The organism is Pseudomonas zeae (genome assembly GCF_014268485.2).
Classification (GTDB): Bacteria; Pseudomonadota; Gammaproteobacteria; order Pseudomonadales; family Pseudomonadaceae; genus Aquipseudomonas; species Aquipseudomonas neuropathica.
Genome location: NZ_CP077090.1, coordinates 3,879,476 through 3,937,146 on the forward strand (window position 1 = coordinate 3,879,476; position 57,671 = coordinate 3,937,146).

At 59.3% G+C, this 57,671-nt stretch carries 42 protein-coding genes and 4 pseudogenes (1 of these 46 cut by a window edge); 14 read left to right on the plus strand and 32 right to left on the minus strand.

The features are described from left to right. On the plus strand, positions 1-92 hold the final stretch of the coding sequence (locus tag HU754_RS17010) for a LysE family translocator (protein ID WP_186624170.1). The gene continues 505 nt to the left of window position 1, outside the view; the window shows 92 of its 597 coding nt (coding positions 506-597); its start codon lies off the left edge, out of view; its stop codon occupies positions 90-92. Between the two features lie 48 nt (positions 93-140). Here the strand turns inward: HU754_RS17010 and HU754_RS17015 are convergent, their stop codons facing one another. Then, a complete protein-coding gene (locus HU754_RS17015) occupies positions 141-1,058 on the minus strand; it encodes a LysR family transcriptional regulator (RefSeq protein WP_186624169.1) in 918 nt (305 codons plus the stop codon). 103 nt (positions 1,059-1,161) lie between these two features. Here HU754_RS17015 and HU754_RS17020 point away from each other — a divergent pair, with 103 nt between their 5' ends. The 3 genes from HU754_RS17020 to HU754_RS17030 all read left to right on the plus strand — a co-directional run bounded on the left by HU754_RS17020 (position 1,162) and on the right by HU754_RS17030 (position 5,707). Then, complete coding sequence (locus HU754_RS17020; protein WP_186624168.1) at positions 1,162-2,904, plus strand: amidohydrolase; 1,743 nt, start codon at positions 1,162-1,164, stop codon at positions 2,902-2,904. A gap of 184 nt (positions 2,905-3,088) precedes the next feature. Further along, the gene (locus HU754_RS17025; protein WP_186624167.1) at positions 3,089-3,826 is read left to right on the plus strand and encodes a TorF family putative porin; all 738 of its coding nucleotides are present in this window, start codon (positions 3,089-3,091) and stop codon (positions 3,824-3,826) included. 228 nt (positions 3,827-4,054) lie between these two features. After that, positions 4,055-5,707, plus strand: a complete 1,653-nt coding sequence (locus HU754_RS17030) for a phosphoethanolamine transferase (RefSeq protein ID WP_437182489.1) — start codon at positions 4,055-4,057, stop codon at positions 5,705-5,707. A 130-nt stretch (positions 5,708-5,837) separates the two neighbouring features. On the opposite strand, the gene HU754_RS17035 is transcribed toward HU754_RS17030, so the two are convergent. The 11 genes from HU754_RS17035 to HU754_RS17085 form a co-directional block, all read right to left on the minus strand. Further along, positions 5,838-6,116: a DUF971 domain-containing protein gene (locus HU754_RS17035; RefSeq protein WP_186624165.1), complete on the minus strand. Its 279-nt coding sequence runs from the start codon at positions 6,114-6,116 to the stop codon at positions 5,838-5,840. Beyond that, positions 6,113-7,075, minus strand: coding sequence for a HEAT repeat domain-containing protein (locus HU754_RS17040; RefSeq protein WP_186624164.1), 963 nt, complete (start codon positions 7,073-7,075; stop codon positions 6,113-6,115). Before HU754_RS17040 ends, HU754_RS17035 begins: the two co-directional genes overlap by 4 nt. Further along, a complete protein-coding gene (locus HU754_RS17045) occupies positions 7,072-7,920 on the minus strand; it encodes an ABC transporter ATP-binding protein (protein WP_186624163.1) in 849 nt (282 codons plus the stop codon). The genes HU754_RS17040 and HU754_RS17045 overlap by 4 nt, the downstream gene beginning before the upstream one ends. Next, complete coding sequence (locus HU754_RS17050; RefSeq protein WP_102901951.1) at positions 7,920-8,699, minus strand: ABC transporter permease; 780 nt, start codon at positions 8,697-8,699, stop codon at positions 7,920-7,922. Before HU754_RS17050 ends, HU754_RS17045 begins: the two co-directional genes overlap by 1 nt. A gap of 223 nt (positions 8,700-8,922) precedes the next feature. Next, positions 8,923-10,347 (minus strand): ABC transporter substrate-binding protein, encoded by a 1,425-nt coding sequence (locus tag HU754_RS17055; RefSeq protein ID WP_186624162.1) that lies wholly within the window; start codon positions 10,345-10,347, stop codon positions 8,923-8,925. Between the two features lie 207 nt (positions 10,348-10,554). Further along, complete coding sequence (locus tag HU754_RS17060; RefSeq protein WP_003225615.1) at positions 10,555-10,800, minus strand: 4Fe-4S dicluster domain-containing protein; 246 nt, start codon at positions 10,798-10,800, stop codon at positions 10,555-10,557. A gap of 26 nt (positions 10,801-10,826) precedes the next feature. Beyond that, entirely contained in the window at positions 10,827-12,557 is a 1,731-nt protein-coding gene (locus HU754_RS17065) for a fumarate reductase/succinate dehydrogenase flavoprotein subunit (RefSeq protein WP_186624161.1), read from the minus strand. Further along, positions 12,554-13,306, minus strand: coding sequence for a GntR family transcriptional regulator (locus tag HU754_RS17070; protein WP_186624160.1), 753 nt, complete (start codon positions 13,304-13,306; stop codon positions 12,554-12,556). Before HU754_RS17070 ends, HU754_RS17065 begins: the two co-directional genes overlap by 4 nt. Positions 13,307-13,525: 219 nt before the next feature. Next, the gene (locus HU754_RS17075; RefSeq protein ID WP_186624159.1) at positions 13,526-14,494 is read right to left on the minus strand and encodes a Gfo/Idh/MocA family protein; all 969 of its coding nucleotides are present in this window, start codon (positions 14,492-14,494) and stop codon (positions 13,526-13,528) included. 10 nt (positions 14,495-14,504) lie between these two features. Continuing rightward, the gene (locus HU754_RS17080; RefSeq protein WP_186624158.1) at positions 14,505-15,392 is read right to left on the minus strand and encodes a Dyp-type peroxidase; all 888 of its coding nucleotides are present in this window, start codon (positions 15,390-15,392) and stop codon (positions 14,505-14,507) included. Between the two features lie 185 nt (positions 15,393-15,577). Continuing rightward, positions 15,578-16,675: an AraC family transcriptional regulator gene (locus HU754_RS17085; protein ID WP_186624157.1), complete on the minus strand. Its 1,098-nt coding sequence runs from the start codon at positions 16,673-16,675 to the stop codon at positions 15,578-15,580. Between the two features lie 210 nt (positions 16,676-16,885). On the opposite strand from HU754_RS17085, the gene HU754_RS17090 reads away from it, so the two are divergent. Further along, a complete protein-coding gene (locus tag HU754_RS17090; protein ID WP_186624156.1) occupies positions 16,886-17,833 on the plus strand; it encodes a SphA family protein in 948 nt (315 codons plus the stop codon). A gap of 125 nt (positions 17,834-17,958) precedes the next feature. Here HU754_RS17090 and HU754_RS17095 read toward each other — a convergent pair whose 3' ends face one another. The 10 genes and pseudogenes from HU754_RS17095 to gspG form a co-directional block, all read right to left on the minus strand. Next, complete coding sequence (locus HU754_RS17095; RefSeq protein ID WP_186624155.1) at positions 17,959-30,453, minus strand: filamentous hemagglutinin family protein; 12,495 nt, start codon at positions 30,451-30,453, stop codon at positions 17,959-17,961. A 217-nt stretch (positions 30,454-30,670) separates the two neighbouring features. Then, positions 30,671-31,571: pseudogene (locus HU754_RS17100) on the minus strand (substrate-binding domain-containing protein). Positions 31,572-31,667: 96 nt separating this feature from the next. Continuing rightward, on the minus strand, positions 31,668-32,777 hold the full coding sequence (locus HU754_RS17105) for a substrate-binding domain-containing protein (RefSeq protein WP_186624154.1): 1,110 nt from the start codon (positions 32,775-32,777) through the stop codon (positions 31,668-31,670). A 462-nt stretch (positions 32,778-33,239) separates the two neighbouring features. Then, a complete protein-coding gene (gene gspF, locus HU754_RS17110) occupies positions 33,240-34,451 on the minus strand; it encodes a type II secretion system inner membrane protein GspF (RefSeq protein ID WP_016985711.1) in 1,212 nt (403 codons plus the stop codon). After that, entirely contained in the window at positions 34,451-35,857 is a 1,407-nt protein-coding gene (gene gspE, locus HU754_RS17115) for a type II secretion system ATPase GspE (RefSeq protein WP_186624153.1), read from the minus strand. The genes gspF and gspE overlap by 1 nt, the downstream gene beginning before the upstream one ends. Continuing rightward, on the minus strand, positions 35,854-38,226 hold the full coding sequence (gspD, locus tag HU754_RS17120; protein WP_186624152.1) for a type II secretion system secretin GspD: 2,373 nt from the start codon (positions 38,224-38,226) through the stop codon (positions 35,854-35,856). Before gspD ends, gspE begins: the two co-directional genes overlap by 4 nt. After that, the gene (gene gspM, locus HU754_RS17125) at positions 38,223-38,771 is read right to left on the minus strand and encodes a type II secretion system protein GspM (protein WP_186624151.1); all 549 of its coding nucleotides are present in this window, start codon (positions 38,769-38,771) and stop codon (positions 38,223-38,225) included. Before gspM ends, gspD begins: the two co-directional genes overlap by 4 nt. Then, entirely contained in the window at positions 38,764-39,942 is a 1,179-nt protein-coding gene (gene gspL, locus HU754_RS17130; RefSeq protein WP_186624150.1) for a type II secretion system protein GspL, read from the minus strand. The genes gspM and gspL overlap by 8 nt, the downstream gene beginning before the upstream one ends. Next, positions 39,939-40,898, minus strand: a complete 960-nt coding sequence (gene gspK, locus HU754_RS17135) for a type II secretion system minor pseudopilin GspK (protein ID WP_186624149.1) — start codon at positions 40,896-40,898, stop codon at positions 39,939-39,941. The genes gspL and gspK overlap by 4 nt, the downstream gene beginning before the upstream one ends. An 8-nt stretch (positions 40,899-40,906) precedes the next feature. After that, a complete protein-coding gene (gspG, locus tag HU754_RS17140) occupies positions 40,907-41,365 on the minus strand; it encodes a type II secretion system major pseudopilin GspG (protein ID WP_016985716.1) in 459 nt (152 codons plus the stop codon). A gap of 147 nt (positions 41,366-41,512) precedes the next feature. Here gspG and gspI point away from each other — a divergent pair, with 147 nt between their 5' ends. Then, the gene (gspI, locus tag HU754_RS17145) at positions 41,513-41,899 is read left to right on the plus strand and encodes a type II secretion system minor pseudopilin GspI (protein ID WP_186624148.1); all 387 of its coding nucleotides are present in this window, start codon (positions 41,513-41,515) and stop codon (positions 41,897-41,899) included. A 743-nt stretch (positions 41,900-42,642) separates the two neighbouring features. Here the strand turns inward: gspI and HU754_RS17150 are convergent. Then, positions 42,643-43,101: a winged helix-turn-helix transcriptional regulator gene (locus HU754_RS17150; RefSeq protein ID WP_186625676.1), complete on the minus strand. Its 459-nt coding sequence runs from the start codon at positions 43,099-43,101 to the stop codon at positions 42,643-42,645. Between the two features lie 96 nt (positions 43,102-43,197). Here HU754_RS17150 and HU754_RS17155 point away from each other — a divergent pair, with 96 nt between their 5' ends. Next, positions 43,198-44,139: an aromatic alcohol reductase gene (locus HU754_RS17155; RefSeq protein ID WP_186625672.1), complete on the plus strand. Its 942-nt coding sequence runs from the start codon at positions 43,198-43,200 to the stop codon at positions 44,137-44,139. Positions 44,140-44,318: 179 nt separating this feature from the next. On the opposite strand, the gene HU754_RS17160 is transcribed toward HU754_RS17155, so the two are convergent. Both HU754_RS17160 and HU754_RS17165 read right to left on the minus strand, forming a co-directional pair. Then, complete coding sequence (locus HU754_RS17160; RefSeq protein ID WP_008087957.1) at positions 44,319-44,678, minus strand: DUF6124 family protein; 360 nt, start codon at positions 44,676-44,678, stop codon at positions 44,319-44,321. A 474-nt stretch (positions 44,679-45,152) separates the two neighbouring features. After that, positions 45,153-45,440 (minus strand): hypothetical protein, encoded by a 288-nt coding sequence (locus HU754_RS17165; RefSeq protein WP_186625670.1) that lies wholly within the window; start codon positions 45,438-45,440, stop codon positions 45,153-45,155. 475 nt (positions 45,441-45,915) lie between these two features. Here HU754_RS17165 and HU754_RS17170 point away from each other — a divergent pair, with 475 nt between their 5' ends. Beyond that, a complete protein-coding gene (locus HU754_RS17170; protein ID WP_225919917.1) occupies positions 45,916-46,506 on the plus strand; it encodes a hypothetical protein in 591 nt (196 codons plus the stop codon). A 188-nt stretch (positions 46,507-46,694) separates the two neighbouring features. On the opposite strand, the gene HU754_RS17175 is transcribed toward HU754_RS17170, so the two are convergent. Further along, the gene (locus HU754_RS17175) at positions 46,695-47,861 is read right to left on the minus strand and encodes a hypothetical protein (RefSeq protein WP_186625668.1); all 1,167 of its coding nucleotides are present in this window, start codon (positions 47,859-47,861) and stop codon (positions 46,695-46,697) included. After that, on the minus strand, positions 47,848-48,726 hold the full coding sequence (locus HU754_RS17180) for a hypothetical protein (protein WP_186625666.1): 879 nt from the start codon (positions 48,724-48,726) through the stop codon (positions 47,848-47,850). The genes HU754_RS17175 and HU754_RS17180 overlap by 14 nt, the downstream gene beginning before the upstream one ends. Before the next feature lie 208 nt (positions 48,727-48,934). Here HU754_RS17180 and HU754_RS29795 point away from each other — a divergent pair. The 3 genes and pseudogenes from HU754_RS29795 to HU754_RS17190 all read left to right on the plus strand — a co-directional run. Then, positions 48,935-49,093: pseudogene (locus HU754_RS29795) on the plus strand (transposase); the annotation flags it as partial. A 105-nt stretch (positions 49,094-49,198) separates the two neighbouring features. Beyond that, positions 49,199-49,545: pseudogene (locus HU754_RS29800) on the plus strand (transposase family protein); the annotation flags it as partial. Between the two features lie 280 nt (positions 49,546-49,825). Then, positions 49,826-50,812 carry a DUF3644 domain-containing protein gene (locus tag HU754_RS17190; protein ID WP_225919918.1) on the plus strand — a complete coding sequence of 329 codons (987 nt, stop codon included), beginning with the start codon at positions 49,826-49,828 and terminating at the stop codon, positions 50,810-50,812. Between the two features lie 238 nt (positions 50,813-51,050). Here HU754_RS17190 and HU754_RS17195 read toward each other — a convergent pair whose 3' ends face one another. After that, positions 51,051-51,611: a hypothetical protein gene (locus tag HU754_RS17195; protein ID WP_186625664.1), complete on the minus strand. Its 561-nt coding sequence runs from the start codon at positions 51,609-51,611 to the stop codon at positions 51,051-51,053. A 464-nt stretch (positions 51,612-52,075) separates the two neighbouring features. After that, positions 52,076-52,504, minus strand: a pseudogene (locus tag HU754_RS17200) (type II secretion system protein N). Between the two features lie 120 nt (positions 52,505-52,624). Here HU754_RS17200 and gspH point away from each other — a divergent pair. Both gspH and HU754_RS17210 read left to right on the plus strand, forming a co-directional pair. Beyond that, positions 52,625-53,071: a type II secretion system minor pseudopilin GspH gene (gene gspH / locus HU754_RS17205; RefSeq protein WP_007913940.1), complete on the plus strand. Its 447-nt coding sequence runs from the start codon at positions 52,625-52,627 to the stop codon at positions 53,069-53,071. Further along, on the plus strand, positions 53,068-53,676 hold the full coding sequence (locus HU754_RS17210; protein WP_186624278.1) for a type II secretion system protein GspJ: 609 nt from the start codon (positions 53,068-53,070) through the stop codon (positions 53,674-53,676). Before gspH ends, HU754_RS17210 begins: the two co-directional genes overlap by 4 nt. Positions 53,677-54,669: 993 nt before the next feature. Here the strand turns inward: HU754_RS17210 and HU754_RS17215 are convergent. The 3 genes from HU754_RS17215 to HU754_RS17225 are packed head-to-tail and all read right to left on the minus strand — an operon-like array spanning position 54,670 to position 56,853. Then, the gene (locus HU754_RS17215; RefSeq protein WP_186624277.1) at positions 54,670-55,608 is read right to left on the minus strand and encodes a FecR family protein; all 939 of its coding nucleotides are present in this window, start codon (positions 55,606-55,608) and stop codon (positions 54,670-54,672) included. A 31-nt stretch (positions 55,609-55,639) separates the two neighbouring features. Then, a complete protein-coding gene (locus HU754_RS17220) occupies positions 55,640-56,191 on the minus strand; it encodes an RNA polymerase sigma factor (protein WP_008087984.1) in 552 nt (183 codons plus the stop codon). Next, a complete protein-coding gene (locus tag HU754_RS17225) occupies positions 56,188-56,853 on the minus strand; it encodes a secretin and TonB N-terminal domain-containing protein (RefSeq protein WP_186624283.1) in 666 nt (221 codons plus the stop codon). Before HU754_RS17225 ends, HU754_RS17220 begins: the two co-directional genes overlap by 4 nt. A 207-nt stretch (positions 56,854-57,060) precedes the next feature. Here HU754_RS17225 and HU754_RS17230 point away from each other — a divergent pair, with 207 nt between their 5' ends. After that, positions 57,061-57,375 (plus strand): hypothetical protein, encoded by a 315-nt coding sequence (locus HU754_RS17230; protein ID WP_186624276.1) that lies wholly within the window; start codon positions 57,061-57,063, stop codon positions 57,373-57,375. The last annotated feature ends 296 nt before the right edge of the window (positions 57,376-57,671 follow it).

The window sequence follows — 57,671 nt, forward strand, 5'->3', positions numbered from 1 at the left end:
GGTTGATGGGCTCGCCACGGGCGTTCAAGCGCATGAATGCGGCACTGGCGTTGTTGCTGCTGCTCTCGGCATGGCTGACCGTCCTGGCATAACGCCCCTTCAGGAGCTGCCGAAGGCTGCTTCTACGGAGGAATGGGCTGTCAGCTCAGGCCACGTTCGGTGAGGAATGCCGAGATGTAATCGATGAACGCCACCACCTTCGCCGTGGCCCGCCGATGGCTCGGGTACACCGCGAGAATGTGCGGGCCGAAGGTATCCGGGTCGATGTCGTAATCGGCCATGACCCGCACCAGTCGCCCGTCGGCAATATACGGTGCGGCGCTCCACAGCGGCGTGTGCAGCAAACCGCGCCCGGCCAAAGCACTGGCCAGCAGCAAGTCGTAATTGTCGCTGCGCAACCGCGGCGCCGCCGGTTGCGCCAGACTCAAGCGCTGCCCGTCACGCTCGGCCCACCAGAATTCGCGGCTGAGCAACGGGTGCTGATAGAGCAGCCACTCATGCTGCTCAAGGGTTTGCGGAGTCACCGGCAAATCCTTGCGCGCCAGGTACTCCGGACTGCCGCACAGGGCCAGTCGATTGCTACCCACCACCCGCGCAATCAGCCCCGGCAAGTCATCGTGGCCTTCACGCAGCGCCAGGTCATAACCACTTTCCAGCAGGTTGACGAAGGCATCGCACAGGTCCACTTGCAGACTGATCTGCGGATATTGCTGCAGAAAGCCGTCACACACCTGATCGAGAAACGCCCGCCCATACGCCAGCGGCGCGGTGATTTTCAGGTTGCCGCGCAAGCCGTGCTGCAACTGCTCGATTTCCTCGCCGGCCTCTTCCAGCCGCTGCAACACCAGCCGTGCGGTTTCCAGGTACACCCGGCCGATTTCGGTCAGCAGAATCCGCCGTGTACTGCGCTCAAACAGGCGTGCACCCAGCTCCGATTCCAGGTGATTGACCGCTTTGGTCAGCGCCGACGGGGTCTTGCCCAACTGCTCGGCGGCGCGGCTGAAACTGCCGAGCTGCGCAGTGACCACGAACATTTTCAATGCACCCAGCTTGTCCATGCTTTTTCCATTCAGGCAAAAACGTTTTTCGTGAGGGAGGCGTTCTGTCGACCGCTGTCAGCCACTAATCTCGCCATCAGACGCAATAACAAGGAAATCTTCAATGAAAAGATTCATCCCGAGTCTGTTGGTAGCCGCTGTAAGTTTTGCCTCGATGGAAGCCATGGCCGCTGCTGATCTGATCCTGCTCAACGGCAAGATTTTCACTGCCGACCGCGCACAACCCAAGGCGCAAGCCCTCGCCGTAGAGAACGGCAAAGTGCTGAAGGTCGGCACCGACGCGCAGATCAAAGCCCTGATCGAATCCGGCACCCAAGTCATCGATCTCAAAGGCAAAGCGCTGATGCCCGGCCTGATCGACAGCCATTCCCACGCGATTTTCGGCGGACTGGAAATGGTCTCGGCGAACATGGAAGACGAAGTCGTCAGCCTCGACGAACTGCAAAAACGCCTGCGCGACTGGCGTGCAGACGGCAAGGCCAAACACGGCGACGTGCTGAGCATCGCCGGCATGAGTTCGGCCTATTGGGCGCAGTCCGAAGCCTTGGGCAACACCTTCAACAACGGCGAATGGGCCAATGTGCCGGTGGTGTTTATCGGCAGCGACCACCACACGGCGTGGGCCAACAACGTCATGCTCAAGCGCGCCGGGATTGATGCGGCCCTGCTGAAAACCCTGCCCGACGCGGAAAAAGACACCATTGGCAAACTGGCCAACGGTGAACCGAACGGCTTTGTGGTCGACGCCGGTTGGGACCGGGTCGCCTCGAAAATGCCAGTGCCAAGCCCAGCCGACATGTTGAACGCCGCCAAATCAGCGGTGCGCTACAACAACAGCCTGGGCATCACCGCGTGGATGGATCCAGCCGCCAACGCCGCACCGGGTGAAGCGGTGTTCGCCCTCAAACCGACCGAGAAAACCGTCGGCGTGCTGCCGGCCTATAAAGCCCTGTCGGAAAGCGGCGACATGAGCGTGCACGTCGCGGCGCTGTTGGTGGCCAACCCGAAAAGCCTACCCGCCGACCTCGATACGCTGGACAAGGTGCGCCAGCAATTCCAGGGCATTCCCAACCTGACCCTGCCCGGGATCAAGATCTTCGCCGACGGCGTGATCGAGTTCCCGGCGCAGAGCGCGGCAATGATCGACCCGTACAGCAATTCGCACAAACAGGGCGAACTGCTGATCGATCCGCAGCATTTCGGCGAACTGGTCAGCGCCATCGACCAGCGCGGCTGGCTGGTGCACATCCATGCGATCGGCGACCGCGCGGTGCGGGAATCGCTGAACGGCATTGCTCAGGCGCGCAAGGATCGCCAGAGCGGCGTGACCCACTCGATTACTCACCTGCAAATGGTCAACCCGCAAGAGTTCGCCCGCTTCAAACCGCTCAACGTGATCGCATCGATGCAACTGCTGTGGGCCAGCGCCGACGACTACACCACCGACATGATCAAGCCCTACGTCAGCGCCCTCGCCTTCCGCTATCAGTACCCGGCGCATTCGCTGCTGAAACAGGGCGCGACGATCGCCGGCGCGAGTGACTGGCCGGTGTCGACACCGAATCCGTTCAACGCCATGGCCCAGGCGATTACCCGTGTCGGACCGTTGGGTGTGCTCAATGCCGATGAGCGTCTGGACCGTGAAACCATGTTCTACGCCTACACCGTCAACGCCGCGCGGACCATTGGCCTGGAGAAGCAGATCGGCTCGCTGACGCCGGGCAAGCAGGCTGACTTTATCGTGCTCGACCGCGATGTGTTCAGCGTCGACAACAAAGCCCTGCATGACACCCAGGTTTTGCAGACCTGGTTCGGCGGCCGTCAGGTCTATACCGCCACCCAATAACAACACTGTTCCCCCTGTGGGAGCGAGCCTGCTCGCGAAGGCGGCGTATCAGTCGCCATCAATGCTGAATGAACCAGCGCTTTCGCGAGCAGGCTCGCTCCCACAGGGTCTGTGCGGATGGTCGAGATCGAATCCCCCACAGCTCTCTTTCTGCCCAAAAATAATCACAACATCGGGACCTCACATGAAAGCCTTGCCCCTGTTCGCCCTGAGTTTCTTGAGCGTGCTGCCCTTGAGCAGCTTTGCGATCCCTTTGAACGATGACTTTGCGCTGGAGGTAGACCTGGCCCTCGCCAGCGACTACCGCACGCGTGGCATCTCGCAAACGCAAAACGACCCTGCCGTGCAAACCGGTCTCACCCTCGCGCACAGCAGCGGTCTGTACCTCGGCGCGTGGAGTTCCAACGTCGACTTCGGTGGTGGCCTGAAAACCCGTCAGGAAGTCGATTACTACGGCGGCTGGCTGTGGCAGGCGACCGAGGAAGTCAGCCTCGATCTGGGCTACATCAAGTACGCCTACCCCAAGGAAAGCCAGTTCAACCAGAGCGAGGTCTACGGGATTCTCGGGGTTTATGGGGTGAAGCTGGCGGCGTATTACTCCAGTGATGCGCCGGGGATCGATAGCAAGCAGAGTTCGCTGTACAGCTACATCGGTTATGAAACCGAATTGCCGTTCGACTCGGGACTGAAGCTGCGTTACGGCAATATGGATTTCAAGGATCCGCATCTGTACTCGGCGTCCGGGCAGGCCGAGGACAGTTATCGCGAGTGGGAAGTCAAACTCACCCATAACCTCGCCGGCGTGGTACTGGGCCTGAGCTACATCGACACCGATCTCTCACAAACCCAATGTCTGAGCAATTGGGGTTTCAAAGACGTTTGCACCGCCACCGTCGTCGCCAGCGTCAGCAAATCTTTCTGACCCCACCGAGATCCATTGTAGGAGTGAGCCTGCTCGCGATAGTGGTGTGTCAGGCAACACATCGACACCTGACACACCGCTATCGCGAGCAGGCTCACTCCTACAAGGATTTGCTCTGAATTCGGTAGTTGTTACAGGATGTTTACGAATTTTTTACTAATGTTCTTCTACAGTTACACGCGCAACCGCGTGGTTTTCTATTCAAGTAGAGGAATGTTTGACATGGCTTTGGGCAACGGACTGCGTTTACCGTCCATCACTCCTACCCGACTGGTGCTGCTGTTTTCCCTGGCGCTGGTGGCGTTGTACAACCTGGCGACCTGGAAGGCGCTGGGCACCCTGATCACTTTGCAAGGCGCGCACAAACTGGCGTTTTTCGCCTCGTTCGCGCTGTTTTTGTGGGCCGCGATCACCCTGCTGCTGACCCTGGTGTCGTTTCGCTGGACACTGAAACCGGCGCTCACCCTGGTCGCTCTGCTCTCGGCCTGCGCTGCCTATTTCATGAACGAATACGGCATCACCATCGACACGGTGATGATTCAGAACGTCTTCGAAACCAACCCCGCCGAAGCCACCGCGCTGTTCAGCGGCAAGCTGTTGGCTTACCTGCTGCTGCTCGGGGTGTTGCCGGCGGCGCTGATCTGGCGCTGGCCGGTGAGTTATCGACCGTTCTTTCGCGGCCTGCTCAACAAGGTGCTGGTGATCATCGCCTGTGTGCTGGTGATCGCCGCGTCGGTGGGCGCGTTCTATTCGACCTACGCACCAATCTTCCGCGAAGAAGACAAGCTCACCCACTTCATCAACCCGACCAACTATATCTACGCGATCAGCAAGTACACCAAGCAACGCCTGGGCATCAAAAAACATTTCGTGGTGCAGGCCATCGGCGAAGACGCGGTGATGAGCGCCAACGCGGCCAGCCGCGAGAAGAAATCGCTGATGGTCTTCGTGGTCGGTGAAACCGCCCGCGCCGATCACTTCTCGCTAAATGGCTACGAGCGCGAGACCAATCCCGAGCTGAGCAAACTCGACATCCTCAACTTCACCCAGGTGCATTCCTGCGGCACGTCGACGGCGGTCTCAGTGCCGTGCATGTTCTCGATGTTCCCGCGTGAGGATTACAGCGACAAGAAAGGCAAAACCTACCAAGGCCTGCTCGACATTCTCCAGCGTGCCGGCGTGCAAGTGCTGTGGCTGGACAACAACAGTGACTGCAAAGGCACCTGCCTGCGCGTACCGCATCGCGACATTTCGAAGAATCAGCCGGGGCCATTCTGCGACGGCAACAACTGCCTCGACGAGGCGCTGTTGCAAGATCTGCAAAGCTACATCGACAGCCTCAAGGGCCACGCGATCATCGTCCTGCACGCCGATGGCAGTCACGGCCCGGAATACTACGAGCGCTACCCGAAAGAGATGGAGCGCTTCAAACCGATCTGCCACACCAACCAGTTGGGCAGTTGCAGCCGCGATGAACTGGTCAACGTGTACGACAACACCATCCTCTACACCGACCATTTCCTTGCCAAGGTCATCGAACTGCTCAAGCGCAATCAGGACTCACTGGACACGTCGATGGTTTACGTCTCCGATCACGGCGAATCGCTGGGCGAGAACGGGCTGTACCTGCACGCGGCCCCGTATGCGCTGGCGCCGCAAGCGCAGACCCATGTGCCGATGGTGATGTGGTTTGGCAATGGCACGCTCGCCAGTGAGGGGATTGATCGCGGTTGTTTGCAAGGCAAGACCGGGCAGGCCGATCTGAGCCACGACAACCTGTTCCACTCGGTGCTGGGGTTGTTTGATGTGAGGACGTCGGTGTATCAGCCGGGGCTGGATATTTTTCATGGCTGCCGGCCTTCGATGACGGCTGCGCAATAACCGGGGAATTACACAAATTCCCTGTGGGAGCGAGCCTGCTCGCGAAGGCGGCGTATCAGTCGCCATCTATGCTGAATGAACCACCGCATTCGCGAGCAGGCTCGCTCCCACATTTGGATATTTGTGTGGGTCAAGAATTGAGGTTTGCCAGATAGGCCCACGGGTAGATGCCGCGTTGATGGCCGTCGCTGAAGATCAGTTGCACGCCGTAGCCCTGGGGGTTGAGTTCGATCAGGCGCACGCGATCATCCACCAGTGGTGTCATGCCTTGGAGGCGAAACGCGCGGCATTGCGAGCACGGGCACTGACGGCGCAGTTCGGCGTGATTGAGCTGTTGTTCGCGGCCATCCGGCCAGCTCAAGCGCAAGGTGCCTTCGCTTTGCGAATTAGCCATCGACAGCGGGTTCATTGCAACTGACTCAAGGCGATGCGCACGGCTTTGCGCACCTCCGGGTCGCCGTCGTCCTGCGCGGCCTGCAACGCGGCCACGGCGCCGCGATCATGCAGTTCGCCCAAGGCCAGCGCGGCCTCTTTTCGCAGGTTACTGATGCGATGGCCGAGGGTGTCGATCAGGGCGTCCAGCGCCGGGGCGAAACGCAAACGGCCGAGGCTGCGGGTAGCGCGCAGGCGCACTTGCCAATAATCATCGCTCAAGGCTTCGACGAGCGCGGAACCAGCGTCAATATGGCCGACCTTGCCCAAGGTCGTCGCGGCTTCTTCGCGTACTTGCCAGGCGTCATCCCGCAAGGCCTGGCGCAGGGCTGGCAACACTTCGGCGCTGGAGGCCAAGCCCAAAGCGCCAGTCGCAGCACGGCGTACTTCGGTGTCGGGGTCAGCGCTGGCCAATCGTGCCAGGGCGGGCAAAGCGTCGAGCTGCTTGAGCCAGCCGAGCACGCCCACGGCTTCACGACGAACGCTGGCGTCGGCATCGTTCAGCGCCGAAACCGCTGCCGGCGCGGCGGCGGCGAAACGCAACTCACGCAAGGCACGGAATGCGGCGATACGCACGCTGACGTCGGCGTGATCGGTCCAAGGCAAAATCACCTGCCCCGCCGCTTCCGTTTTGAGCAAGCTCAGGCTCTGCGCGGCGGCCGACTGCACGGCGAGCGACGGGTCGGTCAAGGCTTCACACAAGGCCTGCACGACGTCCTCATCCTCCCAAGCCTCCAGCAAACGTGCGGCTTCAGCACGAACTTCTTCGGCGGAATCTTGCCTCAGGCGATCAACCAGCCAGAGCAAGCCATCCGGTTCTTCCAGATCCGCCAGATCAATCAGCGCAATGCGTCGCACACCGGCGTCTTCAGCGGTGAGGCGCGGTTGCAGATCGAGAATGTCCTGGTTATCGGTCACAGCAAAAATAGAGGTCATAGGGCAAATCGCGGCAAAGGGGTTTCAGGAGGCAGACCGAGCGGGTTGAGGCGCGGCAGCGGTCGGCCGTTGTCGTGGCGCAGCAGATCGAGGCAGTGGCGTTTGAGTCGGGAGAATTCAGGGCTGGTGACCAGTTCGCTGGTGCGTGGCCGGGCGAAATCCAGACGCAAGTCTTCGATGATTCGCCCCGGTCGCGCGCTCATCACCAGCAAACGGTCGGCGAGAAACAGCGCCTCGTCGATGTCATGGGTGACGAACACCACCGTGGTGCGGATCCGCGTCCAGATGTCCAGCAGCAGCTCTTGCATGTTCAAACGGGTGAGCGCATCCAGCGCGCCGAATGGCTCGTCCATCAACAGCAGACGTGGGCGGTTGACCAGCACGCGGGCGATCTCCACCCGTTGCTGCATGCCGCCGGAGAGTTGATCGGGCCAGCGTTCGGCAAAGCCGTCGAGGCCGACCAGTTTAAGGATGTCATCGGCGGCGCGATGGCGCTCAGCCTTGCCGATGCCACGCATTTTCAGGCCGAAAGCCACGTTGTCACGCACCGTGCGCCACGGAAACAACGTGTGGTGCTGGAACACCATGCCGCGCTGTGGAGACGGCCCGGACACCGCCGCGCCATCGACTTTCAGACTGCCGGCATGAGCACTGAGGTGCCCGGCCAAGGCGCCAAGCAAGGTCGATTTGCCGCAACCAGACGGACCAAGAATGCACACGAACTGGCCCGGTTCAATCTGGCAATCAAGTTCGCGCACGGCTTCGAACGCTTCACGCCCTGCGCCGAGGACGATGGACAACTGGCGAATGTCGATCCGCCCTTCCGGGGTTTGCATCACGCTCATCAGGCTTTTCCTCGCGGTCGATGCCAGGGCGTGAACAGCCCGCCGAGGCGTTTGATCAGCAGGCTGCTGCCCATGCCCAACACGCCGATCAGCAGCATGCCGACGACGATGTCGGCGTAGTTCTGAATCGTGTAGGACTCCCAGGTGTAATAACCGATGCCGAACTGACCGGAGATCATTTCCGCGGTGACCAGACAGAACCATGAGGTACCCATGCCGATCGCCAGGCCCGTGATGATGCTGGGTGCGGCGCCGGGCAGGATCACTTCCAGCAGGATCGCCCGGCGCCCTGCCCCAAGGCTTTTCGCGGAGGCGATCAGACGCGGGTCGACGCCTTCGACGCCGTGTACGGTGTTGAGCAGGATCGGGAACAGCGCGCCGGTGAAGGTGATGAAGACCATCGACAGTTCGGAGGATGGGAACATCAGGATCGCCAATGGAATCCACGCAACGGCGGGGATTGGGCGCAGGACTTCCAGCGGTGGCAGCAGCAGGTCTTCGGCCCACTTCGAACGGCCGATGGCCAGACCGAGGGCGATGCCGATGACTAGCGCCGCGAGATAGCCGGCGAAGACGCGGCTGAGGCTGGCGGTCAGGTGCTGGAGCAACTTGCCAGAATCGCCCAAACCGAGCGCCGCTTCGATCACCGCGATGGGTGTTGGCACGTTAGCGAAGGTGACCAGGCCGAGGTTCCAGTGGTGGCTGGCGGCGAGTTGCCAGAACAGCAGGCAGAGCAGCAAGGATGCGGCTCTTGATGTCCAGCGGATGGGTGTTTTCATCGAGCGGGTTTCCGGTTCTGGATCTGTGTGATGGCTGATATTTACCCCCCTCACCCCAGCCCTCTCCCCCCAAGGGGGGCGAGGGGGAAAGGGAGCCGATCTTCATGCTTTCCAAAACCCGCGTTCGACTCGGTATTTCAAGTCGGCGTAGCGAGTCCAAACACCACGGTCAGTCCCCTCTCCCTCTGGGAGAGGGTTAGGGTGAGGGGCTCTTGATCTTCAACTAGCGGGCGACGACCGCCTGGGTCGTGGCATCCGTAAAATCGAGAACCTTGCCACCCTGCGCCGACGCATATTGCTGAGCCTGCCCCTTAAGCAAAAACGCACTCAACCGGCCCTTCGCATCACTGGCAAACCACGCCTGCTCAGCCAGCAACTTGATCCCGCTGTCACTGGCCTGCGCATACACCGCCCGAACGTTTTTGCCTTCCTGCTTCAACGCGGCGAGCGCAGTGAACGCCTCTTCCGCTGAAGCGTATTGGCGCACCTTGTCCTCACCCCGCACCCAGATTTCGGCGACATGGCTGAAGTCAGTAATCGCTTTCCCCGTCGCCGCATCCGTGGCCTTCAACGGCGTCTGCGCGTAATTGGCCAGTTGCGCCGTGTAATCGAGGTTCGACGCCTTGAACGCCGCACGGATGTACTGATCGTCAATGAAGCTGTTCAGATCGAGCCCACGATCAGCCTTCTTCAACAGCTTCAACGTATCGATGGCCGTACCAACCGCCTGACGATATTCCGGCTTCCAGCTCAAGTCGCGGGTCTGCACGCCAAGTGGGCCGTGGAACAGGTAATTCACTTCGGCATCGACGCCAGTGACTTTGGCGATCAGTTCGCTGTACTTCTCAGGCTCGGCGGCGAGCAGTTGATTGGCCTCGATGCTCGCCCGCAAATAGGCGACGACGACTTCCGGGTACTTCTTCGCGTACGCCTGATCCACCAGCGCACCATGGAACGTCGGCGCATTGGCCTGAGCGCCGTCGTAGATCTTGCGGGCAAAGCCCCGGCTCGGAAACAGCTCGGCGAACGGCACGAAATCAGCGTGGGCGTCGATCTTGCCGGCCTGCAACGCAGAGCCGGCGACTTCTGGTGGCTGGGCAATGATGTTGACGTCCTTGAGCGGATCCCAGCCCTGCTCCGCCACCGCGCGCAACAACATGCCGTGGGCGGTGGAGGCGAACGGCACGGAAATGGTCTTGCCCTTGAGTTCGCTGAGCGATTGCACGCCGGACGCACTCGGCACGACGATGCCGTTGCCGCTGCCCTTGATGCTCCCCGACAGTACGCTGATGAACAGGCTGTGCTTGCCGGCAGTTTCGAACGCAACACCGTTGAACGCACCGGGGAAATCGGCCATGGCGCCGAAGTCTAGTTTGCCGGCGACCATCTCGTTGGTCAGTGGCGCGCCGCTGGTGAAGTTTTTCCACTGCACGTCGTACTTGGCGTCTTTGTAAGTGCCGTCGTGGGGCAGGTATTTGTCGAGCAGACCGAGTTCACGAATCAACAGACCGCCAGCGGCGCAATTGATGGTGGTGTCCTGGGTGCCGATGGCGATGCGGATGGTTTCGGCTGAGGCCGAAAAAGTGAACGAAGCCAGTACCAGACCGGCGATTGCTGCACGCAACATGAGTGTTTCCCCTCGAATCATTTATTTGAGTTCGTCTCCGCCGCGATCAGGGCGCGGTGGGAAACGAGGGGTGTTTTTCAATTCAGCGTCCGGTGTTTCCGGATGGCTTTGGGGTGTCGTAGATCTACTGTAGGAGTGAGCCTGCTCGCGATAGCGGTGTGTCAGCCAGCACATCTACATCAGACCCACCGCTATCGCGAGCAGGCTCACTCCTACAGGGATCGGGTTTCAACGCAGGAGATAGGGGATGTCGACCTTGACGGCGCCGGTCGGGCAATCCTTCTCGCACGGCATGCAATACCAGCATTCGTCGAACGCCATATAAGCCTTCTGCGTCGCCGGATTGATCGCCAGCAAGTCCATCGGGCAGACGTCGACACACACGGTGCAGCCCTTTTCGGCGATGCATTTGTCCTCGTCCACGGTGACGGGGGCGTTGGAGCGGAAGAAGATTTCCTGAGCTTGATAGGCCATGGTCCGGATTCTCTTTTAGGGGTGCATCAAGCGGCGAAAGCGCCAACCCGCAAGCGGTCGTACGCCTGCATTTCTTCGGCATCGAGCGGAATGATGTAAGGCTCGACGGCTTTCTTGAAACTGGTCATCTGGCCGTCCTCGCCCTTCTTCAGATGGCAGTGGCAGAACCATTCACTGTCGTTGCGCTGCGGGTGATCGACGCGATAGTGGTACAGGCCCCAGCGACTTTCGGCGCGAAACAGCGAGGCGCGTGCAGCCATTTCGGCGCAGTCGCGAATCACGCTGGTTTCCATCGCGCGCATCAGTTCATGGGCGTTGTTGGCCTTCATCTGCTCGAGATCGCGCTCGATGTCGCTGAAGCGTTGCAGGCCGATCTGCATTTTCCTGGTCACTTTCGGCGGTTGCAGGTAATCGTTAACGAAGCGCCGCAGCTTGTACTCGACCTGCGCCGGCGGCAGACCGTGTTCACGATCAAGCGGGGCGTAGACCCGGGCCTTTTCCTTTTCGATCTGCGCGGCATCCAGCGCAGAAAACTCGCGCCCGGCGACAAAATCCGCCGCGTTGTGTCCGGCAAACCAGCCGTAGGTGAAGGCGCCGAGCATGTAATTGTGCGGCACAGCGGCCATGTCACCGGCCGAATACAAGCCTTTCACCGAGGTCTCGGCGCGTTCGTTGACCCACACCCCGGAGGCCGAGTGACCGCTGCAAAAACCGATTTCGGAGATGTGCATTTCGACCATTTGCGTGCGGTAATCGGTGCCGCGATTGGCGTGGAACTGGCCGCGACTCGGGCGCTCGTTGCTGTGCAGAATCTCTTCGATGTTCTGGATGGTTTCCTCGGCCAGGTGATCGAGTTTGAGGAACACCGGGCCGTTGCCGCTTTCCAGTTCCTGGTGGAATTCCCACATCATCTGCCCGCTCCAGTAATCGCACTCGATGAAGCGTTCGCCCTTGTTGTTGGCGGTGTAGCCACCCAGCGGACCGGTCACGTAGGCGCAGGCCGGGCCGTTGTAATCCTTGATCAGCGGGTTGATCTGAAAGCACTCGAGGTTGGCCAGTTCGGCGCCCGCGTGATAGGCCATCGCGTAACCGTCGCCAGCGTTGGTCGGGTTCTCGTAGGTGCCCATCAGGTAGCCCGACGAAGGCAGACCGAGTCGCCCGGCAGCGCCACAAGCGAGAATTACAGCCTTGGCCTTGATCACATGGAAATCGGCCGTGCGGCAATCGAAGCCCATCACACCGTTGACGGTGCCCTCCTCGTCAGTCAGCAACCGCGTGCAGACGAGACGATTGGTGATGCTCACCCGCGCACGTTTCAACTGCCGATAGAGGACTTTTTTGATGTCGTGCCCTTCCGGCATCGGCAGCACGTAAGCACCCATGTGGTGGACTTTTTTCACCGCGTAATCGCCGGTCTCGTCCTTCTCGAACTTCACGCCCCAGCGATCAAGCTGTTCGATGGTTTCGAAGCTGTGGGTGGCGTAGGCGTAAACGGCGGCCTGATTGACGATGCCGTCGTTGGCGATGGTGATTTCCTTGGTGTACTGCTCGGGCGTCGAGTGGCCGGGAATGATCGCGTTGTTCAGGCCGTCCATGCCCATGCTGATCGCGCCGCTGCGTTTGACGTTGGCCTTGTCGACCAGCAACACGCGCAAGTCGCGGTTTTTTTCCTTGGCCTTGATCGCGGCCATTGGGCCTGCGGTGCCACCGCCGATGACGACGATGTCGTATTCCTGTTCAAGCACATTGCGGGTCATGCCTGCTCCCCTTTTTGCCGGTCGATCCGCAGGCGGTACTGGAACGCATCGCCACGGTAGTAAAGGTGTTCGAAGTCCAGCGGCTGGCCTTGCGCGTCGTGGGTCAGACGCTCGATGCGCATGATCGGCGAGCCGGCCTCGACGTTCAGCGCCTGGGTCAGGTCGCTGTCAGCCAGCATTGCGTCGATGGCCAGATCGGCGTGACCGAGGGCGATGCCGCAGTCGTTTTCGAGGATCAGAAAGATGTCGCGGGTGACCAGATCGGCCTTCTCCAGCCGCTCGCCGACGGCTTTGGGCAGGTAGGTGATTTCCAGCGAGATCGGTTCACGATTGATCAGGCGCACGCGTTTGATCTGCGCGACGATCTCGCCCTCGGCGACTTGCAAACGCTCGGCGACACGCTTGTCGGCCGGGATGAATTTGAAGCTGCGCAGGCGGTTGATCACCTCGTAGCCACGGCCGGTCATCGACTCGGCGAGGCCTTGCAGGCTGCTGACGTTCTGAAAGGTTTTCGGTTTGGCGACGAAGGTGCCTTTGCCGTGGATCTTGAAGATCAGCCCTTCTTTCTGCAGATCGCCCAGCGCCTGGCGCACGGTGATACGGCTGACTTTGAACAGCGCACCGAGTTCGCTTTCGGAGGGCATCTGGCTGTCTTGCGGGTATTCGCCGTCGAGAATCCGCGCACGGAGGACGTCGCGCAGTTGGGTGTGCAGCGGGACACTGCTTAGGGAGAGAACGTTATCGGTCATCACGGGATCACTTGTTATAACGAGTTATGACGTGATCTTAGAGATGTTATGACAAGGTTGAGAAATATTGTTTGGGCATAACCTTAGACGCGACGACGCACTGCCCAATGTGGGAGCGAGCCTGCTCGCGAAGGCGGCGTGTCAGATAATACTGTTGAAACAGACACACCGCTTTCGCGAGCAGGCTCGCTCCCACAGGGGGGTGTGTGGTCGGTAAGGTCAGTGGCGTTTGAGGATCTGGTCCATGACCCAGTCGGTCTTGAGCGCTTGTTCGGCGACGGCGGGATGTTGTGATTCGCCACGAATATGCGCATTCATTCCGAGCACGTGATGCCACTGGATGTGCTCGTGATGGGGGATTTCCAGGCTGAGGTGTTCATCGGCATGCAACTGCACGGGATGCTCATCAAACACCGAAAAACTGATCCGCCCGAGGCTGCCGATGATCTCGACGCGATCCTCACGCCGATCCGCGACAAAGCTCCAGCAACCCATGCCCAGCGCGCCTGAAGCGAATCGCCAACTGGCGCTGACGGCATCTTCAGCTGCATACAAACCGGCCTGACGCGCGGTGAATCCAGCGACTTCAACGATGTCACCGAGCAGATATTGAAACAGGTCAAAGCCATGACTGGCCAGATCGGCAAAGTAACCGCCGCCGGCCACCGCCGGATCTGTGCGCCAATTGTTGCGACCGTCCAGATCCGCCGGCGAAGGCGCTTTGGTCAGCGTCCAGCTCAAGTGCCGCACGTCACCGATGCGCCCCTCCTCCAACCATTGCCGCACCTGTGCAAAGCGCGGCAACGAACGGCGGTAGTAGGACACGAACAAGTGCAAACCGGCGTCGGCAAACGCTTTTTGCATCTCGCGACTTTGCCCGGCATTCAGCGCCATGGGCTTTTCCACGCAGCAATGTTTGCCGGCCGCAGCGACTTTCAGGCTGTAGGCGTGGTGGCTGTCGGGCGGCGTGGCGATGTACACCGCGTCCACCTCGGGATCGTTGATCAGTGCATCGACGTCGGTGTAGACCCGCTCGATACCGTGGCGCGCGGCGTAGTCAGTCACGACCTCAAGGCGTCGGCCCATTACCGCCACCAGCGCCGAACCGGGCGCCTTGTAGAAGGCCGGCCCGCTCTTGCGCTCAGCGACGCTGCCACAACCGATCATGCCCCAACGCACCACGTCCATGTCTCTTCCTTTAGCCGACGCGCAAGGCGCGCAGATCAAGGTGACCGTCCTTGAGCGGCGGGCACCAGTAGTAGCCGCCAGTGATTGGGCAGCTGATGCGATAGAGGCCATCGGTGATGCCGTCTTCCAGGCCGCTCATACGGCGCAGTTGCGCTTCGAAGGCATCCAGCGAGAAACCGAAGGCGAGGAACATCAGACCGGCACGATCACCTTCAATCCACGGCATCGAGCGGCGCACGACGAACGCTTCTGGGGCAAAGCTTTCCTGCGCGGTGCGCTTGACGTGGGCGGAGACTGGCGCGTCGTCGATCTCTTCGTTGTCGCTGAGGCGACGGCCCATGATGTTGTCTTTGTCCTCGGACGAGAGTTTGTGGAAACCCTTGAGGTCGTGCTGCCATTGCTGGATCGCGGCGAAGCTGCCACCGACCATGCCGTCAGTGCCTGTACTTTGCAAAGCGGCAGCGATGGCGGCTTCGTCGTGGGGGTTTTCGGTGCCGTCTTCATAGCCGGTCAGGTCGTGGCCGTCCTTGTGGCGGAAGGCTTCCTGCATCTCGACCAGACGCAGGGCTGGTGCGAGTGCGGCTTCGAGAGCGTTGCAGCGGTTGAGCAGTTCACCACGGTCGACGCCGTGCAGCCACACCCACAGCGCGTGCTGGGTCGACGGGTTCTCGACGCCAACGCCGGTCAGCGCCGGGAAGCTGCGCAGGCCGTCGATCTGCACGTTGAGCGCCTTGACCAGGGATTCACCAAAACCGACCACCGCCGACTTGCCGTCCACCTGATTGAGCAGGCTGTCGAGCGCCTGCGGCAGGGCTTCAACCGACTCAAGGGCGAAAAACAGGTGACGCGCTTGCGCAGGAACAGGGGTGGCGAGAATGCCCGGCTGGTAGTAACTCATGTGAACTCCTTGGGAAAGTGCGCGGGAGTTTACCTGTGGCCGGAGGGTTTGTGTGGGTTTGGATGGAAGTCAAAAGCACCCTCACCCTAGCCCTCTCCCGGGGGGAGAGGGAACTGATTCGGGAATATTGAAGAGCTACGCCGACTTGAACGCGCTGTACCGAATCCATAATCGACAAAAATCTTTCAGGTCGATGTATGACGCAAGACACCCCCGTCGGCCCCCTCTCCCTCTGGGAGAGGGCTGGGGTGAGGGTTAGCGTCATTACGCCAAGCGCTAGGGCTCAGCCCCGTCCAGCGCTTGAACGCCCGCCGAAAACTGCGCACATCGCTGTAGCCCACCTCCTCGGTAATCCGCTCAATCGGCATATCGGGATTGGCCAGCAGACTCAAGGTCCGCGCCTGCCGCACCTGCTCCAGCAACGCCTCAAACGTCAACGCATGCTCAGTCAAACGCCGGCGCAACGTGCGGCTGCTCATATTCAAATCACCGGCAATCTTTTCAATGTGACTGCCGCTGCTCAGGTCCCGGGCGATCGCCCGCTCCACGGCCTGAATCAGATCGAGCTTCTGATGCACCTGCGCTGCTTCCAGCTCCAGCAATGCAACGGCCTGACGCAACGCCAGCGAATGATGATTAGGCAGGTGCACGTCCAGCCACTGCGCATCGATCAGCATGCGATTGTGCAGGCAACCGAAGCGTACATCCGGCCCCAGCAGGCGGTGATATTCGGCCAGGTAATCCGGCGCGGCATGCACAAATTCCACGGCAATCGCCTTGAACTCAGCCCCCACCAGTGCGCGGCCATACACCAGCAAACTGGCGAAGAACTCCTCGACCGCAAACACCTGCACGTCGGCAAATGGCAGGCGGCATTCAGCATCGAGATGCACCTGGCCACCGACCACATCGACGCTCGACACCACAATCCCGCCCGACGTGTGCTGATGACGAATCCCCAGCGCAAAGGCATCACGCAAGGTCTTGCACAGCGACAACACATGCCCGAGCAGGCCCAGGGTGCCGAGAACATTCTGCGCGCCAACCCACAGCCCCAAACCCTGATTGGGCAGCACTTTGAGTGCGCGCTGAATCATCGCCACGGCCTGGCGATAGGAAATCCGCTGCGCCGGATCCTGCAGATCCTCAAGGGTGAAACCCAGCCCACGGCACAGGCTCTGGGAATCGATTCCTCTGTTCTGCACAACTTCGGCGAGGGTTTGCAGGAGGAACGGCGAGACCAGCGCCAGTTCGAAGGTCGGGTCTTGGACTTTTACGTTCATGGGGCTGACATTCCGGATCACGCTTGATTGTTATTTTTGTAACCGGTTGTGTCGATGGAAGTTAGCACAAGGTTTACGGACTGTCCGCAGATGCCCCCATCAGTGTCCGCCAATACCCTGCCCCAACGTACGCCAAACGCTTATTTCTAGCGTACCGGCGCTCCGAGCGACCGGTACCAGGTCCCAATCACAATAATAATGAGGACAGTCATGAGCCAGAACCGCGTGAAATCCTTCTTGCCCCGCGCTCTTTTCATCGCGGGGTGCGCGCTGACGTTGCCCGCCCTGGCCACCGAAGCCGGGGTCGACAACATAGGCACCGGCACCGACGGCTTCTTCATGCTGCCGCTGGAAGTCGACAGCCTTCCGGAGAACATGGTCGCGTTCAACCTCTACTACAACCATTACAAGGCGACCAGGTTCAACATCAGCTCGCTGGGTGGCAAGGTGCCGAATGTCGAAATCGAATCCACCGCGGTGATTCCGCGTCTCGATTACTTGAGCCCGGTGCGTGTGTTCGGCGGACGTCTGGCGGGCTACATCGCCCAGCCGTGGTTGAAGCAGGAAGTCGCGGTGTTCGGCCTGAGCGACACCCGCGAAGGCATGGGCGATACCACGTTTGCACCGATCATTCTGTGGGACATGGGCAAAAACCTGACCCTTGGCGCCGCCGTGGAAGTCACCGTGCCCACCGGCGAATACAGCGTCGATCGGCTGGCCAACACCAGCAACAATTTCTACACCTACAAGCCGCTGTTCTCGTTCACCTGGCTGCCGACTGAACGCACCGAAGTCTCGATGAAAACCACTTACAGCTTCAACGAAAAGAACAAGGACACCGATTACAAGTCCGGGCAGATTTTCCACTTCGATTATTCCGCCAGCTACAAGATCACCGACGACCTGATGCTCGGCGTCAACGGCTACTTCCTCCAGCAGACCACCGACGACAAACAGTTCGGCCACACCGTGCAGTTCGCCGGGCAGGACGTCGACGACGGCGTGCGCGGCAAGGTCTTCGCGATCGGCCCGGCGCTGCACTTCACCTTTCTCAAGTACGCCAGCGCGGAGATTCGCTGGGCCAAGGAGTTTGATGTGGAGAACCGGCCCGAAGGTGAAATGCTTTGGGCGAAAGTCAGTATTCCTTACGCTTTTTGAAACCCACCCCAATCCAATGTGCGAGCGAGCCTGCTCGCTCCCACAGGGATTTCAGCGCGTTGGTGAATGATTGCTAAAAAAAAGGGCGACCAACCGGCCGCCCAAACGTACTACACGAGAGTCTTTTACAGCGTCAGTTGCCCGCGCTCCTCCTCGGTCAACTGCTGCTTCGCCTGTTCATCCAGCGCCCCGGCGCCCAACACCTGCACCGGGCTGTTCGGGTTGTAACCCGGGGCCGGTGCACGGCTAGCGCCATCGCGGGTCGGCGCCAGTTGTTCGTTGCCGAAGCTCAGCACCTGCACGGTAAACACCGACGCCTGATTCTGCCGCGAAGCTGCTTGCTGCTGACGCGCGACATCTTCCGCCGCTTGCGTGGCCGACGATGCCGCCGAACTCGCCGAAGTAATCGCCCCGGTATTCACCGCCGAGACCACCGGCACACCCGTTGCCTTGCCCTGCACCGAGATATTCGCGGCGTTGACCACCGTCAGCGCGGCGATGTTGACGTTACCCGACACGCGGATCCCCGCCTCACCGGCATCGATGGTGCCCAGCGGCGCGATCAGGTCGATGTCGCCGGGCTTCACTTCGGCGATCGGGTTGAGCGTGGCGATACCGGCGCCGGTGCTCGGCACCGATGGCGACAGGGTGACGTTGCCCCAAGTGTCGTAAACCCGTTTCGGCGGGGTGTAGACCACAGTGGTTTTCGAGCCACGACCGGCGTTGATGTCGCCCTCGGCCGACCAGCCGAGAATCGAACCGCCGAAGGTGGTCATGATCCGGCTCTGGCCGAGCAAAATACTGCCCTGCGAATAGAGCTGAATGTTGCCCGAACCTTGGGTGATGATCCCCGCCGTCGACGGTGGTGCCGCACCTTCGATGCCGAACACCTGACCGCCGCCCGGGGTGAGCATCTGGATATCGCCGCCGAACAGGGTCTTGACCCCGGCGCCGCCGTACATCGTGATATCGCCGTCGTAACGAATCGGGTTGCCCGCCACATCGGTGGTCGGGAACAACGCGGCGATAGCGTTGCGACCACGCAGATAACTGCCTTTGCGCGGGCCGTCGACATCGTTGTATTCCAGGCCACCGGCGCGCAGTTCGGCGAAGTACACCTGGCGGGCAAAGATCGCCTGCTCGCCACTTGGCAGCGCGGCGTAGAACGCCTGTGCCTGTTCGGCGTTGCCGCTGAAGCCGTAACCCAAGGTCAGCCAGCTCTGCAATTCGTCCTGGTAACTCTTGACCACTTTGCCCGGTTGCGCGCTGAGGGCTGCGTCCGCGCTCGCCACGTTCTGCGGGTTCAGGTAGCGCGCGATAAACCGCGAATAATCCGGCCCCTGCGCGCCCACGCCGGCCTGCAAGACCACGCTGGCCCCCGGACGCTGATCACCGGCCAGCAACGAGCCAAGGCTGGTGATGCTGGCACGGTCCTCCATCAGGATATTGCGCCCGGCATTGATCTCCAGCGTGCCGGGACCGGCGACGTCGAAGCTGCTGTAAAGGATGTCGCGCCCGGCCGACACTCTCGACACATCCCTCGGGTCGTTATGCACGAACAGGTTGCCGGTGGAGTAAATCGTGTCCTTGGTGGTGCCGACGCCATCTTTCGGCGAAATCGTCGGTTGGCCCAGGTTGGTGCCAGAGGCGACGATGTCGCGACCGGCCATCATCCACACCGGCCCGGCTGCTTCGTACCAGGTTCGCTGCGAATCGCTTGCACGCAGTGACTCGCCACTGCGGATGCCGACCAGATCGCCGGTCAACGCGTAGATTCGCGCCGGCCCCATGACATCGCTGAGGCCGGAGTACGAGTTGCTACCGAAGGCGAACAATGGGAAGCGCAGATTCGGTTCTGCGGCGACACCATCGCTGCCGCTGTTGGAGATGAACGGGATTTGCGCCGAGTTGCTGGCATAGCCGTTGAATGCCGGCGCAAACGGCGTGGCAATCGCCAGTGGACTGGCCCCGGACTGGTTGATCGCATAGCCGCCGGCATAAATCGAATCACCGGCCAACAGCTCCAGCTGACCTGAAGCCGAAGGCGCCAACAGCAGCGAGTAAGCGGTGGCGGGAGCGGTATTGCCGACGCTGTAAGCCGCCGATGAACCTGCGTAGATCGAGCCTTGACCGGCGACGGCGCGCAGAATCGACGGATAAACAAAACGACTGTCAGTCGGTGAAGTGTTCTGCCCTTTGATGGGCCCGTTGGTGTCCGTCTCGGCCAACTGGGTACTCGGCGTGAGGTTGCCACCCGCCGAGAACAGATCGATGGCCGTGTGCTCGGTCCACAGCGAGAAGCCACTCAAAATCCCGCCCTGGCTGACGTTCCCCGCCTCGTCAAACAGCGGCGTGGCGTTCTGCAAACGCACGCGGCCCGGGTCCGCCGCGCCGCCCAGGACCAGATCGCCACGGGTGTTGATGCGCATGCCCGAATCGCCGGGGATCAGCACCAGCCCGCCGGAGGCATTGCCGGTGGTCGCGGTAAACGGGTCCAGCGCGCGGGTTTCCCGAGCATCATGCAACACGCTGTTGGCGCCATATTGCAGATTGATGCCGCCGACCGCACTGCCACTCACCTGTGCCGCGCCGCGCAGGTTGATCAGCGCGCCTTGCAGATCATGCTTGGGTGGCGTGATCCCATTGTTGCCGGCGCGCGCTTGCAGGGACGGATTGAGCGAACCACCGATGCGAATGTCCATGTCGCCGCCACCGGTCAATTGCAGGCTACCGTCGCTGCCGACACGACCGGTGCTACCCACCGCCACGATCAGGCCCTGGCTGCGTGGGTTGGTCCGCGCATCCCCCATCGGCCTGAGCATGCCGGCATCTTCTCCGGCGCGCAGGCTGATGTTGCCACCGCCCAAAGTGCCAAAACCGGTGAAGCCCACCAGGTACGGCGCCGCGTCCATGTCGGCGTCGGGCAGCGGCTGCGTCGCATAGCTGCCGAAATTGATCCACCAGGCGGTCGGCACGTCATCACTGCCGGTGCCCTGACGCCATAACCAGTTGCCCACCGCCACGCCAGGCACCTGTTCACGGTAACCGCCGGTATTGGCGGTTTTTCGCCCAAGAGTGTCACCGGAGACAGAGCCGCCGGCATTGATCGTCAGGTTGCCGCCGAGCTGCGGATACCAGGCTTGATAGAGACTGTCGGTGCCACCGTTGACCCATTTTTCCACGTCGCCACCGGCACTGCCCAATACCGAATCCTTGTCCGACAAGCGTCCGCGCATCTGCTTGAAGCGCGGATCGACATCGGCCGACTGGGTGCCAGCGGTGTACACACCAAACGGCGAAGCCATGCTCAAATTGCCGGCAGCGAGCAAATCAAGATCGCCGGTACCGGTACGCAGGACACTGAACATCTGGCTGTGGATGCTGGCGCTTTTCGCCGGATTGCTCTCGACGCACACCTCGGGGTAACTGTCGCACAGCGTCAGGTATTCCTCGGGAATCGGCGCGTAATCCTGAAAGCCGAACTGGTTGCCGGGGGCCCAGGTCCAGCGCGCCATCGGGGCGCAGGCACCGGGATCGGTTTCGCAGAGAATCAGGTATTCCTCGGGCACCGGTTCGAAGGCGGGGAAACCGTACTGGTTGGTTTCCGACCACACCGCGCGTGGATTGCCTTCGGTGATCTTCGCACCGTAATGAGTGTCCGCCAGACGCAAATTGCCCTCGGTGGTGAGCGGTTTCACCGCACGACTATCGGCGGCGGAAAGATCCGCCCCCGCCACCGCGCGGATCGACCACGACGAACTGCCCGACGGCAACATGCTCGCCAGTGCCCAGTTGGCGCCCTGCTGTGTGCCATTGAATCCACGCAACTCGACAAACGCGGCGCCGTCAGCGAGCACCACATTGGTCATCGACGGAATCAACGAACCGCGCAACAGCGCCAGAGAACTGCTCAACATCAAATTCTTGCTGCTGCCGGTGTCGGCATCGAAGGCGCCCGGCAACGGCACACCTTTGGGCCAGTTCATCGCCTTCAACGTGGTGTTGCGATTCAAGCGAATCCCGGCACCCAGTCGGCTGCTGGCCGGCACGGTCAGGTCACTGTCGAGCAGTGTTCCGGCGGCATACAAAAGATTGCCCGAGGCGTCATGCACCGCCCCCGCGAGCACGGTGCCGGCACTGAAGGTGTACGGCGCGGCGAGCTCCACCTGAACCGGCAACAGCGTACCGCTGACCAACGTCGTGTCCTGAATCGGCAAATCGTAATTGAGGGTCACGCCCGACGGGAATTGCGTGCCCGGCGCCAGCGTCACCCCGCTCCCCGGTACAACCAGATCGCCGCCGAATGGCTGCACGCCTGGCAACAGTTTCCAGCCAGCGTCGTCGACGGTCTCCGGTGGCGGCGCGAAACCGTCGTTGATGCTGCCGTAAATATCAAGATTGCCGCCGGCACGGATCACCAGGCTGGCGGATTCACCGGAACCGTAGACGCCATCGACTTTGCCCGTGTGCCGATTGAGGCTGGCGTAGCGGTAGCGCGACAGATCGATATCACCCTCCACCACCAGGTCGCCGTCCGCTGTCTTGCTGGCGATCTCCACGCCGGGGCGCAGGTGGAAGGCATCGGCGTAGGTCGCGTTGTTCAGACCCGCCAGCTTGCGTTGCAACAGATCGGCGTTTGTCAGCGCGGCGTCGATGAACGTGGTGTTGTCGCCGTCGATGCGGGTCAACAGCGCCTGATCGATCACCTGATACGGCCGGCCACTGACCGCCGGATCGACACCATCACGCGCATCGGTGTAACGGCGCGTGCCATTGAGGCCGATGGAACGCGCGCCCTGAATATTGACCGTGCCGCTGGCATCGATGGCGATGTCGCCGGCGCCCAGACGCGGCGCGTTGAGCTCCAGGGTGCCGCGCAACATCTGATCATTCTGCCCGGCGAGAAAGCCCGGCACTGCATCGGTGCCATGGCGCAAGTCGATGCGCGTGCCAGACGCCAGGGTCAACACCCCGGCCCCGGAATTCAGCTCGACCATGGCCCGGTTTGGCGCGTCGATGATCTTGCCGTAACTGTCGACCCGCAGTACGCGGCCGTGGGCATCGAGCACACTGTCGCCGGCCAGGGTCAGGCCGTTCTGCGCCGCCAGACGAATGCTGCCGACCCGTTCGCCACTGGCATCGATCAAGCCATTGACCGTCAGGCTGCCATTGTCCACCGAGACATTGACCTCGCCGGCCTTGAGCCCGTCACCGATCAACAGATCACCTTGCTTGAGTTGCAGACTGCGGCTGCCGAACACTTTGCCTGCGTTCAAGCGTTGGTTGAGTGCCGCGAACTGGGCGCTCGCCTCACCGCCCAGTTGCTGCGCGCGAATGTCCACGCCACCGGCCTTGTACGGCACCAGCGTGCCGCCGGCATCGTAATAACCGCTGCTGGCACCGAGAATCTCGCCCTGCAGATCGACGATGCCGGCATCCGCTGCCAAGGCAACGGCGCTGAGGTTGCCGGCCTGATTGTTTTTCGCCGACAGATCGATGCGCGAGCCAGCGAGCTGGCGTATATCGCCAGCGGCGCTCAACAGCGTCACATCGCCGCCCCAGCTGTACTTGCTCACGTCGTTGAACGGCAAAGTGCGTCCGGCCATGTCCAGTTGCGCGCCGCCGGCCAGGGTCAAGTCGTGCTCGGCCTTGGCCGTGAGCTTGCCGCTGGCCAACGCGATGCGGCTGTCGAGCACAATGTCGCGGGCTTGCAGATTGAGTTCTGCGCCGAGGGCATCGGCCACGCCAGCAGCACCGGCACCGCTGAGCGTGAGCCTGTTGCCAGCCTTGAGCAGGTTGACCGACGCCGCTTCACCGGTGAGCAACGGTGTGCGCAGCGTGAGATTGCCGCCGCTGTAGGCATAGCCTTTGACCGGATCGAAGGCGCCTTGCTGTTGATACACCGCCAGGCTGCCCTTGTGATTGGCGGTGATGCGCTCGCTGGCGCTCAGATTGACGTTGGCAAAACCCAGCGCCAACCGGTTGTTCTGATCGAGGCCGTTGGGTTGTGGCATCGGGCCGTAACCCAATTCGATGCGTTGTGCCTGAATATCCAGCGTGCCGCTACCAGTACCGGCGCCGCCATTGATCACACTGCCCGGATCCTGAGTGGCGCCGTTCCAGATCAGCTGGGCGGTGCGGATCGTCGCCACATCGTCGGCATCGCCCGCGCCGTAGATCGCCGGGGTGGCGAGCACCAGGTTCTGCAATTTGCTCTGACCGGTCTGCGCATCGAACGTATCGAGGGTCACGCTGCCGTACAGATTGAAGGCATCGCGCGTGGTCAGGCTCAGGGTCTCCAGGGCCGGCGCGCCGAATTGCGTATCACCGCGCAGCAAACGATCCAGCACATTCTGGTTCAAGGTCAGACCGGCCGGCACACGGTTGCCTGCGGCGGCCAAGGCCTCGGCACTACCGGCGTTGACCGCGCCGACTGCCAGAGCCAGATGACGCGTGCCGAAACGCACGGCTTCACCGAGTTCGAACTGGTTGTCCGTCGCGGCGGTGATGCTGCCATTGGAATACAACAGCGCCGGACTGCTGCAAACCGCCACGGCGCAGGTGCCGATGCGAATGCTGCCGGCGCCGGTGAAACCGCCGCCCGCCTCCGGCGCCAGGACATTGGTCCAGCCGTTCGACACCACCACCACGCTGGACGCGCCCGGTTGATAGATGTACCCGACCGTCGAGTCATACGCCACGTTGCCGCGCCCCAGAGCGTTGATCCCAGCGCCCGCTTCAACGGTGATGCCGCCATTGATCGAGTTGGTACGCAACAACACTTCCGGTGCCGCCAACTGCGCACCGTCACGCAGGACGATGCTGGCGGTGTCGCCGGTGAAGCCAATGATATTGCCCGCCGTGCTGTAGCTGACGGTCGGCATCGCACCGATGGTCAAACGCCCGGCGTTGAGGTTATTGAGCGTGTCGGCATACAGCGAAATGCCGCTGAAGCCCTCAATGGGCGCCTGCCCGGTGCCGAGAATTTCAAAACTGCTGCGCGCGTTGCCGCTGCGCACCACGGCCGTTCCGACCAGCCCGCCCGCCGCAGCGTCGAACCGCGCCTGGCCCTTGAACAACAACGCGACATCCTGCTCGCCACCGTCAACCAGGCGCAGATCCAGCGTCTTGCCGTCCTGCGGTGCCAACGCTCGAGGCACCCCGCGCCGCACCGCATCGCTCTGGATGAATTGGCTGAGACTGGTTTCGTTGTATTGCGAGTAACGGCGCAGTACATCGGCCGAGGTCAGAATGACCTGTTTGGCCAGACTGTCCCGCTGGCCGGTGTTGGCAATCGACAACTGTCCGCTGCCGGTCCATGAACCGTTACGCAGTGGCAGCGCGCCCGTGGTTGTGCCCGCTGTCGCCTGACCATTGACCTCGACCCGGAAGGCGCCCGGCAGCAACGCGAACGTCGACGGCAACAACGTATAAGTACCCGCTGCCAGCCCCGGAACCCCGGCGCCGAGGGTGATCTGCTGGCCAATGCGCGGATCCACCGCGCCCGCCTCGGCCAGCACTGGCGCGTAGGCGCTTTGATTACCCGGCACGATGGCATACACGGGATTGCTGGCCAGCCCCGGCAGGCTGAAGGTGCCGTCGGTGGCATTGCGCACTAGCGGGTTGAACCGCGCATCCGTGGAACCACCGCGCCCGGAAACAAAACCGGCGCCGCGCAAATCGCCACCGCCGGACAGATCGATGACCGCACCGCTCTGCACATCAATGAACTGGGTGCTCATCGACACACCCGATGTTTCACCGGTGATGCCATTCAACACCACCGATTTGCCGCCAAAGCGGTAGTCGATACCGTCCGTGGTGCCACCGTACGGCATGACCAGCCCGGCGCCGCTGACCGACGTCAGACTGCCCGGCAGCAACCGCACTTCGCGGGTGGTGGTCAGCAGGTCATCGCCGAGGACAATCTTGCCCAGCGGCGCACGCAACACGCCCCCCTGTTCAATGTGCGCGGCCGAGAACGTCAACTGGCCAAACGCTGAGTACGGCGCGGCCACCGGCGCCGGGCCGAGACCGCCGATCCGCAGGGTATGCTCGGCCACCGCCTGCGCGCCCTGATACCCGACACGCACTTCAGCCTGCACATCAGTAGCGGGGTAAATCTGCGCCGCACTCAAGTTCAAATCGCCCGGCGTCCACAGGCGGCTTTTCTGATCGCCATCGGTTGGCGCCAGGAAGCGCAGATCACCACGGCTATCGAGGCTGACGTCAGCAAATGCGCGGCGACTGTATTCGGCGGCCGGCGCCTTGAGTTGCAGGATCGAACCTTGCGTGCCGAACGACAGGCTGTTGCCCACATCCAGCAGGTTCGCCGTCGCGCTGAAGCGAGCGTCCGACAGTTTACCGGTCGGGTTGTTGGTCGGGCGTGGGCGCACGGTGCCGACCACACTGTAATAGCTGCCGACACCGGACAAGCGCAGGTACGGCGCCTGCAAATCGACCCGTGCGGTGCCTTTGGAAGACTCGGCAAGGGACAGCGCACCGGCATACAGGCTCAGACTTTGATTCATGTGCAGATTGACGTCACCGTCGAACGACAACAAGCCGTTGCTCAACAAGCTCAGGTTGTCGAAACCGCCGGACATCAGGCTGTCGGCATGCAGCCGCGCCTGACCATAACGCAGACCGGTATCGCTCTCGCCCGGACGCAAACCGGCTGCAAGTATCTGCTCCGTCGCGCGCTGATCAATGATCAACTCTCGAGGTGCGCGAACGTTGTTGTCCGCCGATTCGAGGTACAACGGCGTCTCCAGCGCCACCTCCAGACGACCGCCCGCCGCGCCGACACCGCCCGCTGCTGCACGCAGGTCACCCTCGATAAACAGACCCTTGTAAGAGCCGATGCCAATGCGCCCGCCGTCAGTCGCCACGCGCGTCGGTCCCTGGCCAGCGATATCCAGCAGTGCCTCGGCACCGGAGGCATCCAGCCGCGCACCTTGCCGCACAATCACGTAAGCATCGGCGGCGGTGGCCGTGGCGAGTTTCGCGTCGATCTCACCGCCGAGAATGATGCTGCCGCCCTTGCCGACCTGCCCATAGGTGCGACCCAAGGCATCGACTGCCGTGTTGGCTCGCCCGGCCACGTCCAGCACCGCATGCTCGCCGACCCAGATCGAACGGTCATGCGCGTTCGGGTCGGCCAACTGATTGGAGGTGGCCGGTTTGATCGAGCCGAACTGTTGCTGGCGAATATCGATCGTGCCGCCCCAGGCGTTGAGTGCACCGTCAACGGTGATCTGTCCGGCGCCGCGCAGCTTGATGCTCTGACCCGGATCGACGCTGATACGCGAATCGCGGCCCAGGGTCAGCGGGCTGTTGGCCGCGTCGATCAGGTTGATCAGGCTGGCGCCGCCTTGCAACGTCAGGCTGGCACCGGCGCGTTGCGTCAGCACGCCTTGGGTCGGATTTTCCTGAAACAGCGTTGGCGTCCACAGCTCCAGCGCCGCTTGCGGATCGACACCGCTGGCCATGCCTGGCGCAGCGTCGGCAAAACGGTAAACCGGCATCGTCACCTCGACGGCGGTGCCTTCGGCCACGTCCAGACCATTAAGGCCAATCAGGTTGTATGCGGAGAAGCCTTTTTTGAACAGATCGGCGGACAGCTGCAGCGTGGTGTCGGCCAGCAGCTTGTCGGTCTGGCCAATGAGGATCTTGTTCGCCTGTACCGTAAGGGTGCCGCCACCGGTCACGCCGTAGCCACGCAGATCGCCATCGAGGCGCAAATGCGATTGGCCCGGCGCGGAAATCGCGCTGGACTCCAGCGTCAGATCGCCACCCTTGCCGCCCCGGGTCTTGCCGTTGGCGAGTACCGCGCCGCCGGAAGAAACGTCGAGCAGACTGCCAGCACCGATATCGATATCGCCACTGCTACGGATCGAGATCAAACCACCGTTGAGGGAGGCCAGGCTCGCGCCATCATCCGGGTCGGTGCGCAGATTGCTCCACACTCCACGGGTATCCAGTTGCACGCCGGCAGCCACGAGGACTTGCGTCGCCTTGTCGGCTTTCGCCGTGAGCCGAGTGTCGCTGCTCTCGGAGCCGGTGAACTGATTGAGAACGTTGCCCAGTCGCAGACTGCCGCCACGCGCCGTCAGGTCGGCGCCGACCTGCACATCCGGGGCATACAAGGTGATATCGCCACCGGCATCGACGATGAGCGCGCCGTCAACGACAACCTGATCCCTGGCCGCCACTTTAAGCGCGCCGAGACGGAAACCGTTGAGCTGCTGGTTATCGAGATACAACGTGCCCTTGCGCGCCTGCGACACGGCGCCGGCCAGATCCTGATCATTGTTGGCCACCGGTCGTTCGCCGCCGATCTGCACCTGGTCCAACAGCGGATTGAGCGCATACAAAACGCCACCCGAAGCCGCCACATACGCCGGGTCATAACTACCGACAATCAATTGCGCGCGGCGTGCCAGTGCGGTCTGGCTCTGCTCATAACCGTCGAGCACCGGCTTCGGCGCCTGGTTCTGCCGCTCGCCCTGATACACCTCGCCGAGCATCTGCCCGTCGAGCGCGGCGTTGGCCGTGGCAATCACCAGTTGCCCGGCGTCACGGCCCACGGTGTAACCCGACTCGAAACGCGAACGCGGGGCAATCAGCGGGTTGTAGAAGTAGCTGGTCTGGCCCCAGCGCTCGCTGCTGTCCTCGTAACCTTTGTACAGCCCGGTGTAGAGCAGATCGCCCGGCGCACGGGACACTTCATACAACTTGCCGTCCGCACCGCGCAACCAGCTCTGGCGGATCTCGCCGCTCTGCACATCGAGAGTGCCGCCGGACAGATTGATCAACGAACCCTTTTCGGTGACTACGTCGTTGCCGGCAAAACTCACCGTACCACCCTGCGCCATCCACTCACCCACACTGTGCGCCTGAGTGCCGAGATAACCGCCGACTTCCAGCAAGCCGCCGGCCGTGTACCAGCGATCGGTGGCATAGCCGTTGGTGCCGGCCGGCACGTAGACCAGCTCTCGCACATCGACCCAGATGTCGTTGCTGTTGAGCGCGCCTTTGTCGCGGTTGACCGAGGCGTCGCGCTGCTCGTTGCCTTGCACGTTGATCTTGATGTTGTTGTTTTCCATCGCCACTTTGACGCCGAGGGCACCCGAGACATCGATCATCGCGCCGTCGCGCACCAGACTGCGACGCTGCGCGCTCACTGCCACCTGGCCACCGGTGGCGAGAGTGATGGAGCCATTCTGGAACTCGACGCTGCCGCCGCTCTGTATCTCGATGCGCGACTGATCGCCACGAATGCGGTTGTTCGCAGTGACCGCGCTGAGGGCGGCCTGATGCTGACTGTCGAGCGCCGTCAGATCGCTGCTGTCGAGCATGATCGCCGTGGCACTGCCCTGCGCCAGGGTGACACTGCCGCCGCTGTCGCTCGCGGGGTTGGACAAGTGAATCGTGCCGCGAGACGCCACCGACGTACTGGCGAGCAATACGCCGTTCTGCACGACTTCATGGCCGGTCAACGTGATGTCGCCGGTAGATGACTGGATCAAGCCGTTGTTGCTGACCTTGCCGCTGACGTTGCCGGCCTTGAAGCCCGGCGTGACTTCGTTGCCGAACGTGGTCGACAGCGCATTGCCCTCGGTGCCCGCGCCTTTGCGGATGTAGAAGCGGTCACCGGCGCCGAGCACGGTCTGGCCCTTGGCGGTGCTGATATTGCCATCGTTCTGCACTTCGCTGCCGAGCAGCAAGGCATAACCACCGGCATCGGTCGACGTCGCCGGTTTATGAGTCGTGATACTCGCACCGCGCTCGACCAACACCTTGCCGGCGGCATCGGTGAAGGTCGGCTGAGTACCGTTGCTGTCGAAATACAGGCCACGGTCGCGGAACTGGATATCGGTGATGTTGGCAGCCGCGGCCACCAGGTTGCGTACATTGACCTGACTGCTGCCACTGAAGAGGATGCCGTTGCGGTTGATCAGCATTACCGTGCCGTCGCCCTTGATCTGGCCCTGAATCTGACTGGCCCGTGCGTTCGGGTCGTTGACCCGGTTGAGCACCGCCCAGTTCGCCTGCTGGGCGAACTCAACGCTGGTGTTGCGCCCGACGTTGAAGGTTTCCCAGTTGAGGATCGCCTTGTCGGCGGTCTGCTCGATCGTCACCGTGGTCTTGCCGTCAGCCTTGGTTTGCTGCGGGCCTTTGGCGTTCTGCCAACCTTGGGTGAGGCTGTTATCGACCTTCAGACCGCCCTCGCCCAGACCGTCCGGGACAAACTGCACCGAACCCAGCGCAGCGGCACGACCGGCCGCCTGAGCCGCCTGCTGCGCGGCAATCGCGGCGACCGTGTTGTTCAAGGTCTGGATCGAGCGCTGCAATTGCTGATTGGCTTTTTGCTGCTGCGCCAGGGGTGGCGTCATCCCCGGCAAGCCGCCAGTGCTCGGCCGTGCGGCAGCGGCTTGCTGCGCCGCACCTTTGGCGGCGAACCAGTTGGAGCTGAACGCCGTTGCCGCGTGCGCATTGCCCGCCACCAGACACAACGCCACCGCCTGCGCCAGTGGTTTGAGCAGCCACAGCGCCGGCTCCACGGCTTCACGTTTGAACGACTGGACGTTGGTACGACGGGATGGGCGAGCGAGCATCACTACGAGATCCTTTTTGGTTGCCACACTTTGGTTGCCACACATGCCGCAGGCGTGCAAAAACCTGCTGTTACGTCATAGGCAGTTGGCGGCGGTCGAGACCGAACGGATGTCACACAAACTTCATGTTGGGGGAGTATTCGCGGCGGCCGTTTTGCGCCTTCAAATAAAATGGCAGCCCTGTATGGGGCTGCCATCGGTTTGACGGCAGCCACGTTTAAAGAGGACGACCGATGCCGTTGCACACGGCCGGGTTGTTGATATCGAGGTTGTTGCCGGTGGTGTTGGTGATGAAGTTGGCGGTGACGGCGTTTTTCCAGCTCAGTGGCATCACCAGTAATTTATGCGCCACCACCGCGGCATTGTTGCCAGGATTGCTGTAGTGGGTGGTCAGGAAGGCACGAGTCTCGTTGGCCACGTTGGCATCCCTGTAGCACTGCCCGATGATCAAATTGCTGTAGGCGACCATTTTGTAGCCGTTGACAGGGTTCGCCACCACGGGCGACCAAGTTGCTCGGCACTGTCGAACCTGACGGCTGGCGCGCCGCAGTGAACAGGGAATTGATCGCGAACTTAACCGGGCAAACAGAGTTGAGGTGGCGAGTGAGGATTTCCGAGGTGCCGCTGGCGTTGTTCCGGTAGACCACGCGAATCGGTGTGGTGTCGGCAGTCCCCAGTAGCAGCCCCCACGTTGGCGCGTCACCCGACAGCGCCCTGCACAACTGGCTGCTCGTCAGATTGAGATTGCTGATACCGCTTTTCTTATAGGACACGGCGATTGCAGTGCCAACGGATGGCAGTTGAATCAGCGGGCCATAACTGGCGTTAAAAGCGCTCTGGTATTGGCTGATTTCGCTTGCCGTCAGGATCGAATCGCTGCCAGTGAAATGCACAGTGCCTGTAGTGCCGAACGGCGCAGCATTGTTGCTTAAAAACGCCGCTTTGCCTGCCCCGCTGCCAACAGCGGCGTAGCTGAAACTGGCGGGCAAAATGCTGTTGGCCGAGCCCTTGTACAGCGCGGCTGGCAACGTCGCCCCGCCACCGGTCACCGCCAATGCCTGCCCCGAAATCAGTACCGTCGCAGACAGCAGCGCAACCCTTCCAATTCGTTTGAACATGTCCAATCTCCTTATTGAATGCTCCGCTCACGGGAGCCAAAAAAAAATGGCAACCCCGAGGGGCTGCCATTCGTGTTGCGGTGTGAATCGAGCGCCTTACTGAGGACGACCGATGGTGTTGCAGACGTTGGTGTTGTTGATGTTCAGGTTGTAACCGGTAGCGTTGGAAACGAAGGTCTCATACACCTTGGTTTTCCAGGCCGATGGCACGGTGACGAAACCGTGGTTTTTGATCGCCAGGTCGTTGTTGGTGGTGTTGTAGTGAGTGGTCAGGAACGCCTTGACGTCGTTGGCCACGGCTGCGTCCTTGTAGCACTGACCGACGATGAGGTTGGTATAGGCAGCCAGTTTGTAACCGATGGCCGGGTTAGCCACCACTGGCGACCAGCGGGTTGGGTCAGCGGCCAGTACGGCGGTCGATGGTGGAGTCACCGAGGCAAGGGCCAATGCGACGTTGGCGGAGGTTGGCTGTACGTTGTTGACGCGAGCAACCACGGCGTTGCTGGTAGCGTCTACGCCGTCCGGGCCGACATAACCGAGCGAACCGTCAACAGCGGCGACGGTTGGCGCAACGTCAGCGGTGCTGGCAACACCGACCCAGTTCGACGGCAGGGTCGAACCGACTGGACGCGCGTTGACGAACGTCGAGTTGGTGGTGAACTTGGTTGGGCAGACGGCGTTCAGGTGACGTGTGAGGATTTCCGAAGTACCGCTGGAACCGTTGCGGTAAACGATGCGGATCGGCGTAGCGTCAGTCGTGCCCAGCAGGCCGCCCCAAGTGGTCACGGTGCCCGAGAACGCGTCGCACAGTTGAGCGCTGGTCAGATTCAGAGCGGTCTGGCCGGATTTTTTGTAAGGGATGGCAACCGAAGTGGCAACCGAAGGCAGCTGGATCAGCGGACCGAACGAAGCACCGAACGCGGTGTTGTAAGTGCTGATCTCCGAAGCGCTGAGTACCGAGTCGCTACCGGCGAAGTGCACGGTACCGGTGGCGCCGAAGCCGGCTGGGTTGTTGGTCAGGAAAGCAGTCTTGCCACCACCGCTACCGATGCCGGCGTAGCTGAAGTTGGCTGGCAGGATGCTGTCGGCAGAACCTTTGTACAGAGCGGCTGGCAGAGTTGCACCACCACCGGTAACGGCCATGGCTTGAGCGGAGGCCAGGGCGGCGACGGTCAGGGAAGCTGCGATCAGAGTGCGCTTGAACATGAAGAATCTCCTTTTCAACTAGGTTTGGGAACACAGGTTTTCGGGTGACTTGCATGACACTGGGAGGACTCACCGGGGCCCTCGCTAGCGTTGGCCTTGGTTAAGTCGCACTGAGAAATTCGCAGCTTCCGGTGACAGATAAAGGAAAAAACCTCGGGAGCTGAGAGCTGTTTCCGAAGGGATTTTCTCGGGTGTTTGTCGGGTGTAGCGCAGCGTCTGGTTCGCGGGTTTGGCGGAATCGGGCTGGAGGCGTTGGCGGGTGGTTGCAGATGACAGAAAGGAGAACCCGAGGATGGTTCTTTTGAGGGTCGGGTGATGCTGAAGTCCTGGAAAAAAGATTGGATTTTTTGTTGCCCTGACTGGCCCCTTCGCGAGCAGGCTCGCTCCCACATTTGAAATGCGTTCCCCCTGTGGGAGCGAGCCTGCTCGCGAAGAGGCCCGATCAGACACCATCAAAAGCGGCTACTGGACCAGTTGGTTGATCTCAATGATCGGCAACAACACCGCCATCACAATCACCAGCACCACCCCGCCCATCACTACGATCATCAGCGGCTCCAGCAACGCGGTCATGCCCATTGCCCGGCGTTCGATATCACGGGACAACGTCTGCGCAGCGCGCTCAAGCATTGGTGGCAGCGATCCGGTTTTCTCACCGCTGGCGATCAGATGAATCAGCACTGGCGGGAATACATTCTCGACCCGTAATGCAGCGGCAAGGTTGACCCCTTCGCGCACCTTCGCCGTGGCCTCAGTGACACTCAAACTCAAGCGGTCGTTGGACAAGGTCTGCCGCGCCGCCTCCAGCGCACGCAAGAGCGGAACCCCGGCGCCGCCGAGAATCGCCAGCGTCGAGGCGAAACGTGCGGTGTTCAGGCCAAGGATAAAACGCCCGAATAACGGCAGTTTCAGCACCCGATGATGCCAACTCAAACGTGCCGCCGGATTGCGTAGATACAGGCGCCAGCTCCAAAACGCGCCCGCCATGATCCCTGCGCACAGCCAGCCCCAACTGCGGATGAAATCACTGGCGTTGAGCATCGCCAAGGTCAACCCCGGCAAATCCTGCCGCGCCTGGGAAAACGCACTGACCACCTGCGGCACCACATAACTGAGCAGGAAAATCACGATGCCGATCGACACCAGCCCGACCACACCGGGATAGATAAACGCGGTGAGAATCTTGCCGCGCAGGTTGTTGCGTTCTTCGATGTAGTCGGCCAGCCGCTCCATGACCTGCGCCAGATCACCGGACTCCTCACCCGCCGCAATCAACGCGCGATAGATCTCGGGAAAATCCCGTGGCCGCGCCGCCAGTGATTCCGCCAGACGCATGCCACTGCGCACATCCGCACGCACGGCGCTGAGGGTGTGGGCGATGTGTTTTTTCTCGGCCTGCTCGACCGTGGCACTCAGCGCTGCCTCCAATGGCAGACTCGCGCCCAACAGACTCGCCAATTGCCGCGTGGCCCAGGCCAGATCGTTGTCCGAGAGTTTGGCGCTGAACAACCCGCCCCCGCCGTGCTGGGCGACGTTGCTTTCCTTGTGCACCGACAACGCGGTCAAACCGCGCCCGCGTAATGTTGTGAACGCGGCAGCCTGGCTGTCCGCCTCAAGGTGTCCGGACTCAATCTTGCCGGTCGCGTCAGCGGCTTCAAAACGATAGCGATTCATCAGGCGTCCCGTGTCACACGGAGGATTTCTTCAGGCGCGGTGGCGCCGCTGCGGATCCAGCGCTCACCGTCCTCGCGCAGGCTGAACATCCCGGCCTTGGCGGCGGATGCGCGCAAGGCCTGCTCGCCTGCCCCTTGGTGGATCAGGGTACGGATGTCGTCGTCGATGCAGAACAATTCGTGGATGCCGGTGCGGCCGCTGTAGCCGGTTTGATTGCACGCCGGGCAACCGACCGGGCGCCAAGTGCCGAGGGCTGTAGGGTCTTCCTGTTTGCACTGATTGCACAGGCGCCGCACCAAGCGTTGCGCCAGTACGCCGAGCATCGACGAGGCCAGCAGAAACGGTTCGACGCCCATGTCAATCAAGCGGTTGACCGCCGACACCGCGTCGTTGGTGTGCAAGGTTGCCAGCACCAAATGCCCGGTCAGCGAAGCCTGCACGGCGATTTGTGCGGTTTCCAGATCGCGAATCTCGCCGATCATGATGATGTCCGGGTCCTGGCGCAGAATCGCCCGCAGTGCCAGGGCAAAGGTCATGTCGATCTTGGCGTTGACCTGAATCTGGCTGATGCCCGGCAAGTCGTATTCCACCGGATCTTCAACGGTAAGAATGTTGCTGGTGCTCGCATCGAGCCGGGCCAGTGCGGCGTAGAGGCTGGTGGTCTTGCCGCTGCCGGTCGGGCCGGTGACCAGCACGATGCCGTGGGGCTGGCGGATCAGGTGGTCGAGTTTGGCCAACACCTGCGCGTCCATGCCGAGGGTTTCCAGATGCAGGCGCCCGGCCTGTTTGTCGAGCAGACGCATCACCACCCTTTCGCCATGCCCGGTCGGCACCGTGGAAACACGAATATCGATCGGCCGCCCCGCCACGCGCAAGGCGATGCGACCGTCCTGCGGCAGGCGTTTTTCAGCGATGTCGAGCTGCGCCATGATCTTGATCCGCGACACCAATGCACCGTGCAACGCCTTGCGCGGCGAGACCACATCGCGCAGCGTGCCGTCGACGCGATAGCGCACCACCGAATGGGTTTCGAACGGTTCGATATGAATGTCACTAGCCTCGTCGCGCGCGGCCTGGGTGAGCAAGGCGTTGATCATGCGAATCACCGGCGCGCCGTCCTGGGTGTCGAGCAGGTCGGTGATTTCCGGCATGTCCTGCATCAGTCGATCAAGGTCGACTTCGTTTTCCGCCGCGCCCACCACCGCTGCCGCACTGCCGGTGTCGGCATAGGCAGCGGCGAGCAAGCCGTCGAGTTCGTCATCGCGTACCCGCTGAATCGTGGTCGCGCCGAATTGGCGCCGCGCCTCGCTGATCGACCAGCCCGGCGTTGACGGGCAAACGGTCAGCACGCCATCGCACAACAGAATCCGCTGCGCCTTGGCCCAGGCGTAAGGCAACGCACTCATTGGATAGGCACCGCTTTGATCGTCGCGCGAGGCCCTGAGGCGGGCATAACCGCCGGCACACCCTGCGCCGCCGTCGGCAACTGCGGCGCCTGCATGTCTGGCATCGCCCAGCTGCGCTCCGGCTGCAAACCACCTTGCGCGCGGCGCATGAAGTCATAGCGATTGAGGGTGATGCTGCGCCCCGCTTCGCTATCACGAATGATGTACGGACGCAGAAACACCATCAGGTTGGTCTTGGTAATCGCCCGGCGTTCGTTGCGAAACAGTGCGCCGATGCCCGGCAGGCTGCCCAGCCATGGCACCGCGTCGTTACTCTGGCTGTAGCCATCCTGCAGCAACCCGCCGAGCACCATGATCTGCCCGTCATCGAGCAGGATGCTGGTGTCGATCGCGCGTTTGTTAGTGACGATCCCCGCCGAATTGGCACTGGCCGAAGCCCGCTCATCAATGCTGCTGACTTCCTGATAGATGTCGAGCTTGACCGTGCCGCCCTCGGAAATCTGCGGGCGCACATTGAGCTTCAAACCCACTTCTTCACGGGTCACGGTCTGGAACGGGTTATTGCTGGTGCCGCCACCGCCAGTGACGTAACTGCCGCTGACAAACGGGATGGTCTGCCCCACAAAAATGCTTGCCGCTTCGTTGTCGAGGGTCAGCAGGTTCGGCGTCGACAGCACGTTGGTGCCACCCTTACTTTTCAAGGCCCGGGCCAGCACCTTCAGGTCGAGAATCTTGCCGATGCCGGGAATGTCGACGGTGCCGTTGACGTAGCCCAGGTTCAAGCCTTGCGGCAGCACATCGATGCTGGTCTTGCCGTTGACGTTGATCCCCGAACCACCCAGATTGGCCCCGCCGATCACGCCGTTGCCGCCGAGATTGCCGGTTTGCCATTGCACGCCGAACTCACTGGCATCGTCCTCGCCGACTTCGACGATCAGACTTTCGATCACCACTTGTGCGCGGCGTTGGTCGAGCAAGTCGATGACTTCACGCAGGTTGCGATACAACGGCTCCGGCGCGGAAATCAGCAAGGTGTTGGTGGTGGCGTCAGCCTGAATGGTCACGCCGCCGGCACTGAAGGCGACGTTCTGATCGCTGTTCTGCGTACCGCCGCTGCCGGTTGTGCTGCCACTGCTGCCCTGGGCGTAACTGCCGCCCGTGCTGCCGCTGCTGTTGGTGGTCGAGGTGCTGCCGCTACTTTGCGTGCCGCTCTGGCCATTCTGCCCAGCGCTGCCACCGGTGCTGCCGCCCATCGCGCTGAGCACCGAACGCGCACTGTCGCTGGTGCCGCTGTCACTCTCGCCGGTGAGCAAACCGCGCAAGGCCTGCGCCAGTTTTGCCGCTTGCGCGTTACGCAGATAAACCACATGCAAATTGCTCGGATTGCTCTGCGCGTTGTCGAGTTTGTAGATCAGGTTGCGCGCCAGTTCCGTGCGCTCCGGGCTGCCGGCGCGAATGATGATGGTGTTGGAACGCGGGTCACCAATCACGGCGATTTTCTGCGTCGGATCGTTGCCCGGCGCATCGAGCAAATCCGCCACCATCGGCGCAATGTCGGCAGCGATGCCGTTCTGGATCTGCACCACATCGGTGTCGATCGCGCTCGGCGAATCAATGCTCGCGATCAACTGCGCAACGCGGGTCAGGTTCTCGGCGTAATCGGTGATGACGATGGTGTTATTGCCCGGATAAGCGTTGATCGGATTGTTCGGCGAAACGATCGGCCGCAGCACCGGAATCAGGTTGACTGCGTTCTCGTATTGCAGACGAAACGTACGGGTGAGCATGCCGTTGCCCGCCGGTTTGTCAGCGCTGTAAATCGGCCCGCCAAGCAGCTTCGCATCAGCCTCCGGCACCACCTGCGCCACACCGCCAACATCGACCACACTGAAGCCCTGCATGCGCAACGCCGCCAGCAACATATCGTAAGCCTGCCGCGCCGGCACCTGACCCTCCGAGACCAGGGTCAACGTGCCCTTGACCCGAGGATCGACGAGAAACTGCTGCCCGGTGGATCGCGACAACGCGCGCACCACCGCTTGAATATCGGCGTCGACAAAATTCAGCGTCACCGGTTGATCACCCAAAGGATTGCTCGGCAAGGCAATGCCCGACGCCGCCGCACCGCTGCGCGCACTCTTGGTGATGTTGTGTAATTGCTTCGGCACGGGTCGCGCCTGAGCCTGCGCGCGCTCGCGATCGAGCACCGCGTCGCCGCTGCGCTGGGTGTTGGCCAGCGGCCGCCCGAGTTCACTGTCGACCAGCAACGGCGGCTGATTCTGTGGCGTGGTGGTGTTGCTGCACGCGCTCAACGCCATCAGCAGCATCGGCAACGCCAGACGTGCCGGTTTGGATCCTGACCCCTTCATGAAGCTTCCTTAGCGCCCAGCGCCTGATCCATGCGAACGGTGCCTGACAAAGTGCCGGCGGTGACTTCGGTCGAGGGGTTGTCTGCGCGTTGCAAACGGGCCTCGACCACTTGCAGAGAAAGTTGTGCCGGGTTGCTCAACAGCCAGTCGAGCACGGCGTCGGCCGGCGCCGCGTCGAAGGTCAACTGCCAGGCGCCCGCCTCCCCGGCTTGCAACTGATAGTGCCCGGCGAGGCCGCTGGCCTGCAGGGTCTGCTCCAGCGACTGCGCCACGCTTTGCCCGGTGGGACGCACGCTGACTTCGCGCAGCAATACTTCCAACGCTTCGGTCTGGGCGCGCAGCTTTGGCGTCTCGGCTTCCCAATAAGCGATTTTCTTCAGCGGTGGCTGGATCAGCGCAACCCACAACAGCAGGCCGATCAGCGCTACAGCCATGCCGGCAACCATGCGTTTTTCGCGCAGCGCCAACGGCTGCCAACGGGCCTGCACCTGAGCGTTAAAGCGTTGCCACTTGGCGCGATAGAGCGCGAGCGAGGCCTTATTCATCTTCTTCTGCTCCGCCGTTGTCATCGCTTTCACTTGAGGTGGCTTCAGTGGCCGGACGCAAGGTCCAGCCCTCGTCGTCTGCCGTCACGCTGATGCCGGCCTGGGCCAAGGTGCTTTGCCACTCCTGATCATTGCCGCCGCGACGGGCTTCACTCAGCAGACTCAGTTGCAAGACGCCATCGACAAACGCCAACCGCTCGACACTGCCGGCCATCGAAGGCATGCCGCTGCCGGCCTGCAACACCAGACGATTGAAGGTCTGCGCCGGATCATCCGCCGCGCCCTTCTGCCGCGCCGCCAATTGCTGGCGAGCCTGTTGCAACGGGTTGAGGATCACCGGCAACTCGGGGAACGCCTGCTTTACCCGCAGGTTCATCTGGGTTTTCAGTTGCTGGCCCTGCCCGGCTTCGCGGGCGGCATACAGGTTCAAACCGATCACCCAAATGGCCACGGCCAACGCTGACAAAGCTATCGCCCTGCCCCAGCCGCGATGCTCGGTTTTTTGCTGCTGGACTGCGCCATGCAGCCCCCAACCCGGAAGCGGCCCGGTCCAACGCTGCGCATCCGCCATCGGCAGTTCAGTACCCGGCGGCGGTTGCTCACCGATCCAATGCAAAGTGACGCCCGGCTCCCACACAACTCCGTCGAAACCGTCATCGAACAACGGCTGCACCCGCGCCGCTGGCGCGCTATCGCGCAACAACAAATGCCCGTCCTGCACGCAAGCAACGGTGCCCGGTAGCACCGGCAAACAGTACGGCGCTGGGTAGAGACCACGCAGGTTCAGCCCAGCGCTTTTCAGCAACTGGCCAAAGCGCAACAAGTGCTGCCGAGGCGCCCAGGCGATCTGCACTTGCCCGGCCTCATCCCGCGAACTGTGCGCGATGTGCATCTCACTGCTGTCGCCCAGCATCAAGGCCTGCGCCGCACACTGCACCGCCGCGACAATCTTGTTCGCAGGCAGCGGCGGTAAATCAAGACTCGCCAACAGACTGTCAGCCGGGTGCAGAAAACACACCAGCGGCGGCAGTTTCGACTGCTGACTCAAGTGGCTCAGACTGAGGCGTTCTTCCCGCGTGACCACGCCCTGACGATCCAACCAGGCGCAGTGCAATTGACTGTGCAGATCCAGTTCCGCCAAGGGCGGCAACGCCACCTTCAACTGGCTCATGCGCCCACCCGCGACCAGATCACCTGCGGCAAGCGGTCCTGGCTGCGATGCAACAACGCCTCAAGACTGACCCGACGCTGATCACGCCGCGCCTCACCGCGCAGGCGAAACCAGTCACTGGTGATGCCGACCTTGACGCTGGTCAGCTCCAGTTGCGGCATGCGCAGGCGATTAACGAAATCGCCACGGTTGATAAACCAGCGCCCGGCATCGCGCTCGGCGACCAGCGCATTGGCACGTTCCAGCGACAGCCCCGGCACATAAGCAGCTAAAACCGGCGCGGTGGCAGTGTTGCCATTGAGCCAGGTCGTCGCGGGGATCACCGTCAGGTACGGCGCCAGTTTGCCGATCAGCGCCTCATTCACGCCGTCGACACTGCGCAGATCATCAATGCTGCGCAGCATCGGCAACGTCGGATTTTGCGGTTTGCGTGAAGCGTTGGGCGAGGTGGCGCGACCACTGTCGAAACCACTTTTCGGCGCCTCGGCTATCTGCGGATTCAGCAGTCGTGGGTAGGACGCAATCACCCGCTGACTGATGCGCTGACTCAACCCGGCACTGACTCCGATCAACTCGCACAAACGCTGAAACGCCGCGACCTGCGCCTCATCAACCCGCTCGTTGGCCACCAGGTTGCGCAAGTTGAACTTGCCCTGTTCATCCTCCAGCCTCCCTTCAAAACCTTGCGCGGAGAGACGCTGCGCCCACGGCTGATCAAGCCGGGTCAACGGATCGCGCTGACGTGCGTCCCAGAGCAATTGACGGCTGATCTCCAACCCACCCTGCACCAGCCAACGGCCCTGCACACGCTGCTGATCCGCCTCCAGCGCACGGGTCGACACGCTCTGGCGCGTCAACATGCCCGCCGCAATCACCGCCACCACGGCCGCAATCAACAACGCGCTGATAATCGCCATGCCCTGTTGCTTCGCCCCCTCAGGCGAGCGGCTGTTCATGGCCGGCCTTACAACTGCCAGGAACCGATATCGGCATTCACGCCGTCGCCGTCCGGCTGACCGTCGGCACCGAGGGAAAAGATGTCGATCTCGCCATTCGCGCCGGGGTTGAGGTACTGATAAGGACGCCCCCACGGATCGTTCGGCAAACGCTCCAGGTACGAGCGCCAATTGCTGTTCTTCGCATCCGCCGGCCGCTCAACCAGGACTTTCAAACCCTGATTCATCGACGGATAAGTACCGTGATCAAGGCGATACAACTTCAACGCCTGCATCAACCCACCAATATCCTGCTTCGCCGCCGTCGCCCGCGCCTGATCAGGCCGGTCGAGCACTTTCGGCACCACCATCGCCGCGAGAATCCCCAGAATCACCACGACCACCATGATCTCGATCAGGGTAAAACCCTGCTGCCCACGCGGCGCGCGCATCGGTTGCTGACGCGATTTGAAAGGTGCGATATCCATCTCGACATTCCCTGGCTTGATTCGATTCGACGCGCAGTGTTGCAAGAAGATATGTCAGTGATGTTGAAAATCCTCGGGTGTTTTCGTCGTCAAGCCGTCAAGCACGCGGGTTAGCGTCGAGGACTGGGTTTTGGCTTTGGGCGGTTTATGCGTGCGCGTTCGCGGGAAGCGGGTTTCACGTTGATTGAGGTGCTGGTGGCGCTGGCGATTATTGCCGTGGCGATGTCAGCGGCTGTGCGGGTGGCGGGGTTGATGACGCAGAGCAGCGGGGTTTTAAGGGATCGGTCGGTGGCGCTGATTGCGGCGCAGAGTCGGATGGCGGAGTTGCGGTTGGAAGGCAGGTTGCCGATGGGCATGAAAGCGCTGGATTGTGATCAGGGGCGGTTGTTGTTGCGCTGCGAACAGGTAATCGCAGCGGCAGAGAATGGTCGATTGCTGAAGATCGGCATCCAAGTATTCGACCGCAACCAGGATGCGCCGCCGTTGGCCAGGCTGGAGACTTTGATGTCCCGAACGGAAAGCCCCTCACCCTAGCCCTCTCCCAGAGGTAGAGGGGACCGATTCGGGGAAATTCGAGAGCTACACCGACTTGAACGTCTTTCATTGAATCCACAATTGCCAAGCTCACAAAGCCAAATCGAATCCTTCCCCGAGGCCATAATCGCCAAGATCTTCCAGGTCGACGTACCCCGCAAGACACCTCGGTCGGCCCCCTCTCCCCCCGGGAGAGGGCTGGGGTGAGGGCCGCTTCTACTCGCAACCCCCAGAATCACCAAAGCCATAATCCCCAAGGTCCTTCACCAAAACCATAATCACCAAAATCTTTCAGGTCGACGTACCCCGCAAGACAACTCGGTCGGCCCCCTCTCCCTCCGGGAGAGGGCTGGGGTGAGGGCCGTTTCTACTCGCAACCCCCAGAATCACCAAAGCCATAATCCCCAAGGCCCTTTCACCAAAACCATAATCACCAAAATCTTCCAGGTCGACGTACCTCGCAAGACACCTCGGTCGGCCCCCTCTCCCTCCGGGAGAGGGCTGGGGTGAGGGCCGCTTCTAATCGCAAGCCCCAGAATCACCAAAGCCATAATCCCCAAGGCCCTTCACCAAAACCATAATCGCCAAAATCTTTCAGGTCGACGTACCCCGCAAGACAACTCGGTCGGCCCCCTCTCCCTCCGGGAGAGGGCTGGGGTGAGGGCCGCTTCTGCTCGCAAGCCCCCCAAAACCGGCAACAGACTGCCAACGTTCCAGGCGATGGCCTGAAGCAAAGCAACCAATCAATCAGCCCCATCCAAATCAACCAGCCCCACCACCGGAACCTGCCACGAAGGCTTTTTCCCACTCTGACCATCAAACACCCGGCGCGCCTCGCGAAAATCATCCACGTGCTGCACAACCCAAGTCCAAATCGGCGACATGCGAACCAACAACTCCATCCCCAACGCCGTCAGCTCGTACTCGACATGGGGCGGCACTTGATCCAACTCCCGCCGTATCAGCAGACCATCGCGTTCCAGTGCACGCAACGTCTTGGTCAACATGCGCTGAGTCACGCCCGTCATTTGCCGTTTGATCTCGGCATGACGCATCGTGCCGTACACACCCAGGGCATGCAGGATACCCAGTGACCAGCGGCTACCGGCGTGAGCCAGGACTTCGCGCCGCACGCCATCATCGTCTCGTCTTAGCGTCTGGCAGATCGCTTCTGCCTGGCTAAGGGTTTCCTCATCGGTCATGTGTCCCCCTGGTATCACGCGTGTGCCTTCTTCTGAGCGCTGCGCAATCGTGCCAGCATCGCCAAATCATACAGACGACGGATCTCAGGAGACATCATGACCGAAGCGACCCACCCTTCCCCACAATCCATTCTCGTACTCGGCGCCGGCGAACTCGGCCTGCCGGTGCTGCGCAATCTTGCGCGGGTAGCCAAGCGCTCGCCCGGCAGTTCCATCAGCGTCCTGCTCAGGGATTCGACCATCAACACACAAGCCCCCGAGAAAAAGCGGGAAATCGATGAGCTGCGCAGTCTAGGCATCCAGATGGTCGCTGCAGACCTGGTTAACGATTCCATCGATCAACTGGCCGAAGTGTTCGCAGCATTCGACACCGTCATAGGCTGCGCAGGCATGGTCGCGGGCCGCGAAACACCGATGAAACTGGCGACAGCAGCGCTCAGGTCCGGCGTGAAGCGCTACTTCCCCTGGCAGTTTGGCGTCGATTTCGAAGTGATTGGCCGGGGCAGCCCGCAGGACTTGTTCGATGCACAACTCGACGTGCGCGAGTTGCTCCGCGCTCAGGACAAAACCGAATGGGTGATCATCTCGACCGGCATGTTCACCAGTTTTCTGTTCGAGCCGGTATTTGAGGTCGTCGATTTCGAGAACGACACCGTCAACGCCTTAGGCAGCCTGGAAACCAGCGTGACGCTCACGACGCCGGAGGACATCGGTCAGCTGACAGCGGATATCGTTTTCTTCGAACCGCGCTTTCGCAATGAGATCGTCTACCTGTCTGGCGACACGGTGACGTATGGGCAGGTGGCGAGCCTGCTTGAACGTGTGCTGGGGCGGCCGTTCAAGCGTAACGTCTGGACGGTTCCTCACCTGATGCAGGAACTGGAAAAAGACCCCACTCACCACATCAAAAAATACCGCGCCGTATTTGCCCAAGGCAGAGGCGTGTCGTGGCCTAAAGCGGGGACTTTCAACGAACAGCAGTCGATTCAGGTCACAACGGCTGAACAGTGGGCTCGAGACAACCTGGCAGTCGATTGACGCTAGCAAGCACCCCGCCACTCACAGTTACAGAAACGCGTACATCGTCTCGACATTTATCGCGGCTGAAGAGCCAGCGCACTCCCACCTTGAAACACACTTAAAGGTGGGAGCGAGCCTGCTCGCGAAGGCGCCAGAATGAACACCTGATCAGTCACCAGATGATCCCGACACCCGCATCACTCCGGCAATTGCAAATTATCCAACGCCCGATTCACAGCCAACTCCCCGAGCATGATCAACTGCGCAATCCCCGCCAGCGCATGGCGCTGCGATGCCGGCAACAGGCTGGAGACGTTCTGGGCGATGGTTTTGGCCGAAGCGAGTGTTGCACTGGCATCGACCAGCAGTTCTTCGGTTTTGTTGTCCGCCGTCACGGCGTACATCCCACGGTTTTTACGTGGAGGCGGCGTGGAACCGGGTGGACAGAGGTAATGGTCGAGCGCGCGGTCGGCGGCTTCGTGGAGTTTTTTGGAATCGATGGATTCGTAGGGGGAAACCGAGGCGGTTTCGGGCGGGTTGGGTGTTGGTTTGATCATGGTGAAGCTCCATATTTATACCTGGTGGAACCACCAACACCTGTCGCTAAACAAGTAAGGGTGGCAGCTGTACGCGGGTTAGCGAACCGAGAGGTATAAGACCCGGCAGACCCGAAGGTCTCCCACGCACAGCCACCATATCGTCGTCGCGAACGTCTGCGACAAACTGGAGCGTCGTTGTACTTATACCTGGTCAGGTCGCTAAACCCGGTCGCTGGGTTGCCAGCGACACGTAGACGATAAAGACCAGGTACAAAGTGCACAAGCCGGCGGATTCTGGCGTAGCTGTAGGCAAAGGCGCAAGGGTGTGTAGCCTGAGAGAGTGTCTGGAGATGTCTTTTTAAACGTTGGTGTTTATCGGGCCACTCATTGCGTCTCGGATCCCACGACAGACTTGTCCCCTCGCCCCAACAGACGAAAGAAAATAGCCGAGATTGCCAGTCATAACTGACAATCTCGGCCATATAAGTAGTGCTATTTCTTCCAGCACATATCGACGTCACTCTGAGTACTCAGGTCTGTATCGATGCCCAATCGGTACCAGCAGTAATCAATAATCCACCCCCGCTCCTCCGCCGTCAGCCGCTCTACCTTCCTGATCTCTCCATCATTGGCGTGGATGTTGTAGAACCTCATCTGAATCGTGGGATGCCTCTTGATGAAGACAATCGTCTCGATGTCGCCATCCTCAACGGCGTTGTAGTAGACGACGTAGAGCATGGTCGCCACAACGAGGATTGCCGCGATTGAAAGCTTTTTCATTGTGGCACCGAAGGGGTGGAGGCAGACGGATTTTGGCTTTCTTGTATCTGACCAGCTCAGCCCTTTGGTTCGCAGGAGCTGGCTGTACCAACGTAATGAGCTAAGTGAATGGCCATGTGCTACTTTTTCAAAGCTTCTCATCCCCGTTCATTACAGGAGTACGTATGTTTACTGACATCAAGCCAGGTCCAAAGCCAAAGCGTGAAGACGGCAAGGAAGATCGCAGACGGCATGTGAATCCACCCAACGATAAGAAGCACCCGACTTTGCCAATCCACAAGCATAAGCCTGGAGACTAGCTGCAGGTTGCAGCCTCAGTTATTGAAATTGGCCTTGGGACGGATTCCTTCTCAAAAATCGAATCCGTCCGCGTAGAGCCTCGTTTAATTGGTTGGACAGTTGAAGGCATCGAGTCCAAAGCCTAAAGGGCTGTGCTCAACACGCAAAGCGATGATTGAGTAAAAAGGAAGATCGCATGGACGAAGCGGCAAGATTTGCATTTTACGAAAAGATTTATTTTTACGAGCTGGAACGCAAAGAAAAGCTGATTTCGAGGCTCAACCTCCCCTTGGCCATCCTAGGCGTATTGCTCTCATTTCTATCTTATATGCTGAGTAAAGCGCCCGGCTCAGAGGACGGCTTTGCCGGTGTCTGGTTTTGGATTTTGTATTTGTCCGCTGTCTTCTGTCTGCTTTGCGGAGCTTATTACTTCCGCTCATCTTGGCAACTGCGTGATTTCGACAGGGGCCTCCCAACCCTGACTGAGCTGGAGAAGTATCGTGCCGAAACAACCACTCATTTCGCAGTACATGGCGAAAATGAAGATGACGCAGAAACCTACTTCAAGACAATAATCTTGAGCTACTACATCGAAGGTGCAACCGTTAACACGGTGAATAACGATAAACGTGGTTCAAAACTCGTGTCCTTAGCAAATTCCGTAACGCTCACTATGATTTTTTCGGTGTTGTCCTTTGTTCCGTTTTATACCCATCAGCAGGAGCTGAACCAGCATGAGCAATCAAAAGCCTCCACCACCTCCACCACCTCCAATGCGCTTCGTTAAGGATCACGGGATAAACCTCCCGAAATCTCCGCCACCTCCGCCGCCCTCAAAGAAAGAGTGACGGCTATGGGCCCCGACTCGAGTTCGTTTCGACTAGGGGCCTATTCAATAGAAACTTAATAAAAAAGATGTATTCCAAAAAACAAATCAACCCCCATATTTTTCTCATAAGGAAGCTGACTTATTTTTTACAAATAAATTAGTTTACTTTTCTGGGATTCCATCTTCATCACCAAAGGATCTGACTTACTAAATAAAGAGTCTTCATCTTTATTTATTGAGTTTGTGTAGGCAAATATTTTACAGTGACCAAAATTCTCATTCAGCCTTTTTTTGTATCTTTGGAATTTTTCGGTTCGAGATATTTCATGAAATGAAGATTTACTGAGACTACCTAAAACAAAAACATCACTGAGCGGAAGCCCCTTAGCATTATTAGCCCAAGCACTTATCAATAGGTCGCCCTGGAAATTTATCCCATAAGAGGATTGCATTAAATCGCACGGATTAGTTAGCGGCCAGTCAGTTTCGATTAATGCTTTGAGTGCACACTGGAGCCGAATATTAGTTTTTTTCGACGTATTGAGCCGCGTGTAGTTTTGTATCGCTTGAGTTAACTCTGACTGTGTTACTTCATTACCGTCTAGATACCCTATACCCCTACCTACGGGAAATGTTCTCATAAGCAGAAGCTCGGAGATATTTGAACTACAGAGAGAGTTGTAGATAGCCTCAGCAGCCAACGAACTAATATTTCCTTTATGAATTGGAAGCTGGGCTTTAGTCCGCACTCCAAGCTTCGCAAACTTCTCCGCAATTCTCAAGTTTGAATTATTGTAACCTTTAGGTCTGCACTGCTTGAGTTCGAGATCAGGCTCATCATAGGTAAACTCATATTCACCTATGAAATCTGAAATCTCTAAGATGCTATGCGCTTTCGAAATAATGCCTGTTGACGTAACGGAGATCGAATTTTTACCAAACATCTTAGAAGCAGCTTTGATTATTAGTATATTTTCATGACATGCCAAAGGTTCACCTCCGGCAAAATCGATTTTGAGATTTAGCCCCTTAAGATTGCTTAAGACTGCCATTTTCTCTTCAAGGGTTGGTTCGAGCCCCCTAAGTTGACGATCAATAAGAGCGAGATCGTATTTATTACAATAAACTCCTGGGTATTTCTCCTTAAAAAAACCATTCAAATCTCTGGAGACAGTTTTCGATGTAGACAACCCATTTTCTCTCAGAATTATCGAACTTGCCATGGAGGAAACATGCGCTGCATCAGTACAGCAAAACTCACAATCCCAAGGACAGACAAGAGTAATGTTCCAAATGAAGTCAAATTTCTGCATTTTTATAGTGCACGCTAATATCTGCTAAAAATTTCTTTTGGTTAACTCTCAATATTTGCAGTATATCGGAATTATGCTCCATCGTCAGAGGGTCTTCCTCTAGCTGATTTAAGGTTTTCCAAGAGTAATTTCGGTTACCGCTAGTGAAGTCACCCATAGGTAGCTGACGGCCTAATGTCACATGAAAAAAATCAAAGTGATACTCTTTCACAACCTTCTGGGGCGGATCATACTTTTCTGATGGCCATTCAAGCTTCTGAAGAAGATTGATTCTTAGTTTTTCATCAGACTTCAAACCCAACTTGTCTTTTATTTTTATAATTAGATCGTCTTTTTGATTGTTTCGATATTGGCTAGCGATTTCATGCTTCACGTAGGGAAGAAAAAAACAGTCCCATGTGGCTTTGTTCTCCACTAGCAAGTGAATATCGCCATTAAATATTCCTTTTATAATGAATAGAGAAGTCCTATCAGGCTTATTCAATATCTCGCTATATAGAGCGACCTTTAACGCCTCCCTAGGGTTTGGTGTGATTAAGGAGTTGAAAACGGCTTTAATTGTCCAGAGTAATGTTCCTATAACAAGCAGCCATAGAGCTGTGTCGGCTTGTGGTGGGACTGGTATCGGCCGACTGATGCCAGTAAAGCTTATCTGCTCTTGAAAATTAGTAGTTGTGACTGCCACTAGAAGCGTAATAAATAAAGACAGCGGCAACTGCCAAGAGCCAATAGTGGTTTGCGCAGTTGTAAACTTCTCAATATGCTTATCCAAAGTATCTTTATGAATCATTAGCTTTTGGCATTCTATTGGAGGCCCAACATCTTCGCACTTGCAAATTTTCTTCATAATTACCTTGAGTTTCATACCGCTTCCTTTTTCATTAAATATTTTGCTTTTTCGCTTTTTTTGCTCACGTTACTCATCAACTATTATGGCTATGTCGCTCGGCCATGCGACATGAATTTTGGCATTTTTTCCAGACGCTGTGCGAAATCCCTTGAAAACTCACAGTGGGCTTGGGGGATCTGCGTTTCGGTAGAGTTCGCAGCCATTGAAGGATAGGGACCCATCGATGGCAAAGCGTTATGAACTCTCCGATGCGGTCAGGAATTTAGTCGCTAATCTCTTTGTAGAAAGTCATAGAAACGGCCTGCCTCGCGTAGACGATCGGCTAATGCTCAATGGCGTGCTCCGGGTGTTTTGCTCGAAAACCGCTTGGCGCAATATGCGCTAGCACATCGGCCCTTGGTCAAAGGTCTATCAGCGGTTTCGAGACTGGAGCAATCGAAGAGCACTCAATCTTATGATAAAGCGGCTTTTACGATATGAGGCTTACATTCCGAACGTTCGCGGTCGTCCCCGCAAACGCTGCCGATGGTTGTTGCCCGACAAGAGTTATGACGCCGAAGCTTTGTGTCGATACTGCGACCGCTACCGAATGCAACCGGTCATCCCGCTGCGCAGCATAAAGCGCAAACCCAAGCCGGGTTTACCGAGACTGTTTGACCTCCCCAAATACCGGCAGCGAAACACCATGATGCGTATGTTTTGCTGGTTGAAGGAGAACCGCCGCATCGTTACGCGCTTCGACAAGCTCGCGAAAATTTATGCGGCGATGGTCTCAGGGCTTATGCCATGCGGAGTTTACGACATTACCTTTTCGTAAAAAGCGTAGCGCTGTAGATGGTTGCAATTGAACAGCGACTCGATCAGTTGCAGCGACTGGTATCAATCGCACACTACTCACACATTCGGCATGCCGTTTTCTGCGATTTTTTGTACAACTCAAATATTTCAACAAGTTAGCAGCGTCCCTGCCTCATATTGGTCTCGATATCAATCTCGACAAGACACAAAAAAAAAGCGCAAAACTTGAACAGATGGCACATCTAGCCTTGAATACAATCGACAACCAAGTATATCAACGTGCATTACAAGTACTTCACAAAGGATGCAAAAAAACATGAAATCGCGTTCACAGAGCATGTTGGAAAAATCTATATCTGCGATGCTTTCAGCCATGGAGATCTACAACAAGCCAGACTTTAAATACCGAGAGGAAAGCTTTTCTGTGTTGTGCATAAACGCGTGGGAATTACTATTCAAAGCAAAAATCCTGAACCTATCAAGTAACAAAGCAGCCTCATTATACGCAATGGAGCATCGCATTCTAAGGAACGGTGAAAAATCCAAATTCCCCAGACCAAAAACCAATCGATCCGGAAACCCGATGTCTATTAGCATGTTTGAAGCATTTCGAATAATTACCGAAGAGTTCGGCAGCAAGATAGAAAGAGCAGTGATCGACAACATCACTGCATTAAGCGAAATCAGAGACAACTCTATTCACTTCATCAATGACGACCTAATGCTGAGCCAAAAAATACAAGAACTTGGTACTGCTTCGTTGCAAAACTACGCTAATATTGTCAAAAGCTGGCATGGAAACATCCTGTTGCGATATAATTTTTACTTGATGCCAATTTCTTTTTTTAGAAGATTTGACGAAGCACCGGGAATAACACTTAACCCGAAAGAAAAGAAAATTCTGGACTACATAGGCCAAGTAGAAAAAATTTACGACAGCAATGACATTGGCACCTACAACCTAACATTACGAATCGACATAAAATTACAAAAAGTAAAAAGCGACGACGGTTTACCCATTCAATACTCTACAGACAGCAACGCAACGAAAATAATAATCACCGAACTCGAAATATCCGAAAAATACCCATGGGATTATAAAAATCTAACCACCCGACTAAAACGTCGCTTCAAGAACTTTAAGCAAAACAATAACTATCATGCTATTCGCAAACCATTAGAAGAAGATGACAAATTCGCACACAAGCGCTACCTCACTCCAGGCAGCACAACCGGAACCCCAAAAATATTTTACAATCCAAACATTCTCAAAGAATTCGATTCACATTATGAGAAATTCTAAAACCCAGAGTTTGGTACGCGCGTTTTTTTGCCAAATACGTTCAAAGCAACGAATGTATTTGGCACTACGCTTTCAACGCGAATAAAACAATTATCGCAACGGACTTCCAGTCATGCACGGACCTTATAACATCCACCCTTTGGACTCTCGCACCTTGTATAACTTGGGACGAATCTATTTTTTAAGATGCGAAATGAGACTGCACTACTTTCTATAAATACGCCAATCGCATTTTTCTTTAACTACGCTTAACCAGTTGAACCATTACACTATCACCCATAAAATTCACTTCTGAAAGTGTAAGAACATAAACAGCACCTTTGGATTCAAACTCCCACTGCCTTCCCGGATAAACCTTTGCTTCTTCTGTCGCGTTCTTATTTGGAAGTTTCACTGCAACATTTGCACGTTGATCAACGTCGACACTAAGCACCGTAAACACTAACCCTGTCGCTTGATCAATATACGCTCTTCCTCTATAAACGCGAGTTTCTGTGGATGGTTCGGCAAGAACGGCAGGAGTATTTTGATTGTCGGAATCTCGCTTCTCAAGCTCCGCAACCTTCTCCCTCAGCTCTATAAGTTGAGGAACCATCATTGGAATGGCGTCTTTTGTTTTATTTAACCAAGCCCTATACTCGGCATTTTCAGCACGCACAACATCAATTTCTCTTTGCAATAGTTCCGATTTCGATTTGTACTGCTCCGCAATCGCTTTCTGAGAGTCCGTTTCAGACTTAAGGAGATTAATCCGGTAATCCTGAAGAATGTAAGTGGAGACCGCCCAAGTGGCTGCCACTATCATCAGTGTATATGTTATCACGGACTTTGTTTGATTCGATTCAAACCAGTGGAGGTAACGCGTTCGTTTGGTGATGCTTAAGATATTAATAGCAAACCTACTAAGGCAAATGGAAACGAATACGACTTATCCTACTAAGAGCTTTATGCGAGATTTAAGTCAACTTTCCATATTAAAGCATGACCGCGCTATCTAGTAAACTTTAACACCCCCACTTGATTTCAGAATCAAAACTGTGCCATAGGTAAATTTTATAAGCCACTTTCTGAACGATATTAGTCCTTGGATGAGCGGCCAGTGAGCCAACAAACGGTAGCGGACAGTTGTGAGCGAATTTTATCGACTCTATCCACGGACATTACTCACTTGCTTGCCCCCATCTTCGGTCATATCGCTTGAACCAGTAGTTGCGGATACATAATCCCAGAGGAGGCGGCAACTGATGGAAACTCGCCAGCAAATCACGGCCTCACCAACCTAGGCAACACCACCCCCCCCCAACCTCTCCACCCCCAACCGCACCCTCTCCCCACCCTGCTCAATCACCACCCCATCCCCTCAACCGCCACCAACTTCACTCCAGGCCCAACCTTCTCCCCCTGCAAAAAACTCCTCGGCGGCCCATCGTTCAGGCTCAGTATCGCCACCGCCCCCCGACTCCCCGCCATCACCCCGCTCACCTTGATATCCACCGGCGCCGTTTGATTGGAAAACCACTGCAACGCCGGGCTATCACTGCGCGCCGCCAGCAACTGCGGGGCCGCTGCCGGGGTATGGGATTCGGCGGAGGTCAGTAGCAGCGACGACCACGTCGCCACGCCGACCAGCGCGGCGAGCAGTGCGAGGGCCTGGACCATTTGGGGTGGGGAAACGCGTGCGGTGAAGGTCATGGGTTGAATCTCCTTTTTATCCCTGCTGTCAGCCTACGCGGCAATTCTCTCCGTTTTATTTCACACGCCTTACATGTTGGCCGTGCACGATGGCGCAGGACGCAAAGGAGCGCGCGCACGATGAACAGGCAACAGGGTTTTACGCTGATCGAGTTGATGGTGGTGCTGGTGATCATCGGCATCGCCAGTGCGGCGATCAGCCTGAGTATCAAGCCCGATCCGTTGCAGTTGCTGCGCAAGGATGCCGAGCGTGTGGCGCAGTTGCTGCAGGTGGCGCAAGCGGAGGCCCGCGCGGATGGGCGGCCGATTGTGTGGGTGAGTGATGCCAAGGGGTTTCGCTTTAGTCGGCGCAGTGACAGTGGCAAGGGGTTTGATCATTTCGCTCAGGATCCGCAGTTGCGGCCGCGTGCCTGGCAGAGTCCGAAGATGGAGGTGCGGGTGGAGCCGAAACAGAAGGTTGTGCTGAACGCTGAGTGGATCAATCCGCCGCTGCAATTGACGTTGTCGGATGGCTTGAATCGCTTGAGTGTGCTGCGTGATGGCAGTGGAAGGATCAGCCTGCAATGAAGCGCCAGCAAGGGTTTACGTTGATTGAGGTGATGGTCGCGATTCTGTTGATGGCGGTGGTGAGTTTGATTGCCTGGCGGGGGCTGGACAGTGTGACGCGGGCGGACAGTCATTTGCAGGCGAGCAGTGAGCAGAGTGACGGTTTGTTGCGGGCGTTGAATCAGTTGCAGCGGGATGTGGAGATGCGGGCGGGGGTTGAGTTGACCGAGCCGAAGAAGGTTGGGGTGGATGATGAGCCGCCGACGGCGCCGGCCGCTCTGACTGTGCGCAGTAGCGACAGTAAGGGTTTTCGGCTGGATATTATTCGGACGGCGGCGGACCAGCCGGGGGCGTTGCAGCGGGTGCGGTGGTGGGTCAAGGGCGACACGTTGTATCGGGCGGTGGCTGAGGCGCGGAGTCGGTATCCGTTGCCGGCGCCTGGGAATGGGGTTGCTGTTTTGCAGGATGTGAGTGATGTGCAGGTGCGGGTTTGGGAGGTGGATAAGGGCTGGCGGCAGTTGAGCGGGAATCGGCGGGAGGATCCGTTGGGGTTGGAGATTCGGTTGAGTCGGGGGACGGCGCAGGGGGTGGAGAAGTATCGGCAGGTGATTGGGCCGTTGGATTGATTTGCTGGCCATGAATTAAATGTGGGTGGGGGTTTGCGACCGAATGTGGTGGGTCAGGCGATATTGTTGTTACTGATGGACCGCTTTCGCGAGCAGGCTCGCTCCCACAATTGGATTGGGGCGAGTCAGTTGGGGGTTGGTTGGCTGTTAGGACGTCATCGCGAGCAGGCTCACGCCTACAATTGGATCGTATGCAGTCTGCGAGAGATTGGTTGGCTGGGGGGTCGCTTTCGCGAGCAGGCTCGCTCCCACAATTGGATTGGGGCGAGTCAGTTGGGGGTTGTTTGGCTGTTAGGACGTCTTCGCGAGCAGGCTCACTCCTACAATTGGATCGTATGCAGTCTGCGAGAGATTGGTTGGCTGGAGGGCCGCTTTCGCGAGCGGGCTCGCTCCCACAATTGGATTGGGGGTAGTCAGTTGGGGATTGGTTTGGCTGTTAGGACGTCATCGCGAGCAGGCTCACTCCTACAATTGGATCGGGTGCATCAGCAAGAGATTGGTTGGCTGTTAGGACGTCTTCGCGAGCAGGCTCGCTCCCACAGTGGGATTGGGGGGAGTCAGTTGGGGATTGGTTGGCTGGTGGGCCGTCTTCGCGAGCAGGCTCGCTCCCACAGTTTTTAATTTGCGTACAGCCCCTGCGGCAAAGCCGCCCCACTCAACAGGATGAGCGTTAGCTCGGCTGCAGCTCTTGATCTTGATCCACGGGCGACGTCGGAAGGCTGAGTGGAGGGATTCATCCGGGGGTGGGAGCGCAGCGACCGTTTGGCGCAGCCAAATGCATCGTGAGGAGGTGCAGCGAAGCAAACCGTAGGCGATGCGCCCGGATGGATCCCGGAGCGAAGGAACCCCGAGCCTCAGCGAGCGGGCCGCACGTAGGAGCAAGCGTTTTTTTGCTTACTTTTTTTAGGCGTTTGTAAAAAAAGTGAGTCGCCGTAAGGGCGAAACCCTAAGCAGCCGTTACCGCAGCAACGGATATGTACCCAGTCAAACTCACTAACTCAAAACGACGACGCCGCCGGGTAGTTCGGTGCATTTGACGCCATAGGCATCCCGAATCAGCAGTGCAACGCCGGCGAGTTGGTCGAGGCTGAATCGGGCCTGGACGCGGCGTTGGCCGAGCTCACGGTTGAGCAGCAGCAACATGCCGGGGCGGTAGCGGTTGATTTCGTCGATCATCTGGCTGAGGGTTGCGCCGTTGAAGACCAGCACTTGTTGGCGCCAGTTCATCACGGCGGCCGTGTCGACACTTTGCACGCTACCAACCTGCCGCGCGTCATAAGTCACCTGCTGCCCCGGTTCAAGACGCAGACTACGACCCTCAACATCCACTTCAACCGCGCCATCAAGGCAAGTCACGCAAACTTGCTGATCAGTGTTACGCAAGTTGAAACGCCCCTGACTGGCCCGCAACCACCCTCCCCCAGCCTGCATCGCCAACGGCAACCGCGCGGTCTGCACCTCGACTTCACCACTGACCAGCTCAAAACCCTGCACACCGTCAGACACTGCACGCTGATTGATCCGCGTCTGAGTGTTCAGCTCCAGACTCACACCCTGCACCGGTTCAAAACGCCGCTGCTGGCCAACCTCAGTGATGTAGTCAGCGCCCAGCCCTTCAAAACCACCAGGAATCGTCCCGCGTACCAGCAAAAACGCCGCCGATGCGGCAATCGCACCACCGAGAAAGGCGCGACGACCGAAACGCCGTGGCGCCTGCATTTGCTCCACGGCCGGTTGCAGTTGCTGCCACAACCGCTTGGCCTCTTCGAACGCGCGGGCATGCTCGGCGCTCTGGGCACACCATTCGCGCAAGGCGCGGGCGTCGGCCACGGTGGCGCGGCCGGAGGTCAGCAAGACCAGCCAGTCGCGGGCTTCGCTGTGCAGAGGGTCGGCCGCCGATGGCTCGGCAGGTGTCAGTCGAAAGATGTTCAAACGCGCAGATTCTCAACGAATTGATCGGGCACTATTCAGAAGACGGTTTTCCGGCCCCGCGACCGAACCGCTGAAACACTTTTCTTTCCAGTTTCGCGGCGCAGAAGCCCAATGCGGCTTTGATTTCCTTCTCGACCATGCGCGTGGAAATGCCGAAGCGCTGAGAAATCTCCAGGTGCGGCGCCTCTTCCAGACGCGCCGCGATGAAGATTCGGCGACGGCGTGCGGGCAGTTCGTAGAGGGCGTTGAGCAGTGACTGGATTTCCTTTTGCCCGCCCACCACCCGCGCCGGGTCGAGGGCTTCGTCGCCGATTTGCAGCAGCTCTTCGACTTCCTCGCCGGTGAGCAGGCGCGCGTCGGCCTGGCGGCGGTCGGCGGCGATGTTCAGGGCCATGCGATAGAGGTAGGCATTGGGCCGCAGCACGTTCGGCGGCGTCTCCATGCGGTCGACCCGCAGGTAGGTTTCGTGCAGCACGTCGTTGGCCAGATCTTCCGAGCCGAGACGCCTGCGCAGGCGCACCCGAAAGTCCTCGTAGGACGTCAGGAACAGTTGGACCATCGAACCTTGTCCGGTGTCTTTCATCCCCCGGAAACTCCTTCCCATTTGGTGCATTCCATGCGTTTCCCTGACGACTCCGGTAACAACAGCAACGTGACCGGCTGACGCAAGGCGCTGGGCGTCGGCCGGTCGATCCTGAGATTGCGAAAGCTCTCCACCAGCGCGTTGTCGCGCCGTCCATCACCGGTCGAGGTGACCAACCGGTTGTGTTGCACCACGCCATCGCGGCCGACCCAAACCTGCAACACCGCGCGATAACTGCCGGGACGGGTCAGCGGCGAGCGGCACAGGTTGCGCTCGATGGCCGCTTGCACCGCCGTGGCGTAACTGCGGTTGACCGCGACGCTTTCCGGCGTCTGTTTTTGTGGCGGCGCCGGCACGTCTTCGACCTGCGCCACTTGCAAGGTAAACGCATCGTCACGGGCATACCGCGCCATCAAACCACTGCCGCCGAGCAATCGACGCAGGGCATCGGCGGCGGTGTATTCACCGTCCACCGCCAGCGAGCGACGACCGCGACTCAACTGGCTGTCGACCAGCACTGCAACGCCAGTGGCGTGGCTGTACTGGTCCAGCGCGTGCGCCAGATCCTGTGCCGGAATGTGCAGCGTCATGCGCAGGTCCGCCGGTACCGCATCGGCCATGGCGTGGCCCGCCGCACAGCCAAGCAGCCACCCCAGACACATCCGGCGCACAAGCCTCGTTGAACGCTGAAAACCGTCCCTGGAACTGCCTCGCTGCACGGCTGACGAATCCTTGGAAATCGTCATCCTGAGGGCTGTTTATGAATCTGGTGTGACGGGCGGTGCAAAAAAACCATCACGGGAATTGCGCGAGGCTTGCACTAGACTCAAGCCATAGCGCGGCCCCTTTGGGCCGGCCAGGAGGCGAGCATGAATACACTGTGGCGATTTACCCTTGGCGGGCTGTTACTGACGGCGCTGTCGAGCGCTTATGCCGAGGAACCCTTGGGCTGTGTCGAGGTGACGGTCGGCGGTTACAAGGCGCCGAATTACGACTGCTTGAGCCAGCAGATGGGCAACAACCCGGAAGGCGCGGCGGCGGCGGAAAAGAACCAGGAGGCGCTGAATGTGCCGGTGAACAAACGGCCGCCGAATCAGGTTGGACTGGCGACGCCGGCCGCGACCAGTACGCGGATGGGCAATACCTTTGGCACATCAGTGAAACCACAACGCCCACCGCAATGACACGCCACCGATCGTTCCTACGCTCCGCGTGGGAATGCAGCCCGGGACGCTCTGCGTTCCATCCAGAGCCGAACGCGGAGCGTCCGTTGAGGCATTGCCACGCAGAGCGTGGGAACGATCCTGTGGTGTTCAGTCGCTTACCGATCGTTCCTACGCTCCGCGTGGGAATGCAGCCCGGGACGCTCTGCGTTCCATCCGGAGCCGAACGCAGAGCGTCCGTTGAGGCATTCCCACGCAGAGCGTGGGAACGATCCTGTGGTGTTCAGTCGCTTACCGATCATTCCCACGCGGAGCGT

What these genes read in the sequence shown, in the direction of transcription:
- HU754_RS17080 (WP_186624158.1), bottom strand. Translation starts at nt 15,392, where the DNA reads ATGAGTTACTACCAGCCGGGCATTCTCGCCACCCCTGTTCCTGCGCAA.
- HU754_RS17055 (WP_186624162.1), bottom strand. Translation starts at nt 10,347, where the DNA reads ATGATTCGAGGGGAAACACTCATGTTGCGTGCAGCAATCGCCGGTCTG.
- HU754_RS17045 (WP_186624163.1), bottom strand. Translation starts at nt 7,920, where the DNA reads ATGAGCGTGATGCAAACCCCGGAAGGGCGGATCGACATTCGCCAGTTG.
- gspE (WP_186624153.1), bottom strand. Translation starts at nt 35,857, where the DNA reads ATGAGTGCGTTGCCTTACGCCTGGGCCAAGGCGCAGCGGATTCTGTTG.
- HU754_RS17105 (WP_186624154.1), bottom strand. Translation starts at nt 32,777, where the DNA reads ATGTTCAAGCGCACTCTGATCGCAGCTTCCCTGACCGTCGCCGCCCTG.
- HU754_RS17075 (WP_186624159.1), bottom strand. Translation starts at nt 14,494, where the DNA reads ATGGACGTGGTGCGTTGGGGCATGATCGGTTGTGGCAGCGTCGCTGAG.
- gspG (WP_016985716.1), bottom strand. Translation starts at nt 41,365, where the DNA reads ATGGATATCGCACCTTTCAAATCGCGTCAGCAACCGATGCGCGCGCCG.
- HU754_RS17210 (WP_186624278.1), top strand. Translation starts at nt 53,068, where the DNA reads ATGAAGCGCCAGCAAGGGTTTACGTTGATTGAGGTGATGGTCGCGATT.
- gspL (WP_186624150.1), bottom strand. Translation starts at nt 39,942, where the DNA reads ATGAGCCAGTTGAAGGTGGCGTTGCCGCCCTTGGCGGAACTGGATCTG.
- HU754_RS17035 (WP_186624165.1), bottom strand. Translation starts at nt 6,116, where the DNA reads ATGAACCCGCTGTCGATGGCTAATTCGCAAAGCGAAGGCACCTTGCGC.
- gspI (WP_186624148.1), top strand. Translation starts at nt 41,513, where the DNA reads ATGCGTGCGCGTTCGCGGGAAGCGGGTTTCACGTTGATTGAGGTGCTG.
- gspK (WP_186624149.1), bottom strand. Translation starts at nt 40,898, where the DNA reads ATGAACAGCCGCTCGCCTGAGGGGGCGAAGCAACAGGGCATGGCGATT.
- HU754_RS17190 (WP_225919918.1), top strand. Translation starts at nt 49,826, where the DNA reads ATGAAATCGCGTTCACAGAGCATGTTGGAAAAATCTATATCTGCGATG.
- HU754_RS17175 (WP_186625668.1), bottom strand. Translation starts at nt 47,861, where the DNA reads ATGCAGAAATTTGACTTCATTTGGAACATTACTCTTGTCTGTCCTTGG.
- gspH (WP_007913940.1), top strand. Translation starts at nt 52,625, where the DNA reads ATGAACAGGCAACAGGGTTTTACGCTGATCGAGTTGATGGTGGTGCTG.
- HU754_RS17095 (WP_186624155.1), bottom strand. Translation starts at nt 30,453, where the DNA reads ATGCTCGCTCGCCCATCCCGTCGTACCAACGTCCAGTCGTTCAAACGT.
- HU754_RS17180 (WP_186625666.1), bottom strand. Translation starts at nt 48,726, where the DNA reads ATGAAACTCAAGGTAATTATGAAGAAAATTTGCAAGTGCGAAGATGTT.
- HU754_RS17160 (WP_008087957.1), bottom strand. Translation starts at nt 44,678, where the DNA reads ATGATCAAACCAACACCCAACCCGCCCGAAACCGCCTCGGTTTCCCCC.
- HU754_RS17090 (WP_186624156.1), top strand. Translation starts at nt 16,886, where the DNA reads ATGAGCCAGAACCGCGTGAAATCCTTCTTGCCCCGCGCTCTTTTCATC.
- HU754_RS17050 (WP_102901951.1), bottom strand. Translation starts at nt 8,699, where the DNA reads ATGAAAACACCCATCCGCTGGACATCAAGAGCCGCATCCTTGCTGCTC.
- HU754_RS17065 (WP_186624161.1), bottom strand. Translation starts at nt 12,557, where the DNA reads ATGACCCGCAATGTGCTTGAACAGGAATACGACATCGTCGTCATCGGC.
- HU754_RS17225 (WP_186624283.1), bottom strand. Translation starts at nt 56,853, where the DNA reads ATGTGTCTGGGGTGGCTGCTTGGCTGTGCGGCGGGCCACGCCATGGCC.
- HU754_RS17070 (WP_186624160.1), bottom strand. Translation starts at nt 13,306, where the DNA reads ATGACCGATAACGTTCTCTCCCTAAGCAGTGTCCCGCTGCACACCCAA.
- HU754_RS17150 (WP_186625676.1), bottom strand. Translation starts at nt 43,101, where the DNA reads ATGACCGATGAGGAAACCCTTAGCCAGGCAGAAGCGATCTGCCAGACG.
- HU754_RS17165 (WP_186625670.1), bottom strand. Translation starts at nt 45,440, where the DNA reads ATGAAAAAGCTTTCAATCGCGGCAATCCTCGTTGTGGCGACCATGCTC.
- gspM (WP_186624151.1), bottom strand. Translation starts at nt 38,771, where the DNA reads ATGAATAAGGCCTCGCTCGCGCTCTATCGCGCCAAGTGGCAACGCTTT.
- HU754_RS17015 (WP_186624169.1), bottom strand. Translation starts at nt 1,058, where the DNA reads ATGGACAAGCTGGGTGCATTGAAAATGTTCGTGGTCACTGCGCAGCTC.
- HU754_RS17020 (WP_186624168.1), top strand. Translation starts at nt 1,162, where the DNA reads ATGAAAAGATTCATCCCGAGTCTGTTGGTAGCCGCTGTAAGTTTTGCC.
- HU754_RS17060 (WP_003225615.1), bottom strand. Translation starts at nt 10,800, where the DNA reads ATGGCCTATCAAGCTCAGGAAATCTTCTTCCGCTCCAACGCCCCCGTC.
- HU754_RS17085 (WP_186624157.1), bottom strand. Translation starts at nt 16,675, where the DNA reads ATGAACGTAAAAGTCCAAGACCCGACCTTCGAACTGGCGCTGGTCTCG.
- HU754_RS17155 (WP_186625672.1), top strand. Translation starts at nt 43,198, where the DNA reads ATGACCGAAGCGACCCACCCTTCCCCACAATCCATTCTCGTACTCGGC.
- gspD (WP_186624152.1), bottom strand. Translation starts at nt 38,226, where the DNA reads ATGAAGGGGTCAGGATCCAAACCGGCACGTCTGGCGTTGCCGATGCTG.
- HU754_RS17170 (WP_225919917.1), top strand. Translation starts at nt 45,916, where the DNA reads ATGGACGAAGCGGCAAGATTTGCATTTTACGAAAAGATTTATTTTTAC.
- HU754_RS17040 (WP_186624164.1), bottom strand. Translation starts at nt 7,075, where the DNA reads ATGACCTCTATTTTTGCTGTGACCGATAACCAGGACATTCTCGATCTG.
- gspF (WP_016985711.1), bottom strand. Translation starts at nt 34,451, where the DNA reads ATGAATCGCTATCGTTTTGAAGCCGCTGACGCGACCGGCAAGATTGAG.
- HU754_RS17220 (WP_008087984.1), bottom strand. Translation starts at nt 56,191, where the DNA reads ATGAAAGACACCGGACAAGGTTCGATGGTCCAACTGTTCCTGACGTCC.
- HU754_RS17025 (WP_186624167.1), top strand. Translation starts at nt 3,089, where the DNA reads ATGAAAGCCTTGCCCCTGTTCGCCCTGAGTTTCTTGAGCGTGCTGCCC.
- HU754_RS17230 (WP_186624276.1), top strand. Translation starts at nt 57,061, where the DNA reads ATGAATACACTGTGGCGATTTACCCTTGGCGGGCTGTTACTGACGGCG.